This is a genomic window from Sphingobium sp. Ant17, assembly GCF_000588875.1.
Taxonomy (GTDB): Bacteria; Pseudomonadota; Alphaproteobacteria; order Sphingomonadales; family Sphingomonadaceae; genus Sphingobium.
Map to the genome: position 1 here is coordinate 1 of NZ_JEMV01000027.1, position 56,870 is coordinate 56,870.

The window sequence follows — 56,870 nt, forward strand, 5'->3', positions numbered from 1 at the left end:
CCTGTGCCCACTCACGCAGGCGAGGGACGCCAAGCTTTCGAGACAAGATCGCATTTGCTGCTTTCGTACAGGCATTTTTCGAGCGAACCTGTCACCCGCTTTTTKCGAGATGCGCCCCGTTCCGGCTGATTTTCGCCAGATTCGTAGCGCCTTGGCGTCAGACCGAGATAAGCGCCCGCGCTGGAAGATCGGTTGAAGCGTTCGGCGTCGTCGAATGCTGCAGTTACCGCCATCGCGGTGATCGGTCCGACTCCCGGCGCTGTCATCAAAAGACGTACCGTACCATGCTGTTTGGCTACCGCCCGGATTTTGCCATCGAGAGCGGCAATACGGGCTAGAATTTCACTCCGGGCGTGCATCAACGCTTCAAAGATAGGTATGAGCTCCGGTGCGACTGCCAGCTCGCCTGTGATGATCTCCGTCGCACGGCGTTTGAAGCCCCAACCCGTTTTCCGAACATCACGCCAAACGTTTTCAGCAACCCTCTGATCTCATTTTCAAGCTTCACACGCATGCCAACCAGCGTATCGCGCGCTGTCAGCATCGCCCGGTTAACATAGGCCTCATGACTCTTTATCCGGGCAGCCTTGAACCAACCTGTGCGGACAATCTGAGCCAAGCCGCGAGCATCATGTCTGTCGGTTTTATTTGGCATCATTTTGAGGACCGCATTAGCGTGACGCGCATCCAGGCAAATGATCGGGACACGCCGCTTCGTCAGCGCGTTCCAGAGCCAGACGGCAAGGGGACCTGTCTCCATTCCCACCCGTTCGACATCCGCGGCGCGCTTCGCTAGCCAGTCGGCTATCGCGTCAGGGCAGGTCGGCACCTTCGCCTCCGCGAGAATCTCACCTTCCGCCCCAACCAGGCAAATCGCCGTCTCCTCCTGTGACACATCCAGTGCTGCAAAAACTCCCATAACGTCCTCCACGTTCGACTCCGGCCGAGCGCCGAAGCGGCAATGACATCCTACCGCAACAAAGCGGAGGTCGAGTGTGGCGATTACGTTAAGTGGTGTAGGTTTTGAGGGTAGCGAAGCTGACCGGACGCGCGCTCATCGATAAAGCGCTGTAGCGGCCGGTCAGTTTCGCGGGTGGTCACCGGCGAACTTCGGATAAGTTTGGGTTGCGAAGCTCAACTTACGGAGACCTCCGATGACCAATGACAAGATGGACCTGCACGCTCTGGTTGGGAAGACAGCCGACGGCGATTTTCTACGCGACATGATCGGCTTTGCCGCGCAGCGGCTGATGGAACTGGAAGTGGGCGGTGCGACCGGCGCTGCCTATGGTGAGAAAGATCCTGAGCGCCTCGCGCAGCGCAACGGCTATCGGGATCGGGACTGGGAGACGCGAGCAGGSACGGTCGAGCTGCGGATCCCCAAGCTGCGCAAGGGAACATATTTTCCAGGGTTTCTGGAGCCCCGCCGTATGGCAGAGAAGGCACTGACGGCCGTCATCCAGGAAGCTTATATCCAGGGGATCTCGACCCGCTCTGTGGACGATCTGGTCAAAGCCATGGGCATGAGTGGGATCTCAAAGAGCCAGGTCAGCCGACTGTGCGTGGAGATCGACGAGCGGGTGAAGGCCTTTCTCGATCGTCCGATCGAAGGCGACTGGCCCTATCTCTGGATGGACGCGACCTACATCAAAGTGCGGCGAGCCGGTCGCATCGTCTCTGTCGCGGTCATCATTGCCGTTGGCGTTAACAGCGATGGCCGGCGCGAAGTGCTCGGCATGGCGATCGGTCATTCCGAAGCGGAGGTCTTCTGGACCGAGTTTCTACGCAGCCTTGCYCGTCGCGGTCTGCGCGGCGTGAAGCTGGTGATCTCAGATTCCCATGAAGGCATAAAAGCCTCCGTCGCCAAAGTGTTCAGCGCCACCTGGCAGCGATGCCGGGTTCATTTTATGCGCAATGCGCTGGCCCATGCCGGCAAGAGYGGACGCCGGGTCGTGTCGGCATTCATCGCCACCGCTTTCGCCCAGGAAACTCCAGAGGCCGCAAAGGCCCAATGGCGTAGCGTCGCCGATCAATTGCGCCCTACCGTGCCAAAACTCGCTRCYCTGATGGACAGCGCCGAGGAGGATGTGCTGGCCTACATGACCTTCCCAGCCCAACACCGCACGAAGTTGCACAGCAACAATCCGATCGAGCGGCTCAATGGCGAGATCAAGCGGCGTACTGATGTTGYCGRCATCTTCCCCAACGAAGAGGCGATTACCCGTCTCGTCGGCGCTATCCTTCTGGAACAGAACGACGAATGGGCCGTCCAACGCTGCCGCTACATGACACTTGAGAGCGTCTCAGGTTTAAGCGATAATCCYATCATCACGTTGCCTGCCATGGCAGCATGATCAATCCGGCTTAGCCGGAGGTCGCTGTGGCTATCCCAGCGAACCTACACCACTTAACGTAATCGCCACACTCGACCTCCGCTTTGTTGCGGTAGGATGTCATTGCCGCTTCGGCGCTCGGCCGGAGTCGAACGTGGAGGACGTTATGGGAGTTTTTGCAGCACTGGATGTGTCACAGGAGGAGACGGCGATTTGCCTGGTTGGGGCGGAAGGTGAGATTCTCGCGGAGGCGAAGGTGCCGACCTGCCCTGACGCGATAGCCGACTGGCTAGCGAAGCGCGCCGCGGATGTCGAACGGGTGGGAATGGAGACAGGTCCCCTTGCCGTCTGGCTCTGGAACGCGCTGACGAAGCGGCGTGTCCCGATCATTTGCCTGGATGCGCGTCACGCTAATGCGGTCCTCAAAATGATGCCAAATAAAACCGACAGACATGATGCTCGCGGCTTGGCTCAGATTGTCCGCACAGGTTGGTTCAAGGCTGCCCGGATAAAGAGTCATGAGGCCTATGTTAACCGGGCGATGCTGACAGCGCGCGATACGCTGGTTGGCATGCGTGTGAAGCTTGAAAATGAGATCAGAGGGTTGCTGAAAACGTTTGGCGTGATGTTCGGAAAACGGGTTGGGGGCTTCAAACGCCGTGCGACGGAGATCATCACAGGCGAGCTGGCAGTCGCACCGGAGCTCATACCTATCTTTGAAGCGTTGATGCACGCCCGGAGTGAAATTCTAGCCCGTATTGCCGCTCTCGATGGCAAAATCCGGGCGGTAGCCAAACAGCATGGTACGGTACGTCTTTTGATGACAGCGCCGGGAGTCGGACCGATCACCGCGATGGCGGTAACTGCAGCATTCGACGACGCCGAACGCTTCAACCGATCTTCCAGCGCGGGCGCTTATCTCGGTCTGACGCCAAGGCGCTACGAATCTGGCGAAATCAGCCGGAACGGGCGCATCTCGAAAAGCGGTGACAGGTTCGCTCGAAAATGCCTGTACGAAGCAGCAAATGCGATCTTGTCTCGAAAGCTTGGCGTCCCTCGCCTGCGTGAGTGGGCACAGGCGATCGCAGGCCGAACCGGGCCTCGCAAAGCGAAAGTCGCCCTGGCCAGGAAGCTGGCGGTAACATTGCACGCAATGTGGCGTACCAACACGACCTTCCGGGAGGCGGCCATGGCCTGATCCAAATCCGAAGCAATACGCTGAACTCAAGCGCGACAGAACGCGTCCCGCTGGGACGCTTAGCGAGGGTGAGATCGTTCCCGCGAGTGCGGCACGGACCGCGCACACCACTTAGATTCACCCTACTTTGAACGCTAACATGCGGCGTCCAGCGCGACGACCGCGGAGAGAACCCTGGAGCCCAGCGCGCGTGACGAACCGCAAAGAGGTCAGCTGTTGACAGTGGCGATTAGAGAACCCCGTGGGACACGACCGAAGTTCATATTCCCCTGCGCGTCATAGCCAATGGTGATGGGGCAGAGGTCATGCTGACGCTGTTTCGCCAGCCCGGCATGACCGACGAGGATTTTGCGCGCGACGCCAAATGGATCACCCGCGATCTGCGGGCGCTCAAGACCTATGTGATGGGCTAAGCGCTGCTTCCAGTTCCACGATCCGGGCACTGCACAGCGCGCCGACCGTCGCTTGCAGCATTGCGACCCGCTCGGCCAGCCAGTCCAGTTCCTCGGCGGTGATGACATATTCGCGGGAATAGCGGGCCTTGATATAGGCTTCGCGCAACAGATTATAGGCGCGCTTTTCGAACTTGCTGTCGGTCGGCCATATGGCGCGCAACTGGGGTTCCAGCTGCTCGGTCTGGGCGCGTAGCCGGTTCAGATTATGGGTCTTGGGGCTGTACAAGGTGCGGACCAGAAAGATGCAATGATAAAGCCGCTCTACTGACTGATGATAGTTGAACGCGGCAAGGTTGAGATGTCCTCTTCCCACATGAAATTCGGCACCCTCGACAAACTCTTTTGCTGTGCCTGACCATTCCTCAAAATAGTCCCGCGTTTCCTTGAGGGCTTCCCCTGCCGATAGCCGCTTGGGTTCCACGAACGGATGTCCGGGCTCCTCATGCAGCAGGATGCCGTCGCGCAATATATCCATGAAGAAGTAGCGCCCAAGGCGCAGCTTCTCGTTCACATCGTCAAGGCTGTGATAGACCAGCCCGACCGGCGTACGCAGCCGCGTGCCCTCGGCCAGTTCCTCCAGCAGCCGGTCCTCGGTCTTTGTCCAGAATTCCGCAATGTCGGTCAGGTCTTCATGATCGACGATGACGAGAATGTCATAGTCGGAGAAATAACGCCCCACCGGATCCTCGACCCAGTCGCCACGCGCATAGCTGCCGAACAGGATGATCTTGAGAATCTGTCCATTGCGAAAGCGGGGCTGGGTGCGATGGCGGATGGCCTGCGCAAAGCCCTCCCTGACGATGTCGACGACATGACCAAGCTCCCGACGCTTGGCGTCGGGCAATTTTATGTCTGGGTCGTCGAGCCTCTTCATGATGCCGCGCAGAATCGCGGCAAATCATCGCCTTGCCAAGCCCTGAAAGCGGGCAAGGCGATTTAGCATCCTATTGCATTTTGCGCGCAATGATCCGGATGGCCATGAGCATGTGATCTTGCACCTGTTCGAGCGACATGCTCTCCCTTTGCGCAATCTCGACATAACTCAGCCCCTCCACCTGACTGGCGAAAAAGACCCTATAGGCCTTGGGCGGCAGTTTCTCGATTGCCGCCTGCGCCTTGGCATGTTGGGCATTATCGGGCGTCGTCATCGTCGCCTCCTGTGTCGCTGACGAAGTTCAGCAGATAGTCGGCGGCCTTGCTGGCCTGACTGGCGGCGCGAAAGATCGCCTTGCTGTCTTCGCGCAGGACCGAGAGCCATGCGCCCAGATAATCGGCATGGCGCACGGTCGGTACGATGCCGAGTTCCGCACACAGGAAGGCGCTGGCCATTTCGGCGATCAGTTCCTCGCGCGCATAGGCGGGGCTACCAAAGCCGCTGTCGGGCAGGCGATCCAGCCGCAAGCGATGTCCGGTCCAGTGCCCTAGTTCATGCAGCGCGGTGCGATACCAGTTGATGGGTTCATGAAAATGTTCGGGCCGGGGCACGCGGATATAGTCGTCCTGCGGGGCATAATAGGCCTCCCCGCCGCCGATACGGATATCCGCGCCGCTTGCCGCGATCAGCACCTCCGCGCGGGGCATGGAAATGGCCGGGTTCCATGTCGCAACGGGATCAGCCGATGGCGCGACGTCCAGTCCCTCGCACTGGTCGATGTTGAAAACGGTAAAGCGCTTCAAAAAGGCAATCTGACGCGGTTCGCCATCCGGTCCGATGCGTACAGTGTCGCCATCCTTGGGCGTGAACCTGTCGGCATAACAGACAGTCGTGCCCTGCTCCCCCTTACGCACATTGCCGCCCAATGCCTGCGCCTGCCGGTAGGTCAGCCAGCGCTGCGAACCATAGCCCTGCTCGAACAGGCGGTGCCACAGGATCAGCACATTGATCCCCGAATAGCGCCTGCCGGTCCCGCCGTTGCGCGGCAAGCCCAGCGCCGCCTTGCCGTTATCCCATGGCCGCACCCATGGCAGGGTGCCTTCCTCCAGTTGGGCAATGATCCGGTCGGTCACCTCACTATAGAGGGTCGCGCCGGTGCGTATGGTCTTGTCCTGATACTCCATGACCTTTCTCCTTCCCGCATCGCACCGGCGCCGGAGTGGCGGGGGTGGGCGGCAGGAGCGAACCGGCAGGCTCCCCGACAGAGGCGGGCCGCACCCGCAAGGGCCGCAACGAACAGTGGAGGAGTTGGCGCGAAGCCCAACTTGCGGCACGTCGCGGGGGGACTAGAGGGTAGCGACGCCCACCCCCGCCGCGCCGACAGGCCGATCAGACAATGATACAACGCCATCGTGCCGATTGCGCGATGACCGCTGCCGAACCCTTCGCGCTGCCTTTCGCAGCGCTCCGCATGCCCCGGAAATTCCCGCAAACATCCACGCCGGGCGGCAAAGCCGACCGCGCAAAATTCCGCGCAGCCCCGTCCATGGGCAATTATGAAACAAGCGGGCGACGCTTCCGCGCCGCCCGCCCTATCGATCAGGCTGCTTGCTGGACCGGTTCGTCCTCGCTGGCGATCACCTCTTCATCGCTGGTGTCTGTCGCGTCGGCGGCACCCTCTTCCGGCTCCCCCTCATCCTGTGGCTCGGTAAACGGCGCAACCACCTCCCACCGCTCGACGCTGCCAACGCCGCCCCGCTGCGTGTAGGATGATGGCGGAAAGGCCATCCAGCGCGGCACCCAGCCGTCCCGCTTCTCCCGGCCATTGGTTCCGGCAAGACAGTCCCGCACGATCTGCCGCTGGATCTTGCCCGTTGCACCGCCATTGCCGGTTGCCACTTCCTTGCCTGCCACATCGGCAAGGATATGCCCTATCACCTCCCGGTCGCGGACAAGGTCAAGCAAAGCATCATCGGCCTGCCAGCAGGACGCCATATCCACGTCCATCTGAACGCCCAGCAATTCGACCAGCGCCGACCCGGCCTCCAGCGTTTCGCCCATGACGATGGCAAGGATGCCCAGCACCATGGCGTCATCAAGATCGAGCAGCCGCAGATAAAGCGGGATCAGCTCCCGATCATAAGCATGGCCGGTCACGGTCGGCGTGTCGGGATTAAGGCCGAGGAGATCGAGCGCGATCCGCCGCTCCCTGTCGAATTCCGCTTCCGAAACGCAATTCTCGACACTCTCCGTGATCGCATCGCTCGTCCCGCGCTGGGACGCGACATCGACCCGCCATAAAGATGATCCGGCAATGACATGGGCGACCATCAAACGCAAAGCGATGGCAGGCGAAGCCCCGACCTTCGCGCGCACGGCGGCATGACGGTGGAGATCGACATAACTGGCCAGCGGCGCGGACAGTTCGGGCCGAACCACCTTCTCGACGTTGCCGCCCTGTTCCAGCCTGCGCGCCTCCTTGAGGGTCACATAGCCTTCATGAAAGCTGACGTCGCCACCATGGCCGATGCTGATATAGACCCGCCCGCCCTTGGACTTGGGGCAACGCTCATGCTCCCATGCATGAAAGGCCTCGCCGCGCGCCATGATAGCAACATCCTGCCATCCCGCCTCGCGATAGGCATCGACCTTCTCGGCAATGGCCGCCTCCTGCATTTGCCAGAAGAGGTCGGCATCAGCGAAATAGCCATGATCGCCAAAAAGGTCGGCCACGATCTCGCCTGCATAGCCCGCCGGATCGAAAAGCGCCTTGTCGGTGCCGATGGCGCTGCCACCCAGCAGCCAAGCCTTCACATAATGGCCCATGGGCGGACGTGCATCCTCATCGTCCAGCAACGCCAGCCATTCGCGCTGCCGGGCTTTCGACGCCAAGGTCAGATGCCGCACGGTGACAGCATCGATGCTGTCGTTGCGATAGAGGTTGCGGATGCGGGGCAGCAGATTGCCCAAGGCGAGCGTCCGTTTCACCTGCAAGGCGGTGAGGCCAAAGGTCAGCGAGATATCCTCGGGCGACCGGCCTTCCTTGACCAGTCGGGTGAAGGTTTCCCACCGCGTCACCTCATCGGGATCGAGCCGGGCGATATTCTCGATCAGCGAGGCTTCCAGCGCCGCCGCATCGTCGCCCGCTTCCATGATCGCGCAGGGCAGCGGTTCGACGCTTCCTTCCTCCTGCGCCACGATCAGTGCCGCATGATAACGCCGCTTGCCCGCGACAATCTCATAGGTCGTCGGAGAACCATTCTGCCGCACGATCAGCGGCACCAGCACCCCCCGCGCCCGAATGGACGGCAGGATATTGGTGAGGTCCGGCACCTTCTTCACGCCCCGCATGTTCGCAGGCGAAACCGAAAGGCAGGCGATATCGATATGCTTGAGTTCCATTGTCCTTACTCCTTGCCAAACACCGGCCCCGGAAAGCGGGGTGGGCGGCAAGAGCGCACCGGCAGGCCCGGACAAGCGGTGGGCTGCATCCGAAGGACCGCAACGTCAGTGAAGGAGCCGCGCCACCGGCCGGCTTGCCGCCCGCCGCGACGGGCCTAGAGGGAAGCGACGCCCACACCGCTTGGCCGGGACCGGCCCACGCCATCGCCCCAAGCGATGTCCGCCAGTGATCCGCTAAGGATCGCGCGTCAGCGATCAAAACCCGGCAGGGCCGAGACAGGCGAAGCAGGCTCGGTGGAGCGCAGCGACATAGAGCGCGGCCCAAAGGGGACGCCCAGACAGCCCCCAAGCAAAACAGCTATCCCTTGCCTGCTCCCCACAAGACAGGCCATTGTCCATACGGCGGTCGATACCGCATCTGGGGGGATAACAAGGCCATGGCCTTTGGCGTTTTCATTCATCGGTCAGACTCGATCTACGACGACAGCCCGGCCGAACGCTATCAGTTCCCCGCCCAATATCTTGGCCGGGTCTCCGCCTGCATCCATGACTGGATCGTCTATTACGAACCTGTGAAGGTCAGCGGCACCCGCGGCTATTTTGCCATAGCCAAAGTCAGCCAGGTCATTCCCGATCCCAAGGCGCCCGGCATGTATATCGCCATGATCGAACCGGGCAGCTATCTTGAATTTGCAAACGCCGTGCCCTTCAACGGTCCCGACGGCCTGGCAGAGCGCGGCCTCCTCAACGAGGCCGGCAAGATTTCCGGTCGCGCCCAGGCGGCGGTGCGCCCCATCTCGACGGCTGACTTCAACCATATTCTCGATCTCGGCCTGGACGAGCATGCCCCGCTCCTGCCACGCGTCGATGACGTGACGCCGCCCCTCTTTCAGGATGAGGCCATGCCCTTCCTCGCCGAGCAGGAGCGCCGCCGCACGACAACGCTTGTTTCCAGAATCGAGCGTGACCGCGTTTTCCGCCGTGTCGTGCTGCGCGCCTATGACGAGCGCTGCGCCATCACGGGCCTCAAGCTCATCAACGGGGGCGGCAGAGCAGAAGCGGAGGCTGCCCACATCCGGCCAGTCGAAGCCAATGGCCCCGACAGCGTCCAGAACGGTATCGCCCTGTCCGGCACCGTCCACTGGATGTTCGACCGGGGGCTTATCAGCCTCTCGGACGATCTCGACATCATGATTTCCCGTCAGGCCAATGACAGCGACAGCATCACGGGCCTTATCAACAAGAGCCGCCGTGCCACTCTTCCAATCCGCGCAGCAGACCGGCCACACCCCCATTTCCTGGCCTGGCACAGGGACAATGTCTTCAAGCTCTGAATGCCGAACGTGCCAAAGCAGCTTGCCCCCCCAGCATAGCCAAGGATCATCACCCCATGGCCAAATCCCGCCCCATCATATTGGAAGGCCTGCTGATGCAGGAAGGCCGCCAGCTTATCCTGCAAATGGCCGACGGTGGGCAATGGCGGCTTCTTGCCCTGGGCAGGCAAGAGCATCTTTTGGGCCGCCATGTCCGCGTCGAGGGTGTGCGGGAAGACCATGATATTGTCGCCGTGGACAAGATCACCGCCAGATGACGGGAACAGCAGCGGGGGCACCGCGAGCAGGCCATAATCACTCTCCGGCATGGCATGCGCAGAGCGCGCAGGTGAGACAATGTCGAGCCCAGCTGGAGCCTAAACATGACTCGGCGATCCCGACGGAACAATCCAACCGCCTGTCGGTCTTACCAAGGGGACGATAGGACAGATATGATGCGCAACGCCCTTGCCCAGACAGCCGAACGTCGTCGAAGCCCACGCGAGACTGCCAACGTCCCATGCACGGTCAACTGGTTGGGCCTCTATGAGTTTGCCACGATCAGAAATATGTCGATCTACGGAGCGCAGCTCGACGGGTTCGAATTTCCGCCAGCCGGTACGGCCGTGACGATCGTCGTCAATCGGGTCGAAATCTGTGCGTCGATCATTTGGGCGGATGGCGAGATATGCGGCGTGCTGCTTGCACATAATGTCGATCCCGCAGCCTTCATTCGCGAACATTCCATCCGGCCTCTGGGGCATGAAGCGCCCTCAATCGGCACCATCACGCAGATGAACGTTATCTGCGCCTGCTGAATGTGACGTCGCCGCACGCCCTGAGCTTCAGCTGGACCTCACAAGGCAGCTGAAGCAAAGATCCAAGCCGACAGCGCAACGTTCGACGTCCGACTAGGAAGAATGGGCAAAGTGCCTGCCAAAAATCGACCCCGTCAGCGAGCGACCGCTGAGAGGCCATCGCGGCTATTGATAGCCGCCTTCCTGTTCGCGCTTTTCCGCGGCATCCTTTTGGGCGTCCTCCAGTTCATCGGCGTCCTGCTCTTCCTCCTCGGCATCGACATCGACGTCGACATCCTCGTCGGTGCCGTCGGTGCCGGGTAAATCGTCCATGGACGTGCCCTTCATATCTGCCTGGTCATTTTCGCCTGGAATCTGTTCGGGGAACATGGCTCTCTCCTTTCAGCTATGAACTCAGCCAACCGGTGGGAGGCGAGCATGTTCCGTCCGGCTTTCGTCTGGGCCGCCACATGTCCGTCGACAGCGTGCAGGAAACCCAACTTGTTGTGTCGTCGACTGGATCATGGACAAATGACGCTGACACAGGAGCAGATTTCATGCTTCGCGGCGTCCATGCTTATCCGCAGCCATGGCGGCGAAGCAAAAATATAGGCCGACAGAAGAATTTCCGAGCTGACCGCAATCGGTGATGACCAGGGCGTCGCCATGGCCAAGAAAATCGGCTGCTGCATCAATATGCTAAGCAGGACGGGACCATCAATTAGCGTCGTCATTTGATGTTATGCCTGCGTAACACTATCTCGCGCCTGTCGCTGTCCGTCAAAAGGCTGGCGATCCTCCTATCCTCCCTTCAGGAGCAACAAAATGTCAGAACAGCCGGTCGCACAGGATATGCTTATCACCCTCACCGCCGACATCGTTGCGGCGCATGTTTCCAACAATAGTGTCAGCGTCGGCGATCTGCCGCAGCTGATCGCCAACGTGCATCAGGCTCTTAACGGCCTGGGCACGAAAGAGCCGGAAACGGCCAAGCTCGAGCCCGCCGCCTCGATCCGTGCCTCGGTGAAGCCAGATTATATCGTCTGCCTCGAAGACGGTAAGAAGCTCAAGATGCTCAAGCGGCACCTGATGACCCATTATCAGATGACCCCGGATGACTATCGCGCCAAATGGGGCCTGCCCGCCGATTATCCGATGGTCGCGCCCAGCTATGCCGCCACCCGCAAGGAGCTGGCGCTCAAAATCGGCCTGGGCCGCAAGCCCAAGGCAGCGGTTGCCGTGCCTGCCGCAAAGGCGCCGGGCACCCGCACCCGCAAAGCCCAGGAACCGGAACTCGCCTGATCGAAACGCGAGGAAACCGAAATTTCACCATGGGGCGGCATCATGTCGCCCCATGTCGTTCAAGAAGCCCTTCCTGGCCGTGCCCATCCGTGAAGGCGCTCACTATGCGGCGAAGAGGCGCAAGCGCCAGCAGCGAAGGCTTGCTACCAAATTGGCTGCCGGAACACTGCTCGTCGCTGCCCTTGGGGGCGGGGCGTTCATGACAAGCGTTTACCATGAAACGCCCTCGCAGGATCGACCCGCACAAAAACACGGTGACGGATGGTCCTATCCCCATTGCGATGCTGCCCGCGCCGCAGGCGCTGCGCCTTTACGAGCGGGCGAACTTGGCTATGGTCCCCATCTGGACCGCGATGGCGCCGCCACCCTTGCGAACCCTATGTTGGGCAACGCTGAAAACGACGTCGGCTGCAACTGGCCGTCGGCCCTATTTGCCGGAACGGTCTGGACGAATACCCTGCAACCCCTGCTCATTATCCGTAATGAACCGGCACAGGACATGCGGAATTTAGCTAAAATGGATCGATAATTCGGGGCTTTAAACCGGCATATGATCCGGCATGAATATCGCACGATGCGGCCTATGATGCCGGGGCGAAGGCTCATGGCATCAGGGACTTCGTGGTAGCATTGGTCTATGAATCTAACAGGCTATCGCCCTGCCAGCAGCTTCCGAGTGGCATCATCCCGTACACCGGAAAACCAGCGGTCCAGCGCGGCGCTAAAAAGGTCACCACCGCACGCCGATTCGAAAAGAGTAAGGGATGATCGCAGCTTCACGGCGTCTACTTCGCCAAACACCCCGGCCGCACTGTTGCCAAGGGGCAAAGCCTGTAGAGTTTGTACGCATTCCCGCAACCGCGCGCCGAGCGTAATATGCTCCAAATACGCCACCGCCTCATCCAGCGACGCGATGGCATAATGCTGCGCGATATGGCTGCGGCCCAGACCGGCAAGCTGCGGAAATATGAACCACATCCAGTGGCTGGTTTTTCTGCCCCTGTGCAGTTCGGCCAGTGCAATGCCGTAAGCGTCACGTTGGGCCTCGATGAAACGCATCAGATTGTGGCATTCAGTAGTCATCCGGCTATGACGCTGTGGGGGCCAGGTCGTTCCCCATAACTGGAATGCGCCCATTGTCGCCATTACGCTACCCTGCGGCTTGACCGGGAAGCTGCCGTTCGCTCGGCAGATAGCGCTGGTGGCGAGCGGGTTGGCCTCTTTACGCGACCGCACTGTAACCTATCCCTTTCACGCTGGGCGGCGAATAGCTCGATGACAATTTACTGGAATTCGGAAAGACGGACACGACTGGAGGCGCCGAACTTGCCTTAACGATGTCCTTTTCAATGTTTGTTTCGGATGCGCTGCTCGCTAACTCGTGTTAGCCCACAAGTATTCGACGAGCATGGGGGGACAATTTGCAGGTTATCGAATCCGAGTCGCACCTTAAGCCCGTAAACGGGATGCTCACGCTTCGAATCATCCAGAAGCATTCAGACACCGACCTGCTCGGCTCCCGCGATAAGTTCCGGACCGCACAGCGCCTCGAGAATGTGAGCGATGCGGAAGTCACTGAATTTTCTGAGCGTCTTGACCAGACCAGGCAAGGTGACCTTGCGGTGCTGTCCTTTCACCGCGGCATTGCGCACAATCGCGAGAAGCTGCGGCAGTTGAGCGAGGATCGAACGATCGTGACGCTCGGTGGCGTGGATGCACAGCATCGTAACCTTGCGTTTATTGCCATGGACGGCGTGGTGACCGAGCAGGAGAAGCTCTCACTTGCCTCAGAGGATCAGTTCGATGCGGTTGTAGCCGGTGACAAAATGCATTTCTTCAATGGTGCCGACATTGACGCGGTGAGATGGGCGGTACTTAACTGTCACGACTATACTCATGCCGATCTGATCGCCGAGCTTCTCGAGCGGCGCGTGGAACTATTGGTAGTTGTCACCTACAATAACGCTACTCAGCTCTACTGGGATTATGCTATCGCGGATATCCATCGGCTGTTCTGCTACGTCGTTATCGTTAATATCGCGGAGGTTGGCGGATCAGGGGTCTTTGTCCCGTTCCGCCGGGTCGGGACCGGCGACAACGCTTTTTTTCGCGCTGCCGGGCAGATTTTCTCTACCCGTGGGCCAGCCGAGACCGTTGCGAGCCTGCCGCTGGACATCGGCGAACTGCGACGGCTCCGCGCGGAATACCGGTTGAAGGGGCTTTCGGGTCCTAAGGGCATGGGCAGCGAGCGCTATGCGCCGATGGCTCCCTCAGAGCATTTCATGGACACCTTTGATAGGCCCGCCGGTGCCCCAGCGGTGGAGGGCGTGCGGCAGATAAATCTAGCTTGGAATAGCGACGACCCCTTAGTGGCAGTCGGACAGTTGGCCTCCATGTCTGTCGAGTCCTACGTGGCAAGCCGCTATCGGCTGTCGCAGGCGGCAGGTGTTGAGCTCTTCGAGGCGAGGGTTGCCGCACATCTAGAGCATCTAGAGGTGCAACTTAACCTGCGTCCTGAGGGCGACCGGCGGCTTGATTTCCTTGTGCTGCCTGAGGTTTTTGTTCCACGAAGTTTTGTGGCTTCTCATATCGAGCCCTTTGCCGCGCGCAATGGCACGATCGTCATATGCGGCATCGATTATCCCGGCATCGAGGAAGCTGATAACCGCAACTCTTGCATGGTGATCGGTCCAAACGGTCTCGCCGCCACTTACGACAAGATCACGCGCTCACAATATGACGCGATGGGTGCGACAGATAGGATGCAGATGCATCGCGGCGATAGTCTCTACCGCTTCGTCAACGCCGCCGGCCACGCATTCGGCATCCTGATCTGTTACGACTTCAGTCACTTCGATCTCGTGCACCGGCTCAATGGCGAGTCCCGCGACCATCCGCTTGAGGTCCTGTTCGTCGTGGCACACAATCCGTTTGGGTCGCTGTACCGGACGTGCTGCATCGCAGACTCTCACCGCTTCTACCAGCATGTCGTTCTGTGCAACGTCTCGCAATATGGTGGGAGCGGTGTATTCGCGCCGATGCGCAGCGGGGGCGCGCGGCAGACGTTGCTCGAAATTGGCCTAAACACCGAAGCGATCGGCCTCACGAAACTGAAGTTGAATGAACAGCGCGAAGCGCGCGGCGTCGATGATGATGAGAAGCTGCAGCAAGGAAAGTTCATGCGCCGGCCCGGCACATTCCAAGGCAAACCCGCGCACCTCGGATGCGGATGACGGAATTCGAAGCAGCTAAAGGACGGCATGACGGTGGGACGAAACTGGATTCATTTAGCCGGGGTAATCTGGCCTCTGCTGACCGAGGCAGGAAGCGCTGGAGAGACGCTAACCTATACCAAAGTTGCTCCTACCATCGCGACAAACCCGCTCAGTGTCGGGCTCGCACTGGGGCCCATCCAGACATACTGCATGGAGAATCGCCTTCCACCTTTAACGGCGGTCGTAGTCGGGAAGAACAGCGGGATGCCTGGCGGCGGGTTCGTAGCTTGGGATGTTGATGACCTGGCGGCGGCCCTGTCCGCGGTTGCGGCCTATAATTGGGAACTGATTGGCAATCCGTTTGCTGGCTTCGGAGCAGAAGACACCGAGGACACCTTCGCCGAGGCGCTGATCGACGATCCAGGCAACGCCGTCGATGTGTACCACCGAGTCCGCGACCGCGGCATGGCACAACGTATTTTTAGGAGGGCGCTGCTGCTCGCGTACGATGAGCGCTGCGCCTTCTGTGGCTTGGCCTTTCCAGACGCGCTCGAAGCGGCTCATATTGTGCCCTGGAGCAGTTGCGAGCCAGCGCAACGGCTCGACGTGCGCAACGGCGTACTACTTTGCGCGTCACATCACCGGTTATTCGACCGCAACATCATGTGGCTGCAGGACAACTTCCTTATTACTTACTACGACCCGGAGGAAAAGGACGGCCGCTATCGCAAGGTGGACCGAGCTTTCACCATCGCGCTCCACGGAAGCAACATCCGGTTACCGAAGGACCCGACACATCATCCTGACTCGGCGAATTTACGCCGCCGCTTGGCACTCGCGGCAAAGTGAGTGATGAAGAAACGAGCCGATAACCCCGGATATATATCACGCTATAGCAGTCTGCGAATCGAATTGAGTTTGTCCGATCTGCTCTCGCTGAGGGCGATTGGGGCCCCGTTGATACTAGTTTGCGAGCTATATGTCCGCTTTAGTCGCCTGCTTGCCCGGAAGCCGACAGTCCGTAAGCGGCCAGAATTTGCCCTGAGAGCGCGGGCCAACACAAACAATCCGAGATGAGGGCGGTAAAACGCAACCATCACACGGGCAGCGAGTCCACAATCAATGGCAACACCTACAATTATCGAAATCCCGCATAATCTCGGCCGCGACGAAGCAAGGCGCCGCATGGCCGCGGGTATAGGCAAGCTGGCCTCCCATATCCCAGGCGGCGCGGCCACCGTCACCCACAGCTGGCCCAGCCAGGATCAATTGTCTCTGACCGTCACGACCATGGGCGTGGAGGTGCCCTGCACCGTTGATGCGCAAGATACTCGTCTGCGGGTGACCCTGCAATTGCCGGCCATGCTCGGCCTTATGTCAGGACCGATTAAAGCGATCGTTCAAAAACAAGGTGAGCGGCTGCTGCTCGACAAAAAGCCCGATCAAACGGCCTGACCCGAGCAGCGGCCGGGTCAGGCGACGTCAGCCTTCATCAGGCCTTTCGCTGCCGCGCGTAGAGCAGCGCCGCAACAATAGCGGCGGAACCGATCCCAACCGCGGCGCCCAGGATTTTCGCTGGACCGGACATCTTGGCGTCCTGTTCGCCTTCTCTCGCATCGGTCGAAAGCTCTTCTGCCTGTATGCTTTCGGCATGCGGCGCTGGGTGTGCGGGATAGGGTGCCGTGCTGCCTGGGGGCACGGAAGGCCGATATGTCATATATTCTCTCCTTGGACGGATCGAACGCTCCGGTGACGGCGCGGTTGCGCTCGAACCCAGTTGATCGGGCAACAGGCACGCCAAACAAGACAGCCTGCACCGGCGACGGCCCGATCTCGTCGTTGGAACGTGAGGTCGGACCGCCCCTGATCCTTATCTCCGTCCTTTCAAACTACGCCATAAAGTCGCGATGCTGGTCAGCACTGCCGCGATGCCAAGTAGAAATGATCCGTCGATTATCACCATTGCCGACTCCTTTCCTGCCCTATATGTTCGCTATATGTTCTCATGTAGGAAAGAGGGATTTTGCAATGTGCGTTTCGATCACCCCAATTCCAGATAGCGTACGCCTGCGGGTCTCTGGCGATGTCGAGACCGTGCTAACAGTGCCCTATGACGAAGATGAGCGGTTTCTGGTGGGTTTGAGCGACGGCACTTTGCTCATGGGCCATTATGATGAAGCCATGCAGTGTCGCTGGGAGGTAGCGCGCGACGGCGCTGGCATTGTCCGATTCGACGGCAATGCTGCCCGGGTCGAGTGGCGCGTCGAATGGCTAACTGTCGCGACGTTCGACGCAAATGTGGTGGAGCCCGGCCTGCCGCCTGCCGTACCGCTGTTTCCCGAGCTTGATCGTTGGGCGGCGTGATAGCAGGCAAGCTCAGGGACCAGTGAGCCTGATCCAGATGCTCTGGGTCGGTTCGCGATACCCTGCGTTACTGATGATCGGACTCTCAGCGATGCCGCTCACAAGCCGTGATGGAGAGGAAGGCGGGTTCCCCATATCCGCCATAGACGTCGCTTAGTAGCCAAGCGCGTTCAGCGTCGCGGTCCTGCTCTGCGATGCTTCTCCACCAGAAGCGCATGGTGGCGTCCCAGCGATACCCGCGAGATTTCAGCCGGTCCTTGGCATCGAAAGGAGCGTCGATGGCATTCACCCTATAGGTCTGCTGTTCCGAGCAGGCGATCAGCTTTGCCAGGATCGTCTCTCCATCCGGAAGGCCGTGAGAAAGAAGATACAGAAGCGCCAGGATGTCGTTTTCTGCCCTGTGCCCTTCATAAAACCAGCCGCATTGCGAAACGAGATGCGCCAAGGCCCGCCCCTCGAACCCAAGCTCGAGCCAATCCAGCTCAGCCATCGAGCAGGCCCAGGGCTTGCCGGCGATGGCAGGCAAGCGACGATCCACGAACGGTCTGTCGAAGGCGGCATTGTGCGCGACGATGATGTCGGCGGAGGAGAGAATGTCGATAGCGACCGATTCGTCGATCTGCTGCTCCGCAACGTCCGCATCGGCAAGACCGGTCAGGCTGGTAATTTTCGGATCGATCGGCATGCCGGGATCTTCACGCCAGACCCGGGGCACCCCGACCTGGATGATTCGTCCACGCTCATCGAACCGAAAACGCTGGATCGCCAGTTCGATGATCCGATCGGTCTCACGGTTGAGCCCGGTTGTCTCCACGTCGATCGCAACCCCGATACGGCTGGATGCCTCAGGACTTGCTGCATGAAAATGGGTGACGGGGCCAAGGCGCCGCTGCACCCGATAATCTGGATGCATGCCCAGCAGGCGTGCCGCCTGCGCGTCGCGATCGCTTGCAGCGTCGTTCATCTGGCGGCGGCTCCGCTCATGCGCCCTCTACCACCCTGAACACAGCGCCGCTTCCCGCATCCCGAACAAGATCGACCCGTTCGCCGTTCCAGTGATAATCGATATGCCGACCTGAACGGGGTTCGAGGCGCAGTCCGGATAGAATAGCGCAACACACTCACCACCCCGCTGCCGGACGCTCGGATAGACGACACCGTCCGAGCCTGAACTGCGCAGCGTCGCGGCGAGCTGCTGCGCCGCTTCGTAGCTGTCAGGATCGAGGCAAGGGCCCAATGCTGCTACATCCGCTCTGAGATCATGCAAATCGGCATCGACTTTCAGAATGATCTCCCGAAACTGCGATGTCCATCCGGCAGGCTCGGCCGTTCGGGCCATGAAGCTTGCATGATGATGGATCGTCTCGAACAGCGCTGTCTCATAGTTGCGCGCGACATAGAGTACGCCATGATGTCCGGCCGAGAACCGGCTTGGTCGATCGGGACTTACATGAGTGAATGACGCCATGAGATAGGAGGCGCCAACGCCGCCGACCCGTCGCGCGGGAGGGACAAGATCGATATTGCCAACCGACGTCATGATCCGCGGATTTGTCTTCTGCTCGGCGGAGATGAGGAGGGGCCAGTCTGCAGGGTCCGCAATGTCCTCGAACAGATCTATCGGAGGATAGATGCTGCGGATGATCCTGACCGCCCCCTCCCAATGGACCCTGTTGACCGGCGGACCATCAGTCACCGTCACCAGCCGCCACGCTCCGCGTCCAAATAGCGCCGCACCCGCATGATGTCGGTCAATTCGCCGCCCAGCATGACGGACAGCGCGCTTGCGCCATCAAAGACGGCGTTGGGCGCCTTCATCCAGTCATAGCCGCGCTGCGGCTCCTCAAAGATGATTCGCAAGGCCTTGTGGATGCCCATGAGGTTGGACAAGCGCGCAAGGCCGTCACGCGAGATGCGGCCCGCCCCTTCAGCCTTCCACCGACGGAAGCTGCGCAAAGGCATATCGGTCAGCATAGCAGCTTGCTCGTCCGTGACGCCCCACTTGGCGAAAAGATTGAGGGCCGCACGAAACATCGCGCCGCCTTCATCCTGCGTGACAGGCTCAGGCCGGAACGGAGCTGGAACCGTCTCAATGGGTTGCAACATCATCATAAAGCATCTCCAATTGGCATTATATAAACAAATGATGCCAAATGGCAATATCGACATTCAGCGAGCCATTTCGCAAAAGCGCCGATTATGCGTTTAAAAGCACCCAGCACCCTTCTCACACCTGTTTCGATAGCGCCGTCCTAACCTCGCCTTGCTTACCCTTTCAGCCACCGGGAGCAGGCCAAACAGTCGTTCCAATATTGCATCATCTTCGCCCGCTGGTTCCACGCTCCTTGGACAAAGCAGGTTTAACTCGGCACTCGACCATAACGGTGGTGCTTCCCTAGCTTCTGGCAGCGCCATCCAGATAGTCCGACCAGGCCTGCATCATCGCTACTCGCTCATCCCAATATTCTCCGCGCGCATAAGCGCGCCTAACCGCGTCCGCCTCAGCGTGCGCCAACTGGCGTTCGATTGCATCGGGATGCCACTTGCCCATCTCGTTGAGCAATGTGCTCGCCATGGCTCGAAAGCCGTGACTCGTCATTTCATCGCCTGAATAGCCCAACCGTCGAAGAGCGCCGTTCAGCGCATTTTCGGACATGGGCCGCTTTATGGACTGGAAGCCGGGAAACACATATTTACCCGTCCCGGTGACCTCCCTGATGGAAGACAGGACGGCAAGTGATTGCCGCGAAAGCGGGACGCGATGTGGGCGCCGCATCTTCATTTTTTCCGCAGGATCGACCATAACGCCTTGTCGAAATCGATCTCCAACCATTCGGCATGGCGCAATTCGCCAGGACGAACAAAAACATGCGGAGCCAGCCGCAAGGCGGCTCTCGTCACCGCATGACCGTCAAAACCATCAATCGCACGCATCAGCGGCCCGACCTGCTGGCTGTTGGTGATGGCAGCCAAATGCTTCACCCTTGGTGTCGTCAGAGCGTCGCGAAGATTGGCGGACAGATCATGCTCTGCCCTCCCAGTTGCGATTGCGTAACGAAACACTCTGCCGCAGACGCTCCTCAGTCGTCTGGCAGTTTCATGTCGGCCTCGCCCTTCGACCTCCCGCAAGACAGCAAGGAGTTCCATACTCGTGATCTCGCTCATTTTGCGATCGCCCAGGCTGGGGTAGGCAAATTCGAGAAGCCATTTGATCTTGCCGATGGTGACATCCCCAAGTCCTTCCCGTTCTCGCTTGGCGAGCCACTCCTCGGCAACGGTGCGAAAACCAGTGGTCGCCTCGAAGGCTTCCTGGGCTTCAATTTCCTTTCGCATTGCGGTGGGATCCGAGCCGGCCGCCAAGAGCTTGCGGGCTTCCTCTCTTTTCTCTCGCGCCTCCGCCAAGGTGATCAATGGGAAGACGCCCATCGCCATCGTTTTGGCTTTGCCATCGAAGCGATAATTCATGCGCCAGTAGCGACCGCCTTGTGGCGTCACCAACAGATAGAGACCATGCCCGTCCGCGAGCTTGTAGGGCTTGTCTCTCGGCTTTGCCTTGGACAATGCGAGGGATGAAAGTGCCATGAGGGTATCTCCTGCGGCCCTGTTGGCCGATACCCGCAAAGATACCCTCAGCTACCCTGAATTCCCAAATCCACGAGCGGAAGCCGATGGACGCGAGACACAAAAAAACCGCTGAATTCAGCGGTTTTTTCGATCTCTGCGGACTGGTCCGGAAGAACAAATGGTGCCCAGAAGAGGACTCGAACCTCCACGACCTTGCGATCGCCAGCACCTGAAGCTGGTGCGTCTACCAATTCCGCCATCTGGGCACGGGGTAGGAGCGCGCAACTAGCCGCTGCCTTTGGGGCTGTCAACGCATGTCGCGGATTATTTCGTTCCGCTTTGCAAAATCACGCTCTGGGGGTGGACGGCCGCAGTGCTGGAGCGGATGACGGGGCTATGAGCCATGCCGATTCCACTCCGATCATCTTGCTCGCGCGCGCCGACGGGTTGCGCCTCGCCTGCCGTTCGCGCGCGGGGGAGGGGCCGACCATTCTCTTCCTGCCGGGATATATGTCCGACATGGAGGGTGGGAAGGCGGTCGCGCTGGACCAATGGGCGGCAAGCCAGGGGCGCGCCATGGTGCGTATGGACTATGCGGGCAACGGGTCGAGCGAAGGGCGCTTTGCCGATGGCACACTGGCCAGTTGGCGCGACGATGTGCTGCTGGTGATGGATAGGGTGATCCAGGGACCGGTCCTGCTCGTCGGATCGTCAATGGGCGGCTGGCTGGCGCTGCTGGTGGCGCTGGCCCGGCCGGGCCGGGTCGTGGGGATCGTCGGCATCGCGGCCGCACCCGATTTCACCGACTGGGGCTTTACCGATGCCGACAAGGCCCTGCTCGCCACCGAAGGGCGGATCGAAGAGCCGACGCCCTATGGCGACACGCCCTATGTCACGACCCTGGCCTTCTGGGAATCGGGGCAAGCCGCGCGCGTGTTGGGCGATACCATTGCCATCGATTGCCCCGTGCGGTTGCTGCATGGGCAGCGCGATTCCGACGTGCCCTTCGACATAGCGTTGCAGACCGCCGCCCGGCTGCGTTCATCGGATGTGCAGACGCTGCTGATTAAGGACGGCGACCACCGCCTTTCCCGCGACGGCGACATCGCTCTGCTGATCCGCACCGTCGCCAGCCTGTTGGACAGCTACTGATGCCGCTATTTCTGCCCCTGATGCTTTTGGCCCAGGCCTATGATCCTGAGATCGAGGCGGTCATGAACCGCAGCCGCAAGGAGAAGCAGGCGGCGGTCGAGAGCGCTGCCGCTGTCCCCCCGCCCGCTACGCCCGCGCGAGAAGACGGGAAAATTCCCGTGCCCGCAAAGTTCGCCGTGCCTTTCCAGGCCTGCCTCGACCAGGCGCTTGACGATCCGAGTGCGGGGGTCGCCTTTGCCGAAAAATGGCGGATCGAGGGCGGGAGCTTCTATGCGCGCCATTGCATGGGCTTTGCCTTTGCGCGGGCCGAACGCTGGTCGCCCGCGATCATTGCTTACGAGCAAGCTGCCGAAGAGGCCGAGCGTGGTGGCGAAATGGCGCAGAGCGCGCGGCTATGGGCGCAGGCGGGCAATGCTGCGCTCGCCAGCGGGGATGCCGCCAAGGCGCGGGGCGATTTCGACGCGGCGCTGGCGCGGGGCTTGCCCGATGGGCTGGAAAAGGGCGAGGTCCATCTCGATCGCGCGCGGGCTCTGGTCGCGCTGGGCGAGACGGATGGCGCGCGGGATTCGATCGACGTGGCCCTGACCCAGGCACCGAAGGATCCGCTCGGCTGGCTGCTGTCGGCGACGCTGGCGCGGCGCTCTGGCGAAATGAGCCTGGCCAAGGCGCATATCGCTCGCGCGGTGCAGCTATCGCCGGACGATGCGTCGGTTGCGTTGGAAGAAGGCAATATCGCGATCCTGACCGATCATGAAGATATCGCCCGGTCCGCCTGGCAGCGGGCGATGAAGTTGGAGCCAGACGGGGCCGCGGGCAAGGCAGCGTCGGACAATCTGTCCCGCCTGCCTGCGGCGATGCCTCCGGGCTGAGATCCGTCCAGCAAGACTTTGTCACGGAACCGCTTTCCGGTTCGACCCGTTCGCTTGGAAAGAGCGGGACCCATGGAAACGGAGAAGAGACGATGAACCCCAGGATGAAAAATATCGCTGTGATTGGCCTGCTGTTGGCGGGCGCAATGACGACGACGGCTTGTTCGCGTGGTGCGACGGCCGGCGGTTTGATCGGCGGCACCGGCGGCGCGGTGGTCGGCAGCGCGACTGGCCTTGGCACGACCGAGGGTGCGGTTATTGGCGGTGCGGCTGGTGCCGTGATCGGAGACGACTAAACCCCGCTATTGCAGGTAGAAGTCGACGGTCGTGACGACGCGCACCTTTTTGTAGGGCGTGTCGCTCGACCCGTCGCCGCCTTCGCCGTCGCGCGCGGCAATCGAGAAATAGCCCTGCGTGGCGCTCTTGATCCCGCCGACGCCCGAACCTGCATCCTTGGCGAATTGTTCGGCGGCGGCACGGGCGTCCTTGGTGGCGGCGGCCACCATCTGCGGCTTGACGTCGTTCAGCTTGGTGAAGCTGTAGCGCATGCCCGACCCTTCCTGCAGCGTGACGCCGCGCCGGACCAGGTCGAACTGCTGCGCGACGGCGCGCTGGGCGCGGGCGATGTCGGTTGTGCGCAGCAACATCCGCTGGGTGACGGTGATATTGTTCACGCCATTGTTGAGATATTGGTTCACCCCGGCCCCGGTCGGGGTCAGCTCGTCGGGCTTGAAGCCCAGGCCGGTGAAATAGGACCGCAATTCCTTGGTATTATTGTCGATTTCCGCGCGCACGGTGGGTAGATCGAAGCCGGTGGCCGAATAGCTGATCGACCAGGTGGCAAGGTCTGCCGTCACGTCCTTTTCCGCCAGGCCCCGGACGGTGACCGATCGATCCGCCGCCTTGGCGCGCCGCAGCCCGTCCCCCAAGAGATAGCCGCCACCGACGACGCCCAACGCCAGCAACGCCGCGCTGCCGAGCAATATCTTGTCCCGCATGTCCAGTGCCATATCCTTGCCTCTTCCTTCTGTTGATGCGGGACCTTATCTTGAGAGCATCCCTGCCTTCGTGCAGATGAACCGTTGCTTTATGGCGGCGAATGGAGAGAGACTTGCCCAAATTCCTGCATAGCATGATCCGCGTCAGTGACGTCGACAAGACGATCGCCTTTTTTCGACCTGCTTGGGCTCAAGGAGGTCAAGCGGTTCGACAGCGAACAGGGGCGCTTCAGCCTCGTCTATCTCGCCGCGCCGGGTGACGAGGATGCGCAGGTTGAACTGACCTATAACTGGCCCCCGGAAGATGGCAGTCCGGCCGAAGCCTATGACGGCGGGCGCAATTTCGGCCATATCGCCTATCGGGTCGAAAATATCTATGAAACGTGCCAGCGCTTTGTGGATGCGGGCGTAACCATCAACCGCCCCCCGCGCGACGGCCATATGGCCTTCGTCCGCACCCCCGATGGCATTTCGATCGAATTGTTGCAGGACGGGCGGCTTGACCCAGCCGAACCCTGGGTGTCGATGCCTAATGTTGGACAATGGTAAGCCCGATGCTGGAGGTGGTCCGCATCCCCGTACTGTCCGACAATTATGTCTGGCTGCTGCATGACCCAACGAATGGCGAGACGGTCGCGATCGATCCCGCCGTTGCGGAGCCGGTGTTGGAAGCCGCGGCCGTGCGGGGATGGACCATCGACCAGATTTGGAACACCCACTGGCATGGCGACCATGTCGGCGGCAATGCGGCGATCAAGGCCGCGACTGACTGCGTCATCACCGGGCCAGCGGCCGAGGCGGACAAGATCGCGACGCTCGATCGCCTGGTTGGTGAAGGCGATACAGTGCGCATCGGCGATCATGTCGCGACCGTGATGGCGGTCCCCGCGCATACGGCGGGGCATATTGCCTATCATCTGGCCGACGCACGCATGGCGTTCGTTGGCGATACGCTGTTCGCCATGGGTTGCGGCCGATTGTTCGAGGGGACGGCGGCGCAGATGTTCGCCAATATGGAACGTCTCGCGGCGCTACCGGAAGATACGGCTGTTTACTGCGCCCATGAGTATACGCTCTCCAACGGTCGGTTCGCGCTGATGGTGGAGCCGGACAATGTCGCGCTGGTCCAGCGCGTCGCGGTGGTGGAGGCCCAGCGGGCACGGGGCGAAGCGACGGTGCCGACGACGATCGGGTTGGAGCGCGACACCAATATCTTCATGCGCGCGCGCGACGTGGCGCAACTGACCGAACGCCGCGCGGCGAAGGACGCGGCCTGACGGCTTTTGCGCTATGGTGCCGTGGTTGAGTTGAACATCGACAAGGAGAGTTGCGATGCGGGTATGGATATGGATGGCGCCCCTCCTGCTGGCGGGCTGCACCGGCAGCTACACGCCCACGCCGCTGACCGAAAAACAGGCGGCGAAGCTGGAAAAGGCCTTGGACGGCAAGGTCGCCGGTGAAAAGATGAGCTGCATCAACCGTCAGCCGCAGACCAATTTAACCGTCATCAGCAATAATGTGCTGCTCTATCGGGTGAACAACCGGTTGATCTACAAGAATGAGCTGATCGGCAGTTGCAGCGGCCTCGTCTATGGGGACACCATGATCGTGCGCAGCTTCGGCTCGCAACTCTGTCGCGGCGATATGACCACGACCGCCAATCTGCTGACCGGAATGACCAGCGGCGCTTGCGCCCTGGGCGATTTCATTCCCTATCGCACGCCAGGTAAATAACCCGGCGCGATTCACAGGAGGCGGGCCGAAATCAGGGCGTGATCCGTCATTGCCGCGATCAGGCCCGGCTCCTGTCACTCAACCCGCAGGCCGATCAGAATTTGAAGATGGTGCCCAGATAGACGGCCTGGCTGTCTTGCCGGTCGTCGGTCATCGGGGTCAGGCGACCCGCGACATTATTATTGTAGCGCACACCGGCGGTGACGTTCAGGTTGCGCGTCAGCGAGTAGGAACTGGCGAGATCCAGCGAATAATCCTTCTCCGCACCTGGATTGCGTGCTGCGGTGACGGCATCGCGGCGGGTTTCGATCAGCATCTTGGTGCTGAAGCGATCCTTCTTGCCCTCATCCAGCGAGAAGCTCTTAGCATCGACCATGGTTTCGACCGGCACCGGATCAAGCGCCTTGCGGCCGACCGATTCGGGCAGAGCGAATTTGCGCCAATTCTGCGCGCCGTTCAGGCTGAATGCGACGGGCTTGATGTCGATCGGGTCGATCGTGCGGGTCACGGTTGGGCGTTCACCGCTGGCGCGGACCATCACGGTGATCGAACGCTCGCCGCTCAGCGATCCGCTGGTCGGCGTAAAACGAAAACCCTGACGATTGGCGGACGCTGCGATTTTCGCATAAGCGGCGGCCAGTTGCGGGTCTTTGGTTGTGGGCGTGAAGGACGAAATGCTGCCGAGCGCGCCGAGCGACACGGGTGCATCGGCCTGCATCTGCACCAGCTTGCTGGCTGCGCCGATCGCAGGAGACAGCATGAAGCCGGTCACGGTCAATGCCGCTCCCGCCAACGCTAAATGTCCCCTCTGTACGCGCATGTCCCGAATCTCGCCCCCGTGCATTGTTATGTGGTAACGCTCTACACGCGGAAAGCCTCCATTGGCTAGGGGGCGGGGGGCTTTTTGTCGGAGCTGTTGCAAGGAACACACAGAGTTTGGCGCGTAGCGGTTGCGTGCCCAAACGATGATCGCCCCGCCCCGACGCAGCGCCCCTTGCCCAACGCCGCACGGCCACTATAGAAGCAGCCTGTTTTTCGTCATTTTCCAAGCTAGGACATGCCTGATGGTCCGCCGTTTTTCCGCTCCTGTTTCCGCCGGCCTGCTGCTGGTCGCGCTTCTGCCGTTGGCCGCCTGCGGGGGCGGGTCGAAGGATCGGCCCGAAGCGGACCTTGCCGCGTCGCGAGTGACGACGATCGGCGTCAACGCCTATCTGTGGCGCGCGGCGCTCGACACGATTTCCTTCATGCCGCTGGTCCAGACCGATTCGAACGGCGGCGTGATCGTGACCGACTGGTATGCCAACCCTAACAGCCCCAATGAGCGGATGAAGCTGACCGTATCGATCCTGGACCAGGATCTGCGCGCTGACGCGCTGCGCGTCGCGGCCAGCCGCCAGGTGAGCCAGAACGGCCAGTGGCTCGACGCGCCGGTCAAGGCCGCGACCGTGCAGAAGCTGGAAGAGGTGATCCTGACCAAGGCCCGCGACCTGCGCCGCACGTCGATTGGCGGCTGATTCTTCTTCGCTTGGGCGGCGCGCAGGCACCGCCTTTGTTTTTTGACGGTTCGGGGCTGGGCTTGCAAAGGCCCAGCCCCCTCGCATTTGGGTAGGACGTGAACATGCAAAGGCGCTTCAATCCGCTGGAGGCCGACGCCCGCTGGCAGGCGATCTGGGACGAGAAGCAGAGCTTCAAGGCCGACGATATGTCGGACAAGCCGCGCAGCTATGTGCTGGAGATGTTCCCCTATCCGTCGGGCCGCATCCATATCGGCCATGTCCGCAACTATTCGATGGGCGACGTGTTGGCGCGGTTCCGCCGGATGACGGGGCATGAAGTGCTGCACCCTATGGGCTGGGACGCCTTTGGCATGCCCGCCGAAAATGCGGCGATGGAAAAGAAGGTCCATCCCGGCAAGTGGACCTATGAGAATATCGCCAACATGAAGGCGCAGCTCAAGAAATTGGGCTTTGCGCTGGATTGGAGCCGTGAACTCGCAACCTGCCACCCCGATTATTATGGCCATGAACAGGCGCTGTTCCTGGACATGCTGGAAGCGGGCCTCGTCTATCGCAAGGAAAGCGCGGTCAATTGGGACCCGGTCGACATGACCGTGCTGGCCAATGAGCAGGTGATCGACGGCAAGGGCTGGCGGTCGGGCGCGACGGTCGAGAAGCGCAAGCTGTCGCAATGGTTCCTCAAGATCACCCAGTTCGCCGACGATCTGCTGGAGGGGCTGAAAAACCTCGATCAGTGGCCCGAAAAGGTGCGGACGATGCAGGAAAACTGGATCGGCAAGTCGGTCGGCCTGCAATTCCACTTCAAACCGGTCGCGCCGTTCGAGCAGGAGATCGAAGTTTATTCGACCCGGCCCGATACGATCTTCGGCGCGAGCTTCGTCGCGATCGCCGCCGATCATCCGGTGGCGCAGCAGGTCGCGGCGGGGAACCCGCAAGCGCAGGCCTTCATCGACTTGTGCAAGGCAGGCGGAACGACCGCGGCCGAGCTGGAAACGGCCGAAAAGCTGGGCTTCGACACGGGCCTGACCGTCACGCATCCGTTCGATCCCGACTGGCAGTTGCCGGTGTTCATCGCGAACTTCGTGCTGATGGATTATGGCACTGGCGCGGTGATGGGCGTTCCCGCGCATGACCAGCGCGACCTCGACTTCGCGCGCAAATATATGCTGCCCGTCGAGCGGGTCGTCGCAGCGGAAGGTGACGAAGCCAAGCCGATCCGGGGCGAAGCCTATGTCGGGCCGGGCAAGCTGGTGAACAGCCGCTTCCTCGACGGCATGAGCGTGGACGACGCGAAGGCCATGATCATCGCCCGCGCACAATCCGAAGGCTGGGGCGCGGGCAAGACCGTGTTTCGCCTGCGCGACTGGGGCGTGTCGCGCCAGCGTTATTGGGGCACGCCGATCCCGGTGATCCATTGCGAGACTTGCGGCGCGGTGCCGGTGCCCAAGGCGGAGTTGCCGGTCGTCCTGCCCGACGATGTGACCTTCGACATTCCGGGCAACCCGCTCGATCGCCATCCGACCTGGAAGCATGTGGACTGCCCGAAGTGCGGCAAGGCGGCGGTGCGGGAAACCGATACGCTCGATACGTTCGCGGATTCGAGCTGGTATTTCATCCGCTTCGCCAGCCAGCCCAAGGACAAGCCATTCGATCGTGCGACGGTCGAAAAATGGCTGCCGGTCGGCCAATATATTGGCGGGGTCGAACATGCGATCCTGCACCTGCTCTACGCGCGCTTCTGGACGCGGGCGTTGCAGCATATGGGGCAATTGGGCTTTGCCGAGCCGTTCACCGGCCTGTTCACGCAGGGGATGGTAACGCATGAGACCTATAGCCGGGAGCAGGGCGAGGGGTTGCCGTCGGTCTATTTCGCGCCGGGCGAGATCGAACGGGCGGCCGAGGGCGCGACGCTGATCGCGGACAAGGCACCGGTCGAAGTCGGCCGGGTCGTCAAAATGTCCAAGTCCAAGAAGAATGTCGTCGATCCTGATGACATCATCGCCCAATATGGCGCGGACGCGGTGCGCTGGTTCATGCTGTCGGACAGCCCGCCCGAACGCGACCTGCCCTGGACCGAAAGCGGGATCGAGGGATCGTGGCGCTTCGTCAACCGCCTATGGCGTCTGTTCGGCCAGATCGAGGCAGGGGCGGAAGGCACCGACAAGCCGCTCGACCGCAAACTGCACCAGACGATCGACGGGATCGCCAAGGATATCGAGGCGCTGTCCTTCAACAAGGCGGTCGCCAAAATCTACGAACTCGCCAACGCGGTCGAAAAGGCCGCGCCGTCCGCATCGCGCAACGCCGCCATCCGCGCGCTCGCCCTGCTGGTCGCGCCGATGACGCCGCATCTCGCCGAAGAAGCCTGGGCCGAGATGGGCGAAACCGGCCTGATCGCCGATGCGCTTTGGCCCACGGTCGATCCGGCGCTGCTGGTCGATGACGAAGTGACCATCGCCTGCCAAGTGATGGGCAAGCTGCGCGACACCATCACCGTGCCCAAGGGGACGGCGAAGGACGAGTTGGAGCGGCTGGCGCTCGCCGCGCCCAATGTCATGCGGATATTGGATGGCGCGACACCTAAGAAGATCATCGTCGTGCCCGATCGTCTGGTGAATCTGGTTATCTAGCAGCGAACATCCGTTCGGGCTGGGCGAAGGGCCGTTACTTCGCTCCGCTCAGCAGAGGGCTTCGACAAGCTCAGCCCGAACGGTTAGAGGTGGTATCATGAAGCGTCTCCTCCCCCTTCTCGCCATCCCCCTCCTGCTGACCGGCTGCGGCCTCCGCCCCGTCTATGGCGGGGGGACGCAGGGTGCGGTGGCGCAGGCGTTGGGCAATGTCGATGTCGCGCCGATCGAAGGGCGCGGCGGCTGGCTGGTCCGCAATGCGCTCAACGATCGGCTGGGCGCGATGAGCGGCGGCAGCGGCCCACGCTACAAGCTGGTGGTGAAGCTGGATGACCAGATCACCGGTTTCGGCTTGCGCGCCGACGCCGCCGTCACCCGTGAACGGCGCACCCTGCGCGCGCGCTACAAGTTGATCGACGAAGCGACCGGCGCCCAGATACTGGACGATACCGCTGGGTCCGACGCGGGCATCGACGTCACGTCGAGCGAATATGCGACGATCGCGGCCGAAGATACGGCACTGGAACGGCTGTCGCAGACGGTGGCGGACCAGATCGTCACCCGGCTGGCGCTGTTTTCGCGCAAGGCGGCCAATCCTTGAAGGCCAGTCGCGGCCAGATCGAAAAGGCGCTCGACGCGCCACCTTCTGACGTCCGCTTCTTCCTGCTCTACGGCCCCGACGATGCCGGCAGCCAGGCGCTGCTCAAGCGGCTGGAGCGGGCGATGGGGCCACAGGCCGAACGCATCGACCTCGACGGATCGACCCTGCGCGACGACCCCGCCCGGCTGGCGGATGAGGCCGCATCCTTTTCCATGTTCGGCGACCGGCGCTGGATTCGCGTCAGCGGCATGGGCGAAGAATCGCTGCCTGCTTTGACCGCGCTGCTCGAAAGCCCGGCGGCGGGCAATCCGGTCGTGGCGGTGGCGGGTGCGCTCAAGGCCACGTCGAAGCTGCTCAAGCTGGCGCTGGATCATAAGGCGACGCTCGCCTTCATTTCCTACCAACCCGACGCGCGCGAGTCCGAACAGATTGCGGTAGCGATCGCGCGCGAAGGCGGCCTGCGCCTGTCGTCCGATCTGGCCCGGCGGATCGTCGCGCTCGCCAATGGCGATCGTGCGCTGATGCAGGGCGAGGTCGAGAAACTGATCCTCTATCTCGACGCCGCGCCCGACCGGCCGTGCGAAGCGACGGCGGAGGCGCTGGACGCCTTGTCGGCGGATAACCCCGATACGGAGGTCGCGCCGCTGGTCAACGCCGTGCTGGGTGGTGACCTAAAGGCCATGCACCATGAACTCACGCGCCTGCATGAAACCGGCACGGCGATGGCATCGGTCATTCGCCCGCTGATGACCCGCGCGATGCTGATCGCCAATATCCGCACCAGTTTCGATGCCAGCGGTCGACTGGAAACGGCGATGGACGCGGCGGGTAAGGCGGTGTTCTGGAAGGAAAAAGGGCTGGTGTCGCGCCAGGTACGGCAGTGGGACAGCAGTGGCATCGCGCGCGTGATCCAGCGCTTGCTGGAGGCCGAGCGCGCCACCCGGTCGGGCCGGGGCACGGGCGATCTGCTGGTGCGCCACGAATTGCTGACCATCGCGCGGCAGGCGGCGCGGGAACGATAAGGCGGCTCCGGGCGCTTTGAAGGACTGAACAGGTCGCGACACGGTGGTACGCCCGGACCACTGCGCCAGCGCGCAACAAAGGCAGCGCATCATTTCCCTTACCGCCATGATCCACGCCATCGGCACGGCCGTCCCGGACACCGACATCCATCCGGCCTTCATCGATTGGGCGGGCGAACGGATCGCCGACCGACGCGAACGGGCTTTGTTCACGCGCATGGCGCAGCGCAGCGGGATCGAGCATCGCTGGTCGGTGCTGGACGGCGGCACCGGATCGCCGACCGCGCAGGATGGCTTTTATGGCGGGCCATGGCCAACCACGGCGCAGCGCATGGCCATCTATGCCGACGCTGCCCCGATCCTCGCGACGCGCGCAGTCGCCGCGCTGGCCGACCAAGTGGCGATCGACGGGATCACCCATCTGGTGGTCGCCAGTTGCACGGGCTTCATTGCGCCGGGAATCGACCAGAAACTGGTGACGATGCTGGGGCTGGACCCGACGGTCGAGCGGCTGATGGTCGGCTATATGGGCTGCTATGCCGCGATCGTCGCCTTGCGATCGGCGCGCCATATCGTGCGGTCGGAACCGGGCGCGCGGGTGCTGGTGGTGTGCGTGGAACTCAGCAGCCTGCATTTGCAGGACGATGCGCGGGTCGAACCATTGCTGGCCATGCTGCAATTTGGCGATGGCGCGGCGGCGGCTTTGGTCAGCGCCGGGCCGGGCGGCATTACGCTCGGCCAGCCTTTCGCCATGACCGTGCCCGATACGGAGGCGCTGATCCGCTGGGATTTGGGCGATCATGGTTTCGCCATGCATTTGTCGGGCGAAGTGCCCGGCGCGATCGCGCAGGCGCTCGCCGGTACGATCGCCTTGCCGATTCCGGCGAACAGCGTCGATCTGTGGGCGGTCCATGCCGGGGGCCGATCGATCCTGGACGCGGTGGCGCGGGCGCTCGATCTGGCCCCCGACGCGCTCGACCATAGCCGGGCGGTGCTGCGCGCCTTTGGCAACATGTCGTCGGCGACGCTGATGTTCGTGCTGGCGCGGATATTGGCGAGCGACGCGCGCGGGCAGGGGATGGCGCTGGCCTTCGGGCCGGGCCTCGCGGCCGAAGGCCTGACCTTCCACCGGGCGGACGTATGAAGCGATCGCTGGCGCCAGAGCAGATGGATGAGGCCGACCTGCCCGAAGCCGTCTATGCGCGGGTGCTGGCCGATCTCGACCGGGTCAATCGCGTCACACTGGCGGCGCGGCCGACGCTTCGCTTTCTCGATCGCGCGGTAACCGGCCCGTTCCGGCTGCTCGATGTCGGCTATGGCGATGGCGGCATGTTGCGGCGGATCGCGGCCTGGGCGAAGCGGCGCGGCATCGCCTGCACGCTCGTCGGCATCGACCTCAACCCGCGCAGCCAGGCGGTGGCGCAGGCGCGCACCAACCCGGCGTTGGCCATCGACTATCGCACCGGCGACTATGCCGCGCTGGCGGATGAACCATGGGACATCATTATCTCCAGCCTGGTCACCCACCATATGGAGGATGCGGAGCGGCTGGCGTTCCTGCATTTCATGGAGGATCGGGCGCGCATGGGGTGGTTCGTCAACGACCTGCATCGCCACGGCTTTGCCTATCATGGCTATCCGCTGCTCGCCCGCCTGCTCGGCGTCCATCCGATCGTCCGCGCCGACGGGCAATTGTCGATCGCGCGCAGCTTCGTACCCGACGAATGGCAAGCGATGCTGGCGACGGCGCATATCGGCGATGCACGGATCGAGCGTGTCTTCCCCTTCCGGCTCTGCGTCGCCCGGCAGCGATGACGCCGCCACTGATCCTGGGCGCAGGCCCGGCCGGTGCAGCGGCGGCGCTGCGACTGGCGCAGCTTGGCGCGGAACCGCTGCTGATCGATCGGCAACAGGTGCCGGGGGACGCGTTGTGCGGCGGGTTTCTCAGCTGGGCGACGATCGCGCAGATCGAGGCGCTGGGCATCGACGCGGCCGCGCTAGGTGGCCACCGGATCGACCGGCTGGCGTTGTTTGCGGGCGGGCAAGAGATAGAACTGCCGCTCCCCGCACCCGGCATGGGTCTGTCGCGGCATCGGCTCGACACGCTGTTGCGCGCCGCCACGACCGACGCTGGCGTGACATTCCGGCTCGGCCATGCCGTTCGGACGCTGACGCCGACCGCGATCACGCTGGACGATGGGCAGGGGCTTGACTGGGACAGCCTGTTCCTCGCCACCGGCAAACAGGATGTGCGTGGCGCGGCGCGGCGCCGTGACGGCGCAGACCCCGAACTTGGCCTGCGTCTGCGCCTGCCCGCCAGCCCCGCGCGCCAGCGCCTGATCGGCGGCCGCATCGAACTCCATTGGGTCGAGGGCGGCTATGTCGGCCTGTTGTTGCAGGAGGATGGCAGCGCCAATCTGTGCATGGCGGTGCGCAAGAGCCGTCTGACCGCCGCTGGCGGCCGCCCGCTCGGCCTGATCGCGGCGCTGGCCGATCGCTCGCCCGCGTTGGCCGATCGGCTGGGGGATTTGCCCGCCGATGCTGGCGTCGATGCGATCGGCGATGTCCCCTATGGCTGGCGCGCGACCACGACCTGGCCCGGCCTTTATCGGCTTGGCGATCAAGCGGCCGTGATCCCGTCTTTGGCGGGGGAGGGGATCGGCATCGCGCTCGCCAGCGCCGAAGCGGCCGTGGCGCAATGGCAGGCGCAGGGGCGCGACGGCGCAGAACGCTATCAACGCCATTTCGCGCGACGGGCGCTGCTGCCCTTGCGCGCGGCGGCGGGTTTTCGCGCGCTCGGGCGCTATCCCGCCCTGTTGCGTGTCCTGAGCGCAACGCCGGGGGCGGCAGGCCTCGCCATGCGCCTCACCCGCATCGCCAACGCTTGATCGACGCGGCCTGCGCCCCCATATTGCCGCCATGGAAAAGCTGACCCTGACCGATGCGGAATGGCGCGCGCGCCTTTCGCCCGAACGCTATCATGTGCTGCGCGAAGGCGGCACCGAGCGGGCCTTTACCGGCCATCTCAATGCCAACAAGGTTGATGGCCGCTATTATTGCGCGGGCTGCGGCACCGAATTGTTCGATGCCGAGGAAAAATATGACAGCGGCTCTGGCTGGCCCAGCTTTACCGCCCCGGTGGATATCGACGCGGTCGAGGAAATTCGCGACGCCAGCCACGGCATGGTCCGCACCGAAGTCCGCTGCGCCAAGTGCGATGGGCATCTGGGCCATGTCTTCCCCGACGGGCCGGGCGTCAACGGCCTGCGCTATTGTATGAACAGCGCCTCGCTCGACTTCAAACCGCGCCAGGGCGAGTAACCGTTCATCCCGTGTAAAGCGGCCATCGTCATGGAGACGATCACGGCAATTTTCCCGGCAAAGCGTCTAAATCACGCTGGCCGGGGCCGGGATTAGCGCGTATCCGGGGCGGCACAGATGGCAGGATCAGGCAAGAGCAAGGGCACGCGCAGCCGCGCGAGGATATGGGCGCTGCGCGCGGTGAAGATCGGCGCGGCGGCGGCTGTGGCCGGGCTGCTGGCACTCGTGATCGCGGTGGTCATCGCGCTCCAGTCGCTGCCCGACTATGGCAGCCTCAAATCCTCCCCCAATGGCCAGATGATCCGTGTCCATGCCGCCGATGGCAGCGTGATCGTGTCGCTGGGGCCGAGCTTCGGGCGCTGGCTGGACTATGACCAGATCCCGCAGGTGATGATCGACGCGATGGTGTCGACCGAAGACAAGCGCTTCTATCATCATCCCGGCGTCGATCCGGTCGGTATGGCGCGCGCGGCCTGGGTCGCGGTCGAAAATCGCGGCACCGGTCGCCGTCTGCAGGGCGCATCGACCATCACCCAGCAGGTGACGCGCAACATCTTCCTCAACAACAGCTATAGTTTCGGCCGCAAGATCCGTGAGATGGTGCTGGCCCTGGCGCTGGAACGCAAATTCTCCAAGCGGCAGATCCTCGAACTCTATCTGAACAAAGTCTATTTCGGCGGCGGTGCCTATGGCATTGATGCGGCCAGCCGCAAATTCTTCGGCCATCCCGCCACGACGCTCGACCTGCCCGAAGCGGCGATCGTCGCAGGCTTGTGAAGGCGCCATCCAGCTATTCCCCCACCGCCGATGCGGAAGCCGCTATCGGCCGGGCCGGCGTGGTGCTGGACCTGATGGTGCAAAATGGCGTCATCAGCGCGGCGGACAAGGCGGCGGCGGACATTGCCAACGTCGCGCTAGCGCCCGAACCGCCGCAGAACAGCGTCCGCTATTTCACCGACTGGGCGCTACCGCAACTCGATGTGCTGATCGACGAGTCCAACGAGCCGCTGGAAGTCTATACCACCATCGACCTCACCATGCAGAATGCGGCGACGGCGGCGGTCAAGGCCAATGTGCCTTCGGGTACGCAGGGCGCGCTGGTCAGCCTGGACCGTGACGGCGCGGTGCGCGCGCTGGTCGGCGGCCTCGATTATGTGACGTCCAATTATAATCGCGCGACCACGGCGACGCGGCAGCCGGGGTCGGCGTGGAAGATCTTCGTCTATATGGCCGCTCTGGAGGCGGGCTATACCCCCGACACCGGCGTCACGGACGAGCCGGTCGATATCAACGGGTGGAAGCCGCGCAACAGCTCCGGGCGTTTTTCGGGCGACATCGATATCCGCACCGCCTTCGCCTATTCGATCAACACGGTCGCGGCAAAGCTGGGCGTCGAGGTCGGCTTCCCGACCGTCGCCGACATGGCCCGCCGCTTTGGCGTGACGACGCCGATCAACACCCATCCCTCGATGGTGCTGGGCACGTCGGACGTCCGCCTGATCGACATGACCCGGGCCTTCGCTTCGATCGCGCGCAAGGGCATCGCCGTTACCCCCTATGGCATTACCAAGGTGACGACGGCCGACGGTCGCCTGCTCTACGAGCATGAGGATGATACCAGCCGCGTATTGGTCGCTCCCTGGGTCGCGGCGGGCATGACCGACCTGATGCAGACCGCCGTGTCCACCGGCACGGGCAAGGCGGCCCAGATCGGTCGCCCCGTGGCGGGCAAGACCGGCACGACCAGCAGCAACAAGGATGGCTGGTTCCTGGGCTTTTCCAGCGGCATCACGACCGGCGTGTGGATGGGCCGTGACGACGCGCGCGCGGTGGGTGTGCTGCAGGGTGGTCGCGCGCCTGCCCGCGCCTTTGCCGATTATATGAAAGTCGCCGTCGCCAAACGCCCGGTGGAAGAATTCGAAACCGAACTGACCTTGCCCGAATGGCAGCTGGAGCCGGACGAGGAGGCCTATTATGGCAGCCCCGATGGCGAGGCCGAGGGTGGCATGATGGTCGATGAAAATGGCTTCCCGGTCGACCGGGCGCGTTCCGAGGCGACGGAAGGGGAAAGCGACGACCAACAGATGGAAGTCGACCCGGAGGACCGGCCGCAGCCTCAGCAACTCGACCAGCAATGGATCGACAATGTGCTGGGTCGCGACCGCCAGCGCCAGCCACCGCCGCGTCCCAACCCTTATCCCTAAGGCCGGTGCCTAAGGGCGCACGTCGTTCGCCGCCAACTGCGTCTTGTTGAGCGCGCTCGCATCGGGCAGCAGGAAGTCCACCTTGCCCCGGCCGAAGTCGATCGCGACCCTGTCGAACAGGCGCAGCGCGCTGATGCCGAGCAGCAACGCGGGCTTGTCCGCCATCCCCAGTTCCGCAAAGGGGCTGGCATCGACGAACAGGACCGGCACGTCGATCAGGTTGACCCGGCCCATCCGCACCGACTTGATCCGTCCGACTTCGCCGGTCAGCGTCCCGCCGGTCACGCTCGTCAATGTCGCTGTCAGCAGATCCGGTGCGCGCTTCTTAGCGATCAGCTTGTTGCGTAGCGCCATATTGCCGATGCTGAAATTGGTGCCGGTGTCGAGCATGATGGCGACGCGCATGCCGTTGACGTTGGAATCGAGCAGGATCAACTGACCGCGCTTGCGCCGGGCCTCCACCACGATCGTATCGGGATCGACCTTGGTGCTGCGGCGCGCGCTGCTGCTGGCGATGGCCATCTGTCCGCTGCGGAAATCCAGCGTCACCCGCTTGGCGTGCAGGCTGTCCAGCCCCAATAGGCCCGGTGCGCCCAGATGGTCGCCCTCCAGCACCGGGGCTTCGATATCATCGATCGTGCCGCCGGCAAAGCCCAGTCGCGGCACGGCCACGGTGGTCGCTTCCGACCTGCCGGTCATGCTGATGATGGTGACGTTGGTGCGCGCGGGGAGGGCCAGCCGTTCCGCCAGGTCGCGCGCGATCACGGTGCGCTGCGACCCGGTATCGATGATGAAGTTCCACGGCCCCTTGCCGTCGATATGGATGGGGATCGTTACCCGCGCATCGAGCGACGGGCCGGTGCGGACGACGGCGGGCGGAATGTCGGGATCGAGCGCAGGAGCATCCTGCGCGGCCAGCGGGATCCAGGCCGTCGCCAGCCCGATCGCCAATCCCGCGAGGCGCACGGCGCGCAGCCCTGCGCGGTGCCGTCTCATGTCCGCATCCTTTCCGCTTATCTTATGACCTCGCTCATAGCATGAATCCGGGGCATCGCGCCAGCGCCACCCCCTGGCCTCGAATCGCCGCCGCGCCGCGCTTTCCGTACCTGTTCGGCGCACTCCCGCCTTGACTTGGCGGGCCGCGCCTCGCTAAATGCGCGCATGATCGACCTTGCCTGTTCGCGGCAAGCGTCTGGCAGCGTCCTGCTCGCCTGTTTCTCGCCGTTTCCGGCGCCTGTCTCCCTCTCTTCATCGGACCGACTCGCAATGCATCTCAAGGACCTTAAGAAAACAGCGCCCGCCGACCTCGTGCAGCTTGCCGAGGAGCTGGGCGTCGAGGGCGCGTCGACCCTGCGCAAGCAGGATCTGATGTTCGCGATCCTCAAGGCCGAGGCGGAAAATGGCGAGCAGATCATGGGCGAAGGCACGATCGAAGTGCTGCCCGATGGCTTCGGCTTCCTGCGCAGCCCGGAAGCCAACTTCCTGGCCGGTCCCGACGATATCTATGTTTCGCCCAATCAGGTCCGCCGCTTCGGCCTGCGTACCGGGGACACGGTGGACGGCGAAATCCGCGCGCCCAAGGATGGCGAGCGCTATTTCGCGCTGGTGAAGCTCAACACCGTCAATTTCGACGATCCCGATGTGGTCCGTCATCGCGTCAATTTCGACAATCTGACGCCGCTCTATCCCGAATCGAGCTGACGCTCGATCCGGGCGACCCGACCCAGAAAGACAAGTCGGCGCGCGTTATCGACATCGTCTCGCCGCAGGGCAAGGGCCAGCGCACGCTGATCGTCGCGCCGCCGCGCGTCGGCAAGACGGTGATGCTGCAGAACATCGCCAAGGCCATCACCGACAATCATCCCGAAGTGTTCCTGATCGTCCTGTTGATCGACGAGCGCCCGGAAGAAGTCACCGACATGCAGCGCAGCGTGAAGGGCGAGGTCGTGTCCTCCACCTTTGACGAGCCTGCCACCCGCCACGTCCAGGTCGCCGAAATGGTGATCGAAAAGGCCAAGCGCCTGGTCGAGCATAAGAAGGATGTCGTCATCCTGCTCGACTCCATCACCCGCCTCGGCCGCGCCTACAACACCGTCGTGCCCTCGTCGGGCAAGGTGTTGACCGGCGGTGTCGACGCCAACGCGCTCCAGCGTCCCAAGCGCTTCTTCGGCGCCGCGCGCAATATCGAGGAAGGCGGTTCGCTCTCCATCATCGCGACCGCGCTGATCGACACCGGCAGCCGCATGGACGAAGTCATTTTCGAAGAATTCAAGGGTACCGGCAACTCGGAAATCGTGCTGGACCGCAAGGTCGCCGACAAGCGTATCTTCCCGGCGCTGGATGTGGGCAAGTCCGGCACCCGCAAGGAAGAATTGCTGGTCGACAAGGGCACACTCAGCAAGATGTGGGTGCTGCGCCGCATCCTGATGCAGATGGGCACGATCGACGCGATGGAATTCCTGCTCGACAAGATGAAGGATTCCAAGACCAACGAGAACTTCTTCGACTCGATGAACCAGTGACGGCGTGAAGGGGAGTAAGCGGGCATGACCGACATTTGGGGCCATATCGTCACGGATTTTGCCGGGCTGTTTTCCGGCAGTGGATCGGCCTGGCTGGCTTTTGGTCAGGTGATCCTGATCGACATCGTGCTGGCGGGCGACAACGCGATCGTCATTGGCGCACTGGCGGCGGGCCTGCCCGCCGATCAGCGCAAGAAGGTGATCCTGATCGGGATCATCGCCGCGCTCGTGCTGCGCATCGGCTTTGCGCTGGTGGTGACGCAGCTGCTGCAACTGATCGGCCTGGTCTTTGCGGGCGGCGTCCTGCTATTCTGGGTCGCCTGGAAAATGTATCGCGAAATCGGTCATGGTGGTGAAAGCGCCGGGTCGCCCGAAATCGAAGGCGACGAACATTCGGGTATGAAGCCCGCCAAGAGCTTCGCTGCCGCCGCTTGGGCGGTCGCCGTGGCCGACGTGTCGATGAGCCTCGACAATGTGCTGGCCGTCGCTGGCGCGGCGCGGGATCATCCGGGCATCCTGATGGTCGGGCTGGTGATCGCCGTCGGCCTGATGGGCATCGCTGCCAACATCATCGCCAAATATATCGAGCGTTACCGCTGGATCGCCTGGGTCGGCCTGCTGGTCATCCTCTATGTGGCCAGCACGATGATCTATACCGGCATCACCGATCAGGAAGTCGGTCTGCTGCAGCTTTTTCGCTAAATAGCTGATCCGAAATCAAAAAGGGGGGCGAAACCATTCCGGTTTCGCCCCCCCTTTTTATGTCCGCGGCTTCCCCGATCAGGGTAGCAGGATCGTCGCCCCGGTCGTCTGCCGTGCCTCCAGTACCCGGTGCGCCTGCGCGGCATCCGCCAAGGCAAAGCGCTGCCCGATCACCGCGCGCACCACGCCACGCTGCATCCGGTCGAACAGGCGGTCAGCGGTTTGGGCCAGCGCCTCCGCCGTCGCCACATAGTCGAACAGCGTCGGACGTGTGACATAGAGTGAACCGCCCTTGGTCAGGTCCAGCAGGCTGACTGGCGGCACCGCGCCCGATGCATTGCCATAGCTCACCATCAGCCCGCGCCGCTTCAGACAGGCGAGCGACGCGGCCCAACTGTCCTTGCCGACGCCGTCATAGACGACATCGACGCCCTTGCCGTCGGTCAGGTCGCGAACAGTGGCCGCCAGATCGGCGAACGGGCCATGCAGGCTATGGTCCGCATCGACCAGCGCAGCCTTCGCCGCCGATCCGCAATGGGCGATGACCACCACGCCCCTGTCACGTAGCCAGGGGACGAGAACCGATCCGACCCCGCCCGCTGCCGCATGGACGAGCGCGACCTGGCCTGCTTCGAGAGCGATCGTATCTTGGGCGAGATAACAGGCGGTCATGCCCTTGAGCATCATCGCCGCAGCATCCGCGCTCGACACGTCGTTGGGAATTTTCACCGCGCGATCGGCTGCAATGATGCGGTGTGTGGCGTAGGCGCCCAGGCCATGCGCGCAGCCGACCTTGTCGCCGACGACAAAGCCCGACACACCCGGCCCGACCGCGACGACATGCCCTGCGCCCTCCGACCCCAACGGGTGGGGAGGGGGGCAGGGTAGAGGCCAGTGCGATAATAGGTGTCGATGAAGTTCAGCCCGATCGCCTCCTGCGCGATCAGTAGCTCGCCGTCACCCGGCAATCCCGGATCGAAATCCTCCCGCGCTATCACCTCCGGCCCGCCATGGCTGCGGGCCAGCATCCGCCAGGCGTCCACCATCAGGCGAGATACTCGGCGAAGAAATCGGCGGTGCGCTGGTCGGCCAATTGCGCGGCGTCCTCATGGCGACGGTCGCCCATCTCGGCAGCAAAGCCATGGTCCAGCCCGTCATAGTCATGCAGCGTGACATGGCGGTTCGACTCCAGCCCGTCATGCATCGCCTTCTGCGCATCGGGCAGGACGAAATGATCGGCGGTCGGAATGTGCAGCATCACCGGCTTGCCGATCGCTTGTTGTTCGCCCAGCAAACCGTCGATTCCGACGCCATAATAGGCCACGAACGCATCGCCATCAGTGCGGCACGCCGCCATGAAGGCCAGCCGCCCGCCCAGGCAATAGCCGACCAGGCCGACCTTACCGCCATCGACGGCGGCACGCGCGACCTTGATCGTCGCTTCGATGTCGCGGATCGCCTGATCCTGATTGAGCTTCTGCATATGGCCGAGCGCTGCCTGAAACTCCTCCGGCACATCGGCGTCCAGTTCGACATGCGGCTTTTCGCGCCAGAACAGGTCGGGCGCATAGGCGACATAGCCCGCCTTGGCCCAATTATCGCATTTGCGGCGGATGCCTTCATTCACGCCGAAAATTTCCTGGATGACGATGATCGCCGCCTTGGCTTCGTCGCCTTCGGGTCGCGCCACATAGGCGTCGAACTGCGCATCGCCCTCCAGCGTCTGGATCGGGATAAAGCCTGTCATGTCGCATTCCTTTCCGCTGTCGGCCGTTGGGGCCGCACCGCATATTGGCGCATCGGGGTGGGCGCGCAACCATGGACCCACGCAAAAAAATTTGCCACCATGCGCCTGTTTGCGGCATGACAGGGAACAGATGATAGAAGAACCAGAAGGGCAAGGATTATGAAGGTAACCGTCGATGTGGATTGCAGCCCGGCCGAGGCGCGCGCCTTTCTCGGCCTGCCCGATGTCACGCCCATTCACGATAAATATATCCGCACCGTGCTCGACAGTTTCGAAGGGGTCGGCAGCGTCGAGCAAATGGAAACCCTGTTCAAGAGCTTCTCGCCCATGGGCGATGCCGGCGTGCGCCTGTTCCAACAGATGATGAACATCGGCCTGTCCGGCATGGGCGGGGCGGGCGACAAGAAATAGGGTTTTGCGCGCACTGATGAATGACACGATTTTCGCCCTGTCCAGCGGCGCGCCGCCCGCAGGGATCGCGGTGGTGCGTGTCAGCGGACCACAGGCGCGCGGCGCACTGGAGCGTTTGGCCCATCGTGTGCCGCCGCCGCGTCAGGCCAGCCTTGCGCTGCTCACCGATCCGCAGGATGGCGCGCCGCTGGATCGCGCGCTTATCCTCTGGCTTCCCGGTCCCGGCACCGTGACCGGCGAAGATCTGGTCGAACTCCATTGCCATGGCGGACGCGCCGTCGTCGCGGCTGTCGAGGCGGCGCTGGCCATGATGCCAGGCCTTCGCCGGGCGGAAGCGGGCGAGTTCACCCGCCGCGCCTTCCTCAACGGTCGGATGGACCTCAACGCGGTCGAAGGCCTGTCGGACCTGCTCGCCGCTGAGACCCAGCAACAACGCCGCGCTGCGCTGATGATGGCGGAAGGACATTTTTCCCGCCGGGTCGAAGGCTGGCGGCGCGACCTGCTCGACCTGTCGGCCATGGCCGAGGCCGCGCTTGATTTCTCCGACGAGGATGATGTGCCCGATGCCGCGATCGAGCAGCGGATTGGTGCTGGCATCGCGGCGCTCGGGGAAGATATCGTCACCGCATTGGCCGCGCCCTCGGCCGAGCGATTGCGCGACGGCATTCGCGTCGTGCTGGCGGGGCCCCCCAATGCGGGCAAGTCGACCCTGCTCAATGCGCTGGTGGGGCGCGAGGCCGCGATCGTCTCAGACATTGCCGGAACGACGCGCGACCGGATCGAAGTGCCGGCTGCCATCGGCGGCACCGCCTTCCTCTTCACCGACACCGCCGGGCTGCACGAAGGGACTGGCGACGCGATCGAGGCGATCGGCATGGACCGCGCGCGTGCGGCGCTCGATGCGGCGGACATTATCCTGTGGCTGGGCGATGCGGCCGACCTGCCGCGCGCCGATGCGCTGTTGATCGCCGCCCAGTGCGATCGCGATGCGACCCGACCGGGTCTGCAATTGTCCGCGCGGACGGGGGAGGGGATGGACACCCTCGTCACCACCTTGCTCGATCGCGCTGCGCAACTCTTGCCGGGCGAGGGAGACTATGCCCTCCACGCCCGCCAACGCGCGCGGGTCGGTGAATTGCTCGCCCATGTCGAAGCTGCACGGCAAAGCAATGACTTGCTCGTCATCGCCGAAGAGCTGCGCCAAGCGCGCCGCGCGATCGATGCGCTTACCGGACAGGCCGGGACCGAAGATATGCTCGACCGCCTCTTTTCGGGTTTCTGCATCGGAAAATAGCGCGATGTTCCACGTGGAACGCTTTTGACCGCAACGGCCTCCATCTGCTACAGGCCTCCCATGCAAACTCGCTATGATGTGATTGTGGTCGGCGGCGGCCATGCCGGGTGCGAAGCGGCCGCCGCCGCTGCGCGCAAAGGCGCGCGGGTGGCGCTGCTCACTTTCGACCGTGCCACCGTTGGGGCTATGTCCTGCAACCCGGCGATCGGCGGGTTGGGCAAGGGCCATCTCGTGCGCGAAGTTGATGCGCTCGATGGCCTGATCGGCCGCGCCGCAGACCAGGCCGCGATCCACTATCGCATGCTCAACAGCAGCAAGGGCGCAGCCGTCCAGGGGCCGCGCATCCAGGCGGATCGCAAACGCTATCGCGCCGCCATCCATCAGATGCTCGATGCGCAGGATGGGCTATCCATCGTTGAAGGCGAGGCGGCTGTGCTGGTGGTGCGGGATGGATCAATCGCTGGCCTGTCCCTCGCCGATGGGCGCATGCTGGAGGCTACGTCGGTGGTGCTGGCGACCGGCACCTTCTTGGGCGGCAAGCTGTTTCGGGGCGACGAACGCGAAGCGGCGGTCGCGTCGGCGAGCGGGCCGCGACCAGCCTGGGCGTCCAGTTACGCGATCTTGCTCTCCCCATTGGTCGGCTTAAGACCGGCACGCCGCCGCGCATCGACGGCCGCACGATCGATTGGGCCATGCTGGAAGCGCAGCCATCGGACAGCGACGGCTGGACCATGTCGCCCCTGTCCACCGGTCGCCCGCTACCCCAACTCGCCTGCGCCATCACCCGCACCAATGCGCGCACCCATCAAATCATCCGCGACGGCCTTGGCCGATCGCCCTTGTTCAGCGGCGCGATCGAAGGACGCGGGCCGCGCTACTGCCCCTCGATTGAGGACAAAATTCAGCGCTTCGGCGATCGCGATGGGCATCAGATTTTCCTGGAACCCGAAGGGCTGGACGATCCACTCGTCTACCCCAACGGTATCAGCACTTCGCTGCCGACCGACGTGCAGGTTGCGATGCTGCGATCGATGGCGGGGCTGGAGCAGGCCGATATCGTCGTCCCTGGCTATGCAGTCGAATATGACCATATCGATCCGCGCGCGCTCGACGCGACGTTGGAGGTGCGTGCTATCCTCGGCCTCTTCTGCGCCGGGCAGATTAACGGCACCACCGGCTACGAAGAAGCGGCTGCTCAAGGCTGATCGCTGGCGTGAACGCCGCCGCTCGCGCGCGCGGCGAGGCGACCATGATCCTTGATCGGGCTAGCAGCTATATCGGCGTGATGATCGATGACCTCACCTTGCAAGGTGTGACGGAACCCTATCGCATGCTGACTGCGCGCGCTGAATATCGTTTGCGTTTGCGCGCCGATAACGCCGAGACGCGCCTTGGCGCGATCGGCATAGGGCATGGCGTGATCGGCGCCGTCCGCCGCACGCGGTTGGCGGAGCGGGACGCCCTGCGCGCCGACATAGAGGCAGAACTCACCCAGCCCATCGGTGCCACCACCATGGCCCGGGCGGGTGCATCGGTGCGGCAGGATGGCGTTCGCCGCAGCCTGTTCGAATGGGCGCGCTTCCCCGAAGTCGATCGTGCCTTGATCTTGTCGCTCGCCCCGCGCTTGGCTGCCGCCCCCGCCGACTTGCGCGCAGAGATATTGGAGGATGCGCATTACGCGCCCTATCTCCACCGCCTGGATGCGGAGATAGCCGACCTGCGTCGCAACGAGCGAGTCTTCATCCCCGCCGATTTCGACTTTGCCAGTATCGGCGGCCTGTCCACCGAGATGATCGAACGGCTCGACGCGGCGCGTCCCGATACGCTCGCCGCAGCAGGCCGCATTCGAGGCGTTACCCCTGCGGCCCTCGCTGCCATCCTTGTCCATGTCCGCAAGGTCGCAGCATGACTGAGGAGGAAGCCCGCGCCTGGCTGACGACCCAATTCGACGTTTCACGTGAAACAATGGCGCGTCTGGAACGCTTCGTCGCCATATTGTTGGAGGCGATGGGTGAACAGAATCTCATCGCCGAATCGACCCGCCCGCATGTCTGGGCGCGCCATATCATCGACTCTGCGCAACTCCTCAACCACGCCCAATCGGCAGGGGAGGGTGCATGGATCGACCTCGGATCGGGCGCTGGCCTACCCGGTATTGTTGTCGCTTGCCTGTCCGACCGACCCATGTTGATGGTCGAATCCCGGCGCAAGCGCATCGACTTTCTCAACGAAGCCATCGCCACACTGGGCCTGTCGAATGCCACGGTCTTCGGTGGCCGGGTGGAGATGGTGCCGCAACGCGCCGCCGCAGTGATTAGCGCGCGCGCCTATGCGCCGCTCCCGCGCCTGCTTGAATCCGCCGCGCATCTCTCCGACAAAAATACGATATGGGTGCTGCCTAAGGGGCGAAATGCGCAAAATGAACTGGAGGCGACGCGCCCATCATGGCAGGGTGTGTTTCACGTGGAACCCAGCGTAACGGATGCCGATAGCGCCATCATTGTCGCATGCGCCGTCAAACCCGTCGCCAGAAGGAAAGGTCGCGCATGATCTGTATCGCCATCGCCAATCAGAAGGGCGGCGTGGGCAAGACCACAACGGCGATCAACCTCGCCACCGGTCTTGCCGCTACCGGTCTGCGCGTGCTGCTGCTCGATCTCGATCCGCAGGGCAATGCCTCCACCGGCCTTGGCGTCGGTCAATCCGAACGCACACGATCGAGCTATGATCTGCTCGTCGGCAATTGCGCGCTGGAGGACGCAATCGTCACGACCCGCGTGCCCAAGCTAGACCTCGTTCCCGCGACGCAGGATCTGTCGGGCTGCGAAATCGAGCTGATCGAATATGAGCAGCGCACCCACCGGCTCGAACGGGTGCTGGCCGAAGCCCCGATGGGGCGTTGGGACATTTGCCTGATCGATTGCCCACCCTCGCTCGGCCTGCTCACCATCAATGCGATGGTCGCGGCCCAATCCTTGCTGGTGCCACTGCAATGCGAGTTTTTCGCACTCGAAGGCCTGTCGCAACTGCTCCAGACGGTCGAGCGCATTCGCGGCCGTTTCAATCCAGGCCTGTCGATCATGGGCGTCGCGCTCACCATGTATGACCGGCGCAACCGATTGACCGATCAGGTAGCCGATGATGTGCGCGCCTGCCTCGGCGATCTGGTCTTCACCACCGTCATCCCGCGCAATGTGCGCCTGTCCGAAGCGCCCAGCCATGGCGTCCCGGCCTTGATCTACGACTTCCGCTGTTCAGGATCGGAAGCCTATATGCGGCTCGCGCGTGAACTGATCGCGCGTCTGCCCCGACAGGAGGTTGCCGCTTGAGCGACGAAACGACTGATAAGCCCAAGATTGTGAAGCGGCCGCACGGCCTGGGACGCGGCCTGTCCGCGCTGCTTGGCGACGTCGCGCGCGAAGAACCGGTTGCGCCTGCTGCCTCGCCATCCAGCAAGGCCGTGCAGAATATCGAAGTATCGCTGATCCAGCCGCACCCCGAACAGCCGCGTCGCCATTTCGACGAAGGCGCGTTGCAGGAGCTGGCCGACAGCATCGCCAAGCGCGGCGTGATCCAGCCGATCATCGTCCGCCCACATGGCGGCGGCTTTCAGATCGTTGCGGGCGAACGCCGCTGGCGCGCGGCGCAAAGGGCGCAGCTCCACCGCATCCCCGCCATCGTCCGCGATTTCGATGAGCAGGAAACGCTCGAAATCGCCCTGATCGAAAATATCCAGCGCGAGGATCTCAACCCGATCGAAGAGGCCGAAGCCTATCGCAAACTGATCGGCGACTTCCAGCATACGCAGGACGCCCTGGGCCGCATCGTCGGCAAATCGCGCAGCCATATCGCCAACCTCATGCGCCTGCTCGATCTGCCTCCGTCGGTGCAGCAGCAGGTGATGGAGCAGAAAATCAGCATGGGCCATGCCCGCGCCCTGATCGGCGTGCCCGATTGCGAAACATTGGCGCGGCAGGTCGAACAAAAGGGTCTGTCGGTCCGCGACACCGAACAATTGGTCCGCCGCATGAAGACTGGCGAGGACATGCCTGCGGCACGCCGCAACGGCGCGGCCCCGGAGCCGGACGCGGACATTGCCTCGCTGGAACAGCATCTGGCCGACATATTGGGGCTGAAGGTCGATATCCGGCACGAAGGCAATGGCGGCGGAACGCTGACCCTGCGCTATTCGACCCTCGATCAGTTGGACATGCTGTGTCAGCGCCTGTCAGGCGAGCGGATTTAAGCGGACACAGTGCGAAAAAGCGGGTGACGCCGCTGGTCTTTTCCCGGCCGTCTCCCTAACTTGGGGGAATGGCCGACATGCACGCTTCCCCCGTTTCTCCCTCCATCATTCGTCGCTCGGATTATCGCCCGCCCGACTGGCTTGTGCCCGACATCGCGTTCGATTTCGACCTTGATCCTGCCCGCACCCGGGTCCGCGCGACCCTGATAGTCACGCGCAACGGCGATCATGATCGGCCTTTGCGGCTCGACGGCGATGGCCTCATCCCGTTGGAGGTCCGCATTGATGGCGAAACCGCCACGACCGACCAATGGCATATCGAAGCTGGATCTTTGTCCGTGTCGCTGTCCGGTTCAACACATAGCGTCGAAACGCTGGTCGAACTGGCCCCGGATGCCAACAGCAAGCTAATGGGCCTTTACGCCAGCGGTGGCCTGCTTTGCACCCAGTGCGAGGCGGAGGGGTTTCGCCGCATCACCTTCTTCCCCGACCGACCGGACATCTTGTCGCGCTATGATGTGACGTTGCGCGCCGACAAGGCGCGCTTCCCCATATTGCTCTCCAACGGTGACCCGGTCGCGCAAGGGGAGGGCGACGCCGGACAGCATTGGACACGCTGGGTCGATCCCTTCCCCAAGCCTTGCTATCTGTTCGCGCTGGTGGCCGCCGACCTCGCCTGCAATGTCGACAGCTTCGTGACGATGAACGGCCGTAACGTGCAATTGGGTATCTGGGTGCGCGAGGTAGACCTGCCCCGCACCGGCCACGCCATGCAGGCGCTCAAAAATTCCATGGCCTGGGACGAGCGCGTCTATGGCCGCGAATATGATCTCGATGTTTTCAACATCGTCGCCGTGGCCGATTTCAACTTCGGCGCGATGGAGAATAAAGGCCTCAACATCTTCAATTCCCGCTATATTTTGGCCGACCCGGAAACCGCGACCGACATCGACTATGATGGCGTCGAAGGCGTTGTGGCGCATGAATATTTCCACAACTGGTCGGGCAATCGCGTCACCTGCCGCGACTGGTTCCAACTGAGCCTGAAGGAAGGCTTCACCGTCTTTCGCGACCAGAATTTCTCGGCCGATATGGGTAGCCACGCGGTCAAGCGGATCGAGGATGTGCGCATCCTGCGCGCTGCCCAGTTTCAGGAGGATTCAGGCCCGCTTGCCCATCCGGTACGCCCGGAATCCTATATGGAAATCAGTAACTTCTACACCGCGACCATCTATAATAAGGGCGCGGAGCTGATCCGCATGATCGCGCTGATGCTGGGCCCGGAACGTTTCCGCGCGGGCACCGATCTCTATTTCGATCGCCATGATGGCCAAGCCGCCACCTGCGAGGATTTCGTGTTGGCGATGGAGGAGGGGGGCGAGATCGACTTAACCCAGTTCCGTCGCTGGTATGAACAGGCCGGAACCCCACACGTCCGCGCCACGCTCGATCATGATCCGGTGACCCGGATGGTGAACTTGCATTTGCAACAGTCGCTTGCCCCCACGCCGGGTCAGCCGGACAAGGCCCCAATGGCGATCCCGCTGCGTGTCGCCTTGTTCGATCCGACGACCGGCGCGCATCATGGCGATGAACTGCTGATGCTCACCGAGCCGCAGCAGAGCTTCACCTTCCCCGACTTCGCTACTGCGCCGATCCTGTCGATCAATCGCGGTTTCTCCGCCCCGGTGATCGTCGATACCAACCGCAGCCAGGACGACCTCGCCTTCCTGTCGGCGCATGATGATGATCCGTTCGCCCGCTATGAGGCGATGCAGCAGTTGATGGTCAATATCCTGGTCGGCCGCATCGCCGGGCAGGTAATGGATGACGACGCCGTGATCGCGGCAATCCGCCAGGTCATCTCTGACCCACTGCTCGATCCCGCCTTTGTCGCGGAAGCCATCCGCCTGCCCAGCGAAGCCTATCTCGGTGACCAGATGGCACAGGTCGATCCCGACGCGATCCACGCCGCCCGCGAATCGCTGCAACAGCGGATCGGCGCGGAATTGGAGGTGGACTGGCGCGCGATCCATGCCCGCACCAAGGCTACCGAATTTTCCATCTCCGCTGCCGCCAAGGGGGCGCGCAAGCTGCGGAACAGCGCGCTCGGCTATCTGGTCGCCTCAGGCACGATGGACGGCCCCGCAATGGCCTTCGTCCAGTTCGACGAGGCCCATAATATGACCGAGCGGCAAGCGGCCCTTGCCATCCTCGCCAGCGGTGAGAGTGCCGAACGGGTCGCCGCGCTCGACATCTTCTATAACCGCTATGGGGCCGACGCGCTGACGCTCGACAAATGGTTCCAGACCCAGGCCTTCGCCGTCCATCCCGATACGGTCGATCTGGTCGAGGAACTGGGGCGGCACAAGGACTTTACGCTGGCCAATCCCAATCGGGTGCGCGCCCTCTACGGCGCCTTCACGGGCAACCAATGGGCGTTCCACCATGTTTCGGGCAAGGGCTACAGGCTGGTGGCGGACTGCATCATCGCGCTCGACCGGCTTAATCCGCAAACGGCGGCGCGCCTGGTGCCGCCGCTCGGCCGCTGGAAGCGCTTCGACGAAACGCGCGCTACGCTGATGCGGGGCGAGCTCGAACGCATATTGGCGCAACCCGGCCTGTCCAAGGACGTGACCGAGCAGGCCGGTAAAAGTCTGGAATAGGTAGTATGCCCCCCATTCGCGCGCTGCGAACGGGGCGGTCATCAGTCCTTCATCGCCGCGACCCAGGCCGCGACGTCGCCAGCCACTTTGTTCGCTGCCATGTTAAGCGGCGTTCCGACCGTCATCGACGTGATCTTCCCGCCCACCGGCTGGCTGGCGGTAAACCGTTGCCGGGCCAGCGCAACGCCATTGGGCGTGGTCAGCACGGCATCATAGGTGACCACTGCCATATTGCCCGGCGCGTCGAGACCAAAAGCGATCAACTCACCGGTCAATCGTTGGCCACCATCGCCCGAAAACTGCCCCGAATCGAGCACGACCCGGTCGGTGGTCGCTGAAATCGTCTCGGCCAGCAGACGTCGGAACAGATGGCGCGGCGTGTCGGCCCATTGCACGTCCGTCACATAGGCGACGGACGTCGGGCTGGTCTGCACCGGGACACGTATCGTATCCAACATCTTGGGCGCGTCGGGATCGGACACGATCAACGTCCGCCCTGCGCCTGCGCGCTGTGCCGTGCCAACCGGCACCTTCTGCACCGCATCCAAAGTCAGCAGCCGCTCGGGCACCTTGCCGCCGATGGATACGCAGCCTGACAGCAGGACGGCAGCGGTCAGCGCCGCCAGGGCACCGGTGGGTTTCGCATGGAACATGGTCCGCATCTCTCTCATCATGGCTTATAGTCCGGCAGCTTGGGCGATCCGACCAGCGAACCCGCGCCCTGCTGGTCCAATTTCTCGGCAACGCCGCGGAATGCGCGCGACATTTCACGCAGGTCGCGGACCAACTGGTTCACTTCCGGCATGGTCTGGGTGCTGAACGCTTCCACGCCCGGCTGCGCCGCGCCGATGGTCTTGTCCAGCGTATCGATGCTGCGCGTTGCCGATTGCACGCTCTTGCGCAAGTCGGCCATCAGCGGCCTGCCTTCTTCGTTCAGCATCGCATCGGTTGTCGCCGCCAGCTTGCCGATCTGCTCGACGGCAACGCCGGTGCGCTGCACCGCGATACGCGCCTCGGCCAGGGTCGCGGCGATCTCGGGGCTACGGTCGGCCAAAGCGCCCGACACCCGCTCGACATTGGCCAATATGCCGGCGATCGACTGTTGATTCTTGTCGCTCAGCACTTCGGTCAGCCGCTCGGTCAGCGTCGATAAGCGCTCCAGCAATTGCGGCGCGCTGTTGAGCAATTCGCCCAGTGCCCCCGGCTTGGTCGGGATGACGGGTACGCCATCGGGACATACGGCCTGAGGATTTTCCGCCGGACAGATGATCGGCGGCGCGCCCTTGACTGCGCCGTCCAGCACCACTTCGCTCACCCCGGTAAAGCCGACACCTGCAATGCTGGCGGTCGTGCCCTGCAGCACCGGTGTTCCGTCCTTCACCGTGATGCGCACCCGCACGAAGCCTGGGTCGCGCTTCCACAGGTCGATCGATTCCACCTGACCGGAGGGAACGCCCGCATAGTTGACGCTCGATCCTTTGGCCAAGCCGCTGACCGACTGTTTGAAGAAGATGTCATATTGCTTGTTCTGCCCGTCGGAAATGCGGGAGAACCAGAAGGCAGCAATGATCACCGCCGCCAGCAGCAGCAGCGTGACCGTGCCCACCAGCACATGGTTGGAGCGGGTTTCCATATCCTATTGCCTTCCGTCGGGCGGGGTCTGTGCCGCCTTGTTCTTTTCCCGCGATACCGCCGCCGTCGCGGCGCGGCCACGCGGCCCATTGAAATATTCCTGAATCCACGGATGGTCGAGTGCCAGCAGTTCATCGATCGTGCCCACCGCGATCACCTTCTTGTCCGCCAGCACCGCCACCCGATCACAGATCGAATAGAGCGTATCGAGATCATGGGTGATGAGGAAGACGGTAAGACCCAAAGTCTCCTGCAATTTGCGCGTCTGCTCGTCGAACGCTGCCGCGCCGATCGGGTCCAGGCCCGCCGTTGGCTCGTCGAGGAACAGCAGGTCCGGGTCCAGCGCCAGGGCGCGGGCGAGGCCTGCGCGCTTCTTCATGCCGCCCGACAGTTCCGATGGATATTTCGGCCCCGCCTCGGCGGGCAGGCCGGTCATGCGGATCTTGTAGGCGGCGATCTCGTCGCGCAATTGCGGCCCAATATTGGGATAATATTCGCGGATCGGCACTTCGATATTTTCCGCGACGGTCAGCGTGGAAAACAGCGCGCCACCCTGGAACAACACGCCCCAGCGCTTGCGGATCGCCAGCGCATCGTCATCCAGCCGCCCGACCATCGATTCGCCAAAGACGTGGATCTCACCTGCATCGGGCGTTTGCAGCCCGATGATCGCGCGCATCAAGACGGACTTGCCGGTGCCCGACCCGCCGACCACGCCCAATATCTCGCCCTTGCGTACGTCGAGGTCGAGGCCGTCATGAATGACCTGATCGCCAAAGGCATTGCGGATGCCGCGCACCGAAATGGCGATATCGGACTCCTCGACCGCCTGGGCGAGCCGCGCTTCTTCGGCCTGACGCTGTTCCTCTTCGTTCATCAGTTCCACCCCACCCAGGTGAAGAACACCGCGAAGAAAGCATCGATGACGATGACCAGGAAGATCGCCTGCACGACGGCGGCGGTGGTGCGCAGCCCCACTTCCTCCGCATTGCCCTTGACCTGCATCCCCTGGAAACAGCCGGAAATGGCGATGATCAGGCCGAACACGGGTGCCTTGATCAACCCGACCCACAGGTCGGTGATCGGCACGACTTCGCGCAGCCGTTGAAAGAAGGTGATGGGCGGAATATCGAGCGCAATCGCGCACAGGAATGCGCCACCGATGATCGACATGATCGACGCGTAAAAGCCCAGCAGCGGCATCATGATGACGACGGCCAAGGTGCGCGGCAACACCAGCGCCTCCATCGGCGACACGCCGATGGTCCGCATCGCGTCGATTTCCTCGGTCAGCTTCATCGTGCCCAATTGCGCGGCAAAGGCCGACCCGGAGCGACCCGCGACCATGATCGCGGTCATCAAGACGCCGAGTTCCCGGAAGGTCAGGCGGCCGACCAGGTTGATCGTCAACATCTCCATGCCGAACTGGCGCAACTGCACCGATCCTTGCTGGGCGATGACGATGCCGATCAGGAAGCTCATCAGACCGATAATGCCCAGCGCCGCGACGCCGACGACCTCGAACCGCTGCACGACCGCATTGACGCGGAATCGGCTGGGGTGACGGATCAGGCTCCAGGACGCCACGAGCGTCGCGCCGAAAAAGCCGAGCAGCCCCAACAGCGTCGATGCCGCCGCATGCACTGCTTCGCCGATCTGACCGACGACCCGGCGCAGCGCCGGAACATCGTCGGGATAAATCGACACCGGATCGTCCAGCGCACCGACCGTATCGATCAGTCGCTGCGCATCCGGGCGCGCGCCACTAATGTCGCTACCCAGCCGCTTGGCGGCGCGATGGACTGTCCACGCGCCGATCGTATCCATATGATCGACGTCGGACAGGTCGATCGTGCCGACCGGACCCTGCACGGCATCCAGCCGATCGGGCAGGTCGTGCAGCGACGCGATTGCCAGCGAACCGGAAAGCCGCAGCACGCTGCCGCCGTCGCGTTGTTCTTCGGCCAGTGAAGCAGCTTTATTCATGCGGAGGGATTAGTGGTCCAATATCGGTTGCACGGCAAGCCGAAACGGCCCATCCGCAAGTCCGAACGAAGGGCAGCGGCAAAAGTTTCGGACACGGCATGACGCACCGGTTGGCAATTTACGACATGGATCGCACGGTGACGTTCAGCGGCACCTATACCGGCTTTCTCATTCATGTGGCGCGGGCAATGGCCCCGTGGCGGCTGATATTGCTGTCCTGCGTCGCGCTGCTGATGCTGGCCTATGTGTTCAAGCTGCTGTCGCGTCAGCGGCTCAAGGAACTTAACCAGGCGCTGATGATCGGATTTCATGTGGAACGCGCGCGGTTGATGCCGCATGTCGAAAGCTATGCCGACAAGGTGCTGGCGACGAACCTGCGCGCCGATGCCGTGGCGCAGATCGCGCGCGACCGCGCCGATGGCTATCGCCTCGTCCTCGCCACCGCCTCCTACCGTCTCTATGTCGAACCGATCGCCCGGCGGCTGGGTTTCGACGCGGTGATCGCGACCGACCATCTCTCGCAGGATCTGCGCTATGTCCGCGCCAAGATTGCGGGCGAGAATTGCTACGACACTGGCAAGCTGCGGATGATCAAGGCCTGGATGGCGGCGCAGGCGATCGATCGCACCCAGACCCATATCCGCGCCTATTCCGACCATGTGTCTGACGCACCGATGCTGGAATTTGCCGACGTCCCCATTGCCTCCAATCCGCACAAGCCGCTGGCGAAGCTGGCGGCGGCGCGCGGCTGGACACGCGTCGACTGGAATTAGAAATAGACATCCGTTCGTTTCGAGCGAAGTCGAGAAACGCTCTAACCGAACCGATATGTCGGTCTAACGCATCGCTGACCGTGCCAGCGCGTCGCAATCCGCATCGCTGGCGCGGGGCACCTTGTCGCCACCGATCGCATCGCCGATCATCTTGATGATGCCCTTGGCCGATCGCGCTTCCTTGGGTACCTGAATGTCTGGTGCCTTGATCGTGCCGCGGATTGGCACCGTTCCTTTCAGCCGCAACAGACTGCCCTGTTTGGGCTGCCCGCTCAGCGTCAGCGCCAGCACCTCATCCGACAGGCGGATCGTGCCGGTGGCGCGGGTCTGCGCGCGGGACGTATCGATCAGCACCGGGTTGGTTCTGGCCACCCCGTTCTTGACGTCGAACCGCGCGACCATGCAGCGCAGGACCGCCATCTTGTCCTTGTCGATGGTCAGCCCCTTGCCGACATCCTGCCCCATCAACGCCGCCGTGCGCGCCGGGATCGATCCATCGCGTGCGACCAGCGCGATCGTGCCCGACGACTGCCCGACCGATTGGCGGATGGTGCGCCCCGGCCCATTGAGCGCTATCCGCCCCACCAGCCCACCGTCGATCCGCGTTTCGGGAAAGAAGTCGAGCAGCCGCGCTGACCGCAGGTCAAGCGCCAGGTCGAGTCGCGGCCCGCCATCGCGCTGATCCACCGTCAACCGCCCGCCCAGCACCCCGCGGGTCAGGTCCATCCGCAACGGTTCGACCACCAGCCGACTGCGCTCCAGCGTCAGCACGCCCTTGAGCGAACGGAACGGGCTGGACCCAGGCCATAACAGCCGATCCGCCTGTATCTCCAGGCGACCATCGGTGCGCGCCATATTGCGCAGGTCGATGGCGGTATCCGGGATCAGCCGGTCGCCCAGCCGCGCGCGCTTGGCTGCGGCCTTGCGTCGGCCCTCGTCCGACGACAGGTCGTTGAAATCCAGTTGCGCCGCGCGGATCGTGCCGTCGATCCGGGTACGACCCTCGCGCTTGCGGACGGTGGCATGGCCCGCAATCTCGGACCGGCCAATCGTGCCTTTGAGCGATTCGATGATCCAGTCCGGCCGCTCGCGCACCACCTGTGCCGTCAGCCGCACGGGCTGCGTGCCCGGCAGGCCCGCTTCGATGATCGCGTCCAGCACCCGCAGGTCGATCGCATGACCCGTCACCTTGCCGCGCAGATGGCCGATGTCGAGCGGCCCATCCATCGTGCCGTCGAACGTCATGCCCACCGCATCGCCCGCGATCTCGGCCTGGAATGGCCAGCGCACACCCGCCTTATGCCCCAATATCGCCGCACCATTGGCGGTCACCGTCACAGGATGGCCACGTATGTCACCCTTGCCGGACAGGCGCAGCCCCTTGCCATCGACGATCAGCGCCGCGTCGACCGACCGCCTGCGTTTGTCGTCGCGATAGGCGATGCTGCTGTCGCTGACGGTCAGGGTGCGCAGCGCGGGGCGCTTGCCCTTGCTGTCATCGCCACCGCTACGCTCGCCGCGCCAGCTTTCGCGCCCATCGGCCGCGCGATAGAAGTTCAGGCGCGCGCGGCGCAGGTCCAGCGTCTCCACCACCGACCCGCCGGTCAGCAGCGCGAACGCCGAAAAACCCACCCGCGCCTCGCCGATCCGGGCGAGATCGCCATCCCCCTTGGCCCAGTCCGGTTGCGGCACCCGCATATCGGTCAGGCGCACGATGGGGTGAAAAGAAAAGCGATCCTCACGCGTCATCGCGCCGATCGTCACGGGCTTGCCGATCCGCGCCGACAGCCGTTCCTCGATCCGCTCTTTGAACAGGCCCCAGGGGAAGGCCGCCAGCAGCAGGACGGCAAGCACCAGCAGCACGACCAATCCGGCACCAATGCCTATGGCCCATCGCGATCCAGTCTTTGCGTTCGCCACCACCCGTCCCATCCCCCTGATCATCGTATCGCACCCAACGCACGACTCGTCGCTGGGTTCAGCCGCGCACCGGGGAGGGGAGCGGCGCTCCGGCAAAATGCGCCGCCAG

52 protein-coding genes, 1 tRNA gene and 8 pseudogenes (1 of these 61 running past the window's edge) are annotated in these 56,870 nt (G+C 62.9%); 36 read left to right on the plus strand and 25 right to left on the minus strand.

Annotated features, from left to right (window positions below; genetic code table 11):
- Positions 1-11 precede the first annotated feature (11 nt).
- Both BF95_RS28280 and BF95_RS28285 read right to left on the minus strand, forming a co-directional pair.
- A complete protein-coding gene (locus BF95_RS28280; RefSeq protein WP_200866963.1) occupies positions 12-359 on the minus strand; it encodes a transposase in 348 nt (115 codons plus the stop codon).
- Positions 359-931: an IS110 family transposase gene (locus BF95_RS28285; protein ID WP_200866964.1), complete on the minus strand. Its 573-nt coding sequence runs from the start codon at positions 929-931 to the stop codon at positions 359-361. Before BF95_RS28285 ends, BF95_RS28280 begins: the two co-directional genes overlap by 1 nt.
- Before the next feature lie 223 nt (positions 932-1,154).
- Between BF95_RS28285 and BF95_RS13100 the strand changes: the two genes are divergently transcribed.
- On the plus strand, positions 1,155-2,354 hold the full coding sequence (locus BF95_RS13100) for an IS256 family transposase (RefSeq protein ID WP_043151844.1): 1,200 nt from the start codon (positions 1,155-1,157) through the stop codon (positions 2,352-2,354).
- Between the two features lie 145 nt (positions 2,355-2,499).
- Entirely contained in the window at positions 2,500-3,531 is a 1,032-nt protein-coding gene (locus BF95_RS13105) for an IS110 family transposase (RefSeq protein ID WP_043151891.1), read from the plus strand.
- 390 nt (positions 3,532-3,921) lie between these two features.
- Here the strand turns inward: BF95_RS13105 and BF95_RS13115 are convergent, their stop codons facing one another.
- The 4 genes from BF95_RS13115 to BF95_RS13130 all read right to left on the minus strand — a co-directional run bounded on the left by BF95_RS13115 (position 3,922) and on the right by BF95_RS13130 (position 8,262).
- The gene (locus BF95_RS13115) at positions 3,922-4,860 is read right to left on the minus strand and encodes a HEPN domain-containing protein (RefSeq protein WP_043151845.1); all 939 of its coding nucleotides are present in this window, start codon (positions 4,858-4,860) and stop codon (positions 3,922-3,924) included.
- Positions 4,861-4,930: 70 nt separating this feature from the next.
- Positions 4,931-5,134, minus strand: coding sequence for a sigma factor-like helix-turn-helix DNA-binding protein (locus tag BF95_RS13120; protein ID WP_043151846.1), 204 nt, complete (start codon positions 5,132-5,134; stop codon positions 4,931-4,933).
- Positions 5,118-6,044 carry an ArdC family protein gene (locus BF95_RS13125; protein WP_043151847.1) on the minus strand — a complete coding sequence of 309 codons (927 nt, stop codon included), beginning with the start codon at positions 6,042-6,044 and terminating at the stop codon, positions 5,118-5,120. The genes BF95_RS13120 and BF95_RS13125 overlap by 17 nt, the downstream gene beginning before the upstream one ends.
- A 415-nt stretch (positions 6,045-6,459) precedes the next feature.
- Entirely contained in the window at positions 6,460-8,262 is a 1,803-nt protein-coding gene (locus BF95_RS13130; RefSeq protein ID WP_043151848.1) for a ParB/RepB/Spo0J family partition protein, read from the minus strand.
- A gap of 437 nt (positions 8,263-8,699) precedes the next feature.
- Here BF95_RS13130 and BF95_RS13135 point away from each other — a divergent pair, with 437 nt between their 5' ends.
- The 3 genes from BF95_RS13135 to BF95_RS13145 all read left to right on the plus strand — a co-directional run bounded on the left by BF95_RS13135 (position 8,700) and on the right by BF95_RS13145 (position 10,393).
- Complete coding sequence (locus tag BF95_RS13135) at positions 8,700-9,596, plus strand: HNH endonuclease (RefSeq protein WP_043151849.1); 897 nt, start codon at positions 8,700-8,702, stop codon at positions 9,594-9,596.
- A gap of 56 nt (positions 9,597-9,652) precedes the next feature.
- Positions 9,653-9,853, plus strand: coding sequence for a DUF5818 domain-containing protein (locus BF95_RS13140; RefSeq protein ID WP_043151850.1), 201 nt, complete (start codon positions 9,653-9,655; stop codon positions 9,851-9,853).
- Positions 9,854-10,027: 174 nt separating this feature from the next.
- Complete coding sequence (locus tag BF95_RS13145) at positions 10,028-10,393, plus strand: PilZ domain-containing protein (RefSeq protein WP_161774301.1); 366 nt, start codon at positions 10,028-10,030, stop codon at positions 10,391-10,393.
- A 165-nt stretch (positions 10,394-10,558) separates the two neighbouring features.
- Here BF95_RS13145 and BF95_RS13150 read toward each other — a convergent pair whose 3' ends face one another.
- Positions 10,559-10,762 (minus strand): hypothetical protein, encoded by a 204-nt coding sequence (locus BF95_RS13150; protein ID WP_043151851.1) that lies wholly within the window; start codon positions 10,760-10,762, stop codon positions 10,559-10,561.
- Positions 10,763-11,197: 435 nt separating this feature from the next.
- Here BF95_RS13150 and BF95_RS13160 point away from each other — a divergent pair, with 435 nt between their 5' ends.
- Together BF95_RS13160 and BF95_RS26440 are read left to right on the plus strand one after the other, a co-directional pair.
- A complete protein-coding gene (locus BF95_RS13160) occupies positions 11,198-11,674 on the plus strand; it encodes a MucR family transcriptional regulator (protein ID WP_043151854.1) in 477 nt (158 codons plus the stop codon).
- 52 nt (positions 11,675-11,726) lie between these two features.
- Positions 11,727-12,203, plus strand: coding sequence for an excalibur calcium-binding domain-containing protein (locus BF95_RS26440; RefSeq protein WP_081764155.1), 477 nt, complete (start codon positions 11,727-11,729; stop codon positions 12,201-12,203).
- Between the two features lie 122 nt (positions 12,204-12,325).
- Here BF95_RS26440 and BF95_RS13170 read toward each other — a convergent pair whose 3' ends face one another.
- A complete protein-coding gene (locus BF95_RS13170; RefSeq protein WP_235209743.1) occupies positions 12,326-12,733 on the minus strand; it encodes a DUF1810 domain-containing protein in 408 nt (135 codons plus the stop codon).
- A gap of 362 nt (positions 12,734-13,095) precedes the next feature.
- Here BF95_RS13170 and BF95_RS13175 point away from each other — a divergent pair, with 362 nt between their 5' ends.
- The 3 genes from BF95_RS13175 (at position 13,096) to BF95_RS13185 (ending at position 16,344) form a co-directional block, all read left to right on the plus strand.
- Complete coding sequence (locus BF95_RS13175) at positions 13,096-14,907, plus strand: hypothetical protein (RefSeq protein WP_043151855.1); 1,812 nt, start codon at positions 13,096-13,098, stop codon at positions 14,905-14,907.
- 27 nt (positions 14,908-14,934) lie between these two features.
- The gene (locus tag BF95_RS13180; RefSeq protein WP_051520016.1) at positions 14,935-15,738 is read left to right on the plus strand and encodes an HNH endonuclease; all 804 of its coding nucleotides are present in this window, start codon (positions 14,935-14,937) and stop codon (positions 15,736-15,738) included.
- 273 nt (positions 15,739-16,011) lie between these two features.
- Complete coding sequence (locus tag BF95_RS13185) at positions 16,012-16,344, plus strand: polyhydroxyalkanoic acid system family protein (RefSeq protein WP_043151856.1); 333 nt, start codon at positions 16,012-16,014, stop codon at positions 16,342-16,344.
- A gap of 37 nt (positions 16,345-16,381) precedes the next feature.
- Here BF95_RS13185 and BF95_RS13190 read toward each other — a convergent pair whose 3' ends face one another.
- Entirely contained in the window at positions 16,382-16,606 is a 225-nt protein-coding gene (locus tag BF95_RS13190) for a hypothetical protein (protein WP_043151857.1), read from the minus strand.
- On the opposite strand from BF95_RS13190, the gene BF95_RS29225 reads away from it, so the two are divergent.
- Entirely contained in the window at positions 16,600-17,253 is a 654-nt protein-coding gene (locus BF95_RS29225) for a hypothetical protein (RefSeq protein ID WP_235209744.1), read from the plus strand. The two genes, BF95_RS13190 and BF95_RS29225, sit on opposite strands and share 7 nt — an antisense overlap.
- 85 nt (positions 17,254-17,338) lie before the next feature.
- Here the strand turns inward: BF95_RS29225 and BF95_RS13200 are convergent.
- From BF95_RS13200 to BF95_RS13220, 5 genes and pseudogenes are all read right to left on the minus strand, one after another.
- Positions 17,339-18,220 (minus strand): annotated as a pseudogene (locus BF95_RS13200) (3'-5' exonuclease); the annotation flags it as partial.
- Positions 18,221-18,233: 13 nt separating this feature from the next.
- Positions 18,234-18,958 (minus strand): annotated as a pseudogene (locus tag BF95_RS13205) (RES family NAD+ phosphorylase).
- The gene (locus tag BF95_RS13210) at positions 18,952-19,365 is read right to left on the minus strand and encodes an MbcA/ParS/Xre antitoxin family protein (RefSeq protein WP_043151861.1); all 414 of its coding nucleotides are present in this window, start codon (positions 19,363-19,365) and stop codon (positions 18,952-18,954) included. Before BF95_RS13210 ends, BF95_RS13205 begins: the two are co-directional and overlap by 7 nt.
- 283 nt (positions 19,366-19,648) lie before the next feature.
- Positions 19,649-20,835 (minus strand): annotated as a pseudogene (locus BF95_RS13215) (tyrosine-type recombinase/integrase).
- 161 nt (positions 20,836-20,996) lie between these two features.
- Positions 20,997-21,083: transfer RNA gene (locus BF95_RS13220), tRNA-Leu, on the minus strand.
- A 130-nt stretch (positions 21,084-21,213) separates the two neighbouring features.
- Between BF95_RS13220 and BF95_RS13225 the strand changes: the two genes are divergently transcribed.
- The 3 genes from BF95_RS13225 to BF95_RS13235 all read left to right on the plus strand — a co-directional run bounded on the left by BF95_RS13225 (position 21,214) and on the right by BF95_RS13235 (position 23,134).
- Positions 21,214-21,969, plus strand: coding sequence for an alpha/beta fold hydrolase (locus tag BF95_RS13225; protein ID WP_043151862.1), 756 nt, complete (start codon positions 21,214-21,216; stop codon positions 21,967-21,969).
- Positions 21,969-22,838, plus strand: a complete 870-nt coding sequence (locus BF95_RS13230) for a tetratricopeptide repeat protein (protein ID WP_043151863.1) — start codon at positions 21,969-21,971, stop codon at positions 22,836-22,838. The genes BF95_RS13225 and BF95_RS13230 overlap by 1 nt, the downstream gene beginning before the upstream one ends.
- Positions 22,839-22,942: 104 nt before the next feature.
- Positions 22,943-23,134 (plus strand): hypothetical protein, encoded by a 192-nt coding sequence (locus BF95_RS13235; protein ID WP_200866965.1) that lies wholly within the window; start codon positions 22,943-22,945, stop codon positions 23,132-23,134.
- A gap of 6 nt (positions 23,135-23,140) precedes the next feature.
- Here the strand turns inward: BF95_RS13235 and BF95_RS13240 are convergent, their stop codons facing one another.
- A complete protein-coding gene (locus BF95_RS13240; RefSeq protein WP_043151865.1) occupies positions 23,141-23,848 on the minus strand; it encodes an SIMPL domain-containing protein in 708 nt (235 codons plus the stop codon).
- A 101-nt stretch (positions 23,849-23,949) separates the two neighbouring features.
- On the opposite strand from BF95_RS13240, the pseudogene BF95_RS13245 reads away from it, so the two are divergent.
- From BF95_RS13245 to BF95_RS13255, 3 genes and pseudogenes are all read left to right on the plus strand, one after another.
- Positions 23,950-24,385: pseudogene (locus BF95_RS13245) on the plus strand (VOC family protein).
- 5 nt (positions 24,386-24,390) lie between these two features.
- Entirely contained in the window at positions 24,391-25,113 is a 723-nt protein-coding gene (gene gloB / locus BF95_RS13250; RefSeq protein WP_043151866.1) for a hydroxyacylglutathione hydrolase, read from the plus strand.
- Positions 25,114-25,168: 55 nt separating this feature from the next.
- A complete protein-coding gene (locus BF95_RS13255; RefSeq protein ID WP_043151867.1) occupies positions 25,169-25,570 on the plus strand; it encodes a hypothetical protein in 402 nt (133 codons plus the stop codon).
- 94 nt (positions 25,571-25,664) lie between these two features.
- Here BF95_RS13255 and BF95_RS13260 read toward each other — a convergent pair whose 3' ends face one another.
- Positions 25,665-26,390 carry a hypothetical protein gene (locus BF95_RS13260; protein WP_043151897.1) on the minus strand — a complete coding sequence of 242 codons (726 nt, stop codon included), beginning with the start codon at positions 26,388-26,390 and terminating at the stop codon, positions 25,665-25,667.
- 244 nt (positions 26,391-26,634) lie between these two features.
- Between BF95_RS13260 and BF95_RS13265 the strand changes: the two genes are divergently transcribed.
- The 9 genes and pseudogenes from BF95_RS13265 (at position 26,635) to BF95_RS13305 (ending at position 36,862) form a co-directional block, all read left to right on the plus strand.
- Positions 26,635-27,084 (plus strand): DUF3576 domain-containing protein, encoded by a 450-nt coding sequence (locus BF95_RS13265; protein ID WP_043151868.1) that lies wholly within the window; start codon positions 26,635-26,637, stop codon positions 27,082-27,084.
- Between the two features lie 104 nt (positions 27,085-27,188).
- Complete coding sequence (leuS, locus tag BF95_RS13270) at positions 27,189-29,717, plus strand: leucine--tRNA ligase (RefSeq protein WP_043151869.1); 2,529 nt, start codon at positions 27,189-27,191, stop codon at positions 29,715-29,717.
- Positions 29,718-29,814: 97 nt separating this feature from the next.
- Entirely contained in the window at positions 29,815-30,315 is a 501-nt protein-coding gene (gene lptE, locus BF95_RS13275) for an LPS assembly lipoprotein LptE (protein ID WP_043151870.1), read from the plus strand.
- Positions 30,312-31,337: a DNA polymerase III subunit delta gene (gene holA / locus BF95_RS13280; protein ID WP_043151871.1), complete on the plus strand. Its 1,026-nt coding sequence runs from the start codon at positions 30,312-30,314 to the stop codon at positions 31,335-31,337. The genes lptE and holA overlap by 4 nt, the downstream gene beginning before the upstream one ends.
- A gap of 106 nt (positions 31,338-31,443) precedes the next feature.
- Positions 31,444-32,481, plus strand: coding sequence for a type III polyketide synthase (locus BF95_RS13285; protein ID WP_081764156.1), 1,038 nt, complete (start codon positions 31,444-31,446; stop codon positions 32,479-32,481).
- The gene (locus BF95_RS13290; protein ID WP_043151872.1) at positions 32,478-33,152 is read left to right on the plus strand and encodes a methyltransferase domain-containing protein; all 675 of its coding nucleotides are present in this window, start codon (positions 32,478-32,480) and stop codon (positions 33,150-33,152) included. Before BF95_RS13285 ends, BF95_RS13290 begins: the two co-directional genes overlap by 4 nt.
- Positions 33,149-34,225: an NAD(P)/FAD-dependent oxidoreductase gene (locus BF95_RS13295; protein WP_152542716.1), complete on the plus strand. Its 1,077-nt coding sequence runs from the start codon at positions 33,149-33,151 to the stop codon at positions 34,223-34,225. The genes BF95_RS13290 and BF95_RS13295 overlap by 4 nt, the downstream gene beginning before the upstream one ends.
- A gap of 31 nt (positions 34,226-34,256) precedes the next feature.
- Positions 34,257-34,658: a peptide-methionine (R)-S-oxide reductase MsrB gene (gene msrB / locus BF95_RS13300; RefSeq protein WP_043151873.1), complete on the plus strand. Its 402-nt coding sequence runs from the start codon at positions 34,257-34,259 to the stop codon at positions 34,656-34,658.
- A 117-nt stretch (positions 34,659-34,775) separates the two neighbouring features.
- Positions 34,776-36,862 (plus strand): annotated as a pseudogene (locus BF95_RS13305) (transglycosylase domain-containing protein).
- 9 nt (positions 36,863-36,871) lie between these two features.
- Here the strand turns inward: BF95_RS13305 and BF95_RS13310 are convergent.
- Entirely contained in the window at positions 36,872-37,858 is a 987-nt protein-coding gene (locus tag BF95_RS13310) for a retroviral-like aspartic protease family protein (protein ID WP_043151874.1), read from the minus strand.
- A 270-nt stretch (positions 37,859-38,128) separates the two neighbouring features.
- Between BF95_RS13310 and rho the strand changes: the two are divergent.
- Together rho and BF95_RS13320 are read left to right on the plus strand one after the other, a co-directional pair.
- Positions 38,129-39,384, plus strand: a pseudogene (gene rho, locus BF95_RS13315) (transcription termination factor Rho).
- A 24-nt stretch (positions 39,385-39,408) separates the two neighbouring features.
- Positions 39,409-40,086 (plus strand): TerC family protein, encoded by a 678-nt coding sequence (locus BF95_RS13320; RefSeq protein ID WP_043151875.1) that lies wholly within the window; start codon positions 39,409-39,411, stop codon positions 40,084-40,086.
- Between the two features lie 78 nt (positions 40,087-40,164).
- Here BF95_RS13320 and BF95_RS13325 read toward each other — a convergent pair.
- Positions 40,165-41,114: pseudogene (locus BF95_RS13325) on the minus strand (quinone oxidoreductase family protein).
- A gap of 17 nt (positions 41,115-41,131) precedes the next feature.
- Entirely contained in the window at positions 41,132-41,833 is a 702-nt protein-coding gene (locus tag BF95_RS13330) for a dienelactone hydrolase family protein (protein WP_043151876.1), read from the minus strand.
- 159 nt (positions 41,834-41,992) lie between these two features.
- Between BF95_RS13330 and BF95_RS13335 the strand changes: the two genes are divergently transcribed.
- From BF95_RS13335 to pepN, 7 genes and pseudogenes are all read left to right on the plus strand, one after another.
- Positions 41,993-42,244, plus strand: coding sequence for a DUF6489 family protein (locus BF95_RS13335; RefSeq protein WP_043151877.1), 252 nt, complete (start codon positions 41,993-41,995; stop codon positions 42,242-42,244).
- A gap of 16 nt (positions 42,245-42,260) precedes the next feature.
- Positions 42,261-43,538 carry a tRNA uridine-5-carboxymethylaminomethyl(34) synthesis GTPase MnmE gene (gene mnmE / locus BF95_RS13340; RefSeq protein WP_043151901.1) on the plus strand — a complete coding sequence of 426 codons (1,278 nt, stop codon included), beginning with the start codon at positions 42,261-42,263 and terminating at the stop codon, positions 43,536-43,538.
- Between the two features lie 60 nt (positions 43,539-43,598).
- Positions 43,599-45,447 (plus strand): annotated as a pseudogene (mnmG, locus tag BF95_RS13345) (tRNA uridine-5-carboxymethylaminomethyl(34) synthesis enzyme MnmG).
- On the plus strand, positions 45,444-46,088 hold the full coding sequence (gene rsmG, locus BF95_RS13350) for a 16S rRNA (guanine(527)-N(7))-methyltransferase RsmG (RefSeq protein WP_043151878.1): 645 nt from the start codon (positions 45,444-45,446) through the stop codon (positions 46,086-46,088). The pseudogene mnmG and the gene rsmG overlap by 4 nt, the downstream one beginning before the upstream one ends.
- The gene (locus BF95_RS13355) at positions 46,085-46,867 is read left to right on the plus strand and encodes a ParA family protein (RefSeq protein WP_043151903.1); all 783 of its coding nucleotides are present in this window, start codon (positions 46,085-46,087) and stop codon (positions 46,865-46,867) included. Before rsmG ends, BF95_RS13355 begins: the two co-directional genes overlap by 4 nt.
- Positions 46,864-47,784, plus strand: coding sequence for a ParB/RepB/Spo0J family partition protein (locus BF95_RS13360; RefSeq protein ID WP_043151879.1), 921 nt, complete (start codon positions 46,864-46,866; stop codon positions 47,782-47,784). Before BF95_RS13355 ends, BF95_RS13360 begins: the two co-directional genes overlap by 4 nt.
- Positions 47,785-47,852: 68 nt before the next feature.
- Positions 47,853-50,450, plus strand: a complete 2,598-nt coding sequence (gene pepN / locus BF95_RS13365; protein WP_043151881.1) for an aminopeptidase N — start codon at positions 47,853-47,855, stop codon at positions 50,448-50,450.
- Positions 50,451-50,491: 41 nt separating this feature from the next.
- Here pepN and BF95_RS13370 read toward each other — a convergent pair whose 3' ends face one another.
- The 4 genes from BF95_RS13370 to BF95_RS13385 are packed head-to-tail and all read right to left on the minus strand — an operon-like array spanning position 50,492 to position 54,068.
- Positions 50,492-51,103, minus strand: a complete 612-nt coding sequence (locus BF95_RS13370) for an ABC-type transport auxiliary lipoprotein family protein (RefSeq protein ID WP_043151904.1) — start codon at positions 51,101-51,103, stop codon at positions 50,492-50,494.
- 17 nt (positions 51,104-51,120) lie between these two features.
- The gene (locus tag BF95_RS13375) at positions 51,121-52,083 is read right to left on the minus strand and encodes an MlaD family protein (protein ID WP_043151882.1); all 963 of its coding nucleotides are present in this window, start codon (positions 52,081-52,083) and stop codon (positions 51,121-51,123) included.
- Between the two features lie 3 nt (positions 52,084-52,086).
- Positions 52,087-52,959 (minus strand): ABC transporter ATP-binding protein, encoded by an 873-nt coding sequence (locus BF95_RS13380; protein ID WP_043151905.1) that lies wholly within the window; start codon positions 52,957-52,959, stop codon positions 52,087-52,089.
- On the minus strand, positions 52,959-54,068 hold the full coding sequence (locus BF95_RS13385) for an MlaE family lipid ABC transporter permease subunit (protein ID WP_043151883.1): 1,110 nt from the start codon (positions 54,066-54,068) through the stop codon (positions 52,959-52,961). Before BF95_RS13385 ends, BF95_RS13380 begins: the two co-directional genes overlap by 1 nt.
- Positions 54,069-54,166: 98 nt before the next feature.
- Here BF95_RS13385 and BF95_RS13390 point away from each other — a divergent pair, with 98 nt between their 5' ends.
- Positions 54,167-54,841, plus strand: a complete 675-nt coding sequence (locus tag BF95_RS13390) for an HAD family hydrolase (protein WP_043151885.1) — start codon at positions 54,167-54,169, stop codon at positions 54,839-54,841.
- A 63-nt stretch (positions 54,842-54,904) separates the two neighbouring features.
- On the opposite strand, the gene BF95_RS13395 is transcribed toward BF95_RS13390, so the two are convergent.
- Together BF95_RS13395 and BF95_RS13400 are read right to left on the minus strand one after the other, a co-directional pair.
- Positions 54,905-56,785, minus strand: coding sequence for an AsmA family protein (locus tag BF95_RS13395; protein WP_235209745.1), 1,881 nt, complete (start codon positions 56,783-56,785; stop codon positions 54,905-54,907).
- A 34-nt stretch (positions 56,786-56,819) separates the two neighbouring features.
- Positions 56,820-56,870, minus strand: the end of a protein-coding gene (locus BF95_RS13400; protein WP_043151886.1) for a 2-hydroxyacid dehydrogenase. Its footprint extends 879 nt past the window's final position; 51 of the gene's 930 nt are visible here — the last part of the coding sequence; its start codon lies beyond the right edge, outside the window; the stop codon is at positions 56,820-56,822.

Coding starts and splice junctions, on each gene's coding strand:
- BF95_RS13265 (WP_043151868.1), top strand. CDS start 26,635: ATGGTCCGCCGTTTTTCCGCTCCTGTTTCCGCCGGCCTGCTGCTGGTC.
- mnmE (WP_043151901.1), top strand. CDS start 42,261: ATGAATGACACGATTTTCGCCCTGTCCAGCGGCGCGCCGCCCGCAGGG.
- BF95_RS13135 (WP_043151849.1), top strand. CDS start 8,700: ATGGCCTTTGGCGTTTTCATTCATCGGTCAGACTCGATCTACGACGAC.
- BF95_RS13355 (WP_043151903.1), top strand. CDS start 46,085: ATGATCTGTATCGCCATCGCCAATCAGAAGGGCGGCGTGGGCAAGACC.
- BF95_RS13160 (WP_043151854.1), top strand. CDS start 11,198: ATGTCAGAACAGCCGGTCGCACAGGATATGCTTATCACCCTCACCGCC.
- BF95_RS13255 (WP_043151867.1), top strand. CDS start 25,169: ATGCGGGTATGGATATGGATGGCGCCCCTCCTGCTGGCGGGCTGCACC.
- BF95_RS13395 (WP_235209745.1), bottom strand. CDS start 56,785: ATGATCAGGGGGATGGGACGGGTGGTGGCGAACGCAAAGACTGGATCG.
- BF95_RS13115 (WP_043151845.1), bottom strand. CDS start 4,860: ATGAAGAGGCTCGACGACCCAGACATAAAATTGCCCGACGCCAAGCGT.
- BF95_RS13240 (WP_043151865.1), bottom strand. CDS start 23,848: ATGGCACTGGACATGCGGGACAAGATATTGCTCGGCAGCGCGGCGTTG.
- BF95_RS13290 (WP_043151872.1), top strand. CDS start 32,478: ATGAAGCGATCGCTGGCGCCAGAGCAGATGGATGAGGCCGACCTGCCC.
- leuS (WP_043151869.1), top strand. CDS start 27,189: ATGCAAAGGCGCTTCAATCCGCTGGAGGCCGACGCCCGCTGGCAGGCG.
- BF95_RS13295 (WP_152542716.1), top strand. CDS start 33,149: ATGACGCCGCCACTGATCCTGGGCGCAGGCCCGGCCGGTGCAGCGGCG.
- BF95_RS13380 (WP_043151905.1), bottom strand. CDS start 52,959: ATGAACGAAGAGGAACAGCGTCAGGCCGAAGAAGCGCGGCTCGCCCAG.
- BF95_RS13310 (WP_043151874.1), bottom strand. CDS start 37,858: ATGAGACGGCACCGCGCAGGGCTGCGCGCCGTGCGCCTCGCGGGATTG.
- pepN (WP_043151881.1), top strand. CDS start 47,853: ATGGCCGACATGCACGCTTCCCCCGTTTCTCCCTCCATCATTCGTCGC.
- BF95_RS13260 (WP_043151897.1), bottom strand. CDS start 26,390: ATGCGCGTACAGAGGGGACATTTAGCGTTGGCGGGAGCGGCATTGACC.
- BF95_RS13180 (WP_051520016.1), top strand. CDS start 14,935: ATGACGGTGGGACGAAACTGGATTCATTTAGCCGGGGTAATCTGGCCT.
- BF95_RS13125 (WP_043151847.1), bottom strand. CDS start 6,044: ATGGAGTATCAGGACAAGACCATACGCACCGGCGCGACCCTCTATAGT.
- BF95_RS13375 (WP_043151882.1), bottom strand. CDS start 52,083: ATGGAAACCCGCTCCAACCATGTGCTGGTGGGCACGGTCACGCTGCTG.
- gloB (WP_043151866.1), top strand. CDS start 24,391: ATGCTGGAGGTGGTCCGCATCCCCGTACTGTCCGACAATTATGTCTGG.
- BF95_RS13225 (WP_043151862.1), top strand. CDS start 21,214: ATGAGCCATGCCGATTCCACTCCGATCATCTTGCTCGCGCGCGCCGAC.
- rsmG (WP_043151878.1), top strand. CDS start 45,444: ATGACTGAGGAGGAAGCCCGCGCCTGGCTGACGACCCAATTCGACGTT.
- BF95_RS13120 (WP_043151846.1), bottom strand. CDS start 5,134: ATGACGACGCCCGATAATGCCCAACATGCCAAGGCGCAGGCGGCAATC.
- BF95_RS13150 (WP_043151851.1), bottom strand. CDS start 10,762: ATGTTCCCCGAACAGATTCCAGGCGAAAATGACCAGGCAGATATGAAG.
- BF95_RS13235 (WP_200866965.1), top strand. CDS start 22,943: ATGAAAAATATCGCTGTGATTGGCCTGCTGTTGGCGGGCGCAATGACG.
- BF95_RS13145 (WP_161774301.1), top strand. CDS start 10,028: ATGATGCGCAACGCCCTTGCCCAGACAGCCGAACGTCGTCGAAGCCCA.
- msrB (WP_043151873.1), top strand. CDS start 34,257: ATGGAAAAGCTGACCCTGACCGATGCGGAATGGCGCGCGCGCCTTTCG.
- BF95_RS13190 (WP_043151857.1), bottom strand. CDS start 16,606: ATGACATATCGGCCTTCCGTGCCCCCAGGCAGCACGGCACCCTATCCC.
- BF95_RS13185 (WP_043151856.1), top strand. CDS start 16,012: ATGGCAACACCTACAATTATCGAAATCCCGCATAATCTCGGCCGCGAC.
- BF95_RS13390 (WP_043151885.1), top strand. CDS start 54,167: ATGACGCACCGGTTGGCAATTTACGACATGGATCGCACGGTGACGTTC.
- BF95_RS13210 (WP_043151861.1), bottom strand. CDS start 19,365: ATGATGATGTTGCAACCCATTGAGACGGTTCCAGCTCCGTTCCGGCCT.
- BF95_RS26440 (WP_081764155.1), top strand. CDS start 11,727: ATGTCGTTCAAGAAGCCCTTCCTGGCCGTGCCCATCCGTGAAGGCGCT.
- BF95_RS13130 (WP_043151848.1), bottom strand. CDS start 8,262: ATGGAACTCAAGCATATCGATATCGCCTGCCTTTCGGTTTCGCCTGCG.
- BF95_RS13105 (WP_043151891.1), top strand. CDS start 2,500: ATGGGAGTTTTTGCAGCACTGGATGTGTCACAGGAGGAGACGGCGATT.
- BF95_RS13170 (WP_235209743.1), bottom strand. CDS start 12,733: ATGCGTTTCATCGAGGCCCAACGTGACGCTTACGGCATTGCACTGGCC.
- lptE (WP_043151870.1), top strand. CDS start 29,815: ATGAAGCGTCTCCTCCCCCTTCTCGCCATCCCCCTCCTGCTGACCGGC.
- BF95_RS13385 (WP_043151883.1), bottom strand. CDS start 54,068: ATGAATAAAGCTGCTTCACTGGCCGAAGAACAACGCGACGGCGGCAGC.
- BF95_RS13140 (WP_043151850.1), top strand. CDS start 9,653: ATGGCCAAATCCCGCCCCATCATATTGGAAGGCCTGCTGATGCAGGAA.
- BF95_RS13335 (WP_043151877.1), top strand. CDS start 41,993: ATGAAGGTAACCGTCGATGTGGATTGCAGCCCGGCCGAGGCGCGCGCC.
- BF95_RS13330 (WP_043151876.1), bottom strand. CDS start 41,833: ATGACAGGCTTTATCCCGATCCAGACGCTGGAGGGCGATGCGCAGTTC.
- BF95_RS13320 (WP_043151875.1), top strand. CDS start 39,409: ATGACCGACATTTGGGGCCATATCGTCACGGATTTTGCCGGGCTGTTT.
- BF95_RS13370 (WP_043151904.1), bottom strand. CDS start 51,103: ATGTTCCATGCGAAACCCACCGGTGCCCTGGCGGCGCTGACCGCTGCC.
- BF95_RS29225 (WP_235209744.1), top strand. CDS start 16,600: ATGTCATATATTCTCTCCTTGGACGGATCGAACGCTCCGGTGACGGCG.
- BF95_RS13230 (WP_043151863.1), top strand. CDS start 21,969: ATGCCGCTATTTCTGCCCCTGATGCTTTTGGCCCAGGCCTATGATCCT.
- BF95_RS13285 (WP_081764156.1), top strand. CDS start 31,444: ATGATCCACGCCATCGGCACGGCCGTCCCGGACACCGACATCCATCCG.